54 protein-coding genes (2 of these 54 cut by a window edge) are annotated in these 57671 nt (G+C 58.5%); 29 read left to right on the top strand and 25 right to left on the bottom strand.

Going from position 1 to position 57671, the window contains the following annotated elements; all coding sequences use genetic code 11:
- Together WN72_RS11505 and WN72_RS11500 are read left to right on the top strand one after the other, a co-directional pair.
- Positions 1–265, top strand: the 3' end of a protein-coding gene (locus WN72_RS11505) for a hypothetical protein (protein ID WP_092217583.1). 887 nt of this gene lie to the left of the window's left edge; 265 of the gene's 1152 nt are visible here — the last part of the coding sequence; its start codon lies beyond the left edge, outside the window; its stop codon occupies positions 263–265.
- Positions 266–342: 77 nt separating this feature from the next.
- On the top strand, positions 343–582 hold the full coding sequence (locus tag WN72_RS11500) for a hypothetical protein (RefSeq protein ID WP_244553834.1): 240 nt from the start codon (positions 343–345) through the stop codon (positions 580–582).
- A 79-nt stretch (positions 583–661) separates the two neighbouring features.
- Here the strand turns inward: WN72_RS11500 and WN72_RS11495 are convergent, their stop codons facing one another.
- A complete protein-coding gene (locus tag WN72_RS11495; protein ID WP_143130686.1) occupies positions 662–1129 on the bottom strand; it encodes a hypothetical protein in 468 nt (155 codons plus the stop codon).
- A 188-nt stretch (positions 1130–1317) separates the two neighbouring features.
- Between WN72_RS11495 and WN72_RS11490 the strand changes: the two genes are divergently transcribed.
- From WN72_RS11490 to WN72_RS11445, 10 genes are all read left to right on the top strand, one after another.
- Positions 1318–2397, top strand: coding sequence for an acyltransferase family protein (locus WN72_RS11490; protein WP_092217581.1), 1080 nt, complete (start codon positions 1318–1320; stop codon positions 2395–2397).
- An 18-nt stretch (positions 2398–2415) separates the two neighbouring features.
- Positions 2416–4005, top strand: coding sequence for a DUF2264 domain-containing protein (locus WN72_RS11485; RefSeq protein ID WP_143130685.1), 1590 nt, complete (start codon positions 2416–2418; stop codon positions 4003–4005).
- An 872-nt stretch (positions 4006–4877) separates the two neighbouring features.
- A complete protein-coding gene (gene rfbB / locus WN72_RS11480; RefSeq protein ID WP_092217579.1) occupies positions 4878–5984 on the top strand; it encodes a dTDP-glucose 4,6-dehydratase in 1107 nt (368 codons plus the stop codon).
- 24 nt (positions 5985–6008) lie between these two features.
- Positions 6009–6566, top strand: a complete 558-nt coding sequence (gene rfbC, locus WN72_RS11475; RefSeq protein ID WP_027562151.1) for a dTDP-4-dehydrorhamnose 3,5-epimerase — start codon at positions 6009–6011, stop codon at positions 6564–6566.
- A 34-nt stretch (positions 6567–6600) separates the two neighbouring features.
- Positions 6601–7443 (top strand): NAD-dependent epimerase/dehydratase family protein, encoded by an 843-nt coding sequence (locus WN72_RS11470; protein WP_092217578.1) that lies wholly within the window; start codon positions 6601–6603, stop codon positions 7441–7443.
- Between the two features lie 36 nt (positions 7444–7479).
- Positions 7480–8379 (top strand): glucose-1-phosphate thymidylyltransferase RfbA, encoded by a 900-nt coding sequence (gene rfbA, locus WN72_RS11465; RefSeq protein WP_092217577.1) that lies wholly within the window; start codon positions 7480–7482, stop codon positions 8377–8379.
- 41 nt (positions 8380–8420) lie between these two features.
- Entirely contained in the window at positions 8421–9437 is a 1017-nt protein-coding gene (locus WN72_RS11460) for a glycosyltransferase family 4 protein (RefSeq protein WP_092217576.1), read from the top strand.
- Positions 9438–9448: 11 nt separating this feature from the next.
- Entirely contained in the window at positions 9449–10555 is a 1107-nt protein-coding gene (locus WN72_RS11455) for an acyltransferase family protein (protein ID WP_092217575.1), read from the top strand.
- A complete protein-coding gene (locus WN72_RS11450) occupies positions 10548–11657 on the top strand; it encodes an acyltransferase family protein (RefSeq protein WP_143130684.1) in 1110 nt (369 codons plus the stop codon). Before WN72_RS11455 ends, WN72_RS11450 begins: the two co-directional genes overlap by 8 nt.
- A gap of 144 nt (positions 11658–11801) precedes the next feature.
- Positions 11802–12884: an acyltransferase family protein gene (locus WN72_RS11445; RefSeq protein WP_092217573.1), complete on the top strand. Its 1083-nt coding sequence runs from the start codon at positions 11802–11804 to the stop codon at positions 12882–12884.
- Positions 12885–13020: 136 nt separating this feature from the next.
- On the opposite strand, the gene WN72_RS11440 is transcribed toward WN72_RS11445, so the two are convergent.
- Positions 13021–14328 carry an oligosaccharide flippase family protein gene (locus WN72_RS11440; protein WP_092217572.1) on the bottom strand — a complete coding sequence of 436 codons (1308 nt, stop codon included), beginning with the start codon at positions 14326–14328 and terminating at the stop codon, positions 13021–13023.
- Positions 14329–15189: 861 nt separating this feature from the next.
- Complete coding sequence (locus WN72_RS11435; protein WP_092217571.1) at positions 15190–15423, bottom strand: hypothetical protein; 234 nt, start codon at positions 15421–15423, stop codon at positions 15190–15192.
- A 49-nt stretch (positions 15424–15472) separates the two neighbouring features.
- Here WN72_RS11435 and WN72_RS11430 point away from each other — a divergent pair, with 49 nt between their 5' ends.
- From WN72_RS11430 to WN72_RS11420, 3 genes are all read left to right on the top strand, one after another.
- Positions 15473–16048, top strand: coding sequence for a hypothetical protein (locus tag WN72_RS11430; protein ID WP_092217570.1), 576 nt, complete (start codon positions 15473–15475; stop codon positions 16046–16048).
- A 66-nt stretch (positions 16049–16114) separates the two neighbouring features.
- Entirely contained in the window at positions 16115–16393 is a 279-nt protein-coding gene (locus tag WN72_RS11425; RefSeq protein ID WP_092217569.1) for a hypothetical protein, read from the top strand.
- Between the two features lie 379 nt (positions 16394–16772).
- On the top strand, positions 16773–17096 hold the full coding sequence (locus tag WN72_RS11420) for a hypothetical protein (RefSeq protein WP_143130683.1): 324 nt from the start codon (positions 16773–16775) through the stop codon (positions 17094–17096).
- 32 nt (positions 17097–17128) lie between these two features.
- On the opposite strand, the gene WN72_RS11415 is transcribed toward WN72_RS11420, so the two are convergent.
- On the bottom strand, positions 17129–17569 hold the full coding sequence (locus WN72_RS11415) for a GMC family oxidoreductase (protein ID WP_167380975.1): 441 nt from the start codon (positions 17567–17569) through the stop codon (positions 17129–17131).
- A 107-nt stretch (positions 17570–17676) separates the two neighbouring features.
- Positions 17677–18801 (bottom strand): FAD-dependent monooxygenase, encoded by a 1125-nt coding sequence (locus WN72_RS11410; protein ID WP_210339299.1) that lies wholly within the window; start codon positions 18799–18801, stop codon positions 17677–17679.
- Positions 18802–20040: 1239 nt separating this feature from the next.
- Here WN72_RS11410 and WN72_RS11405 point away from each other — a divergent pair.
- Together WN72_RS11405 and WN72_RS11400 are read left to right on the top strand one after the other, a co-directional pair.
- Positions 20041–21321 carry an O-antigen ligase family protein gene (locus tag WN72_RS11405; RefSeq protein WP_092217567.1) on the top strand — a complete coding sequence of 427 codons (1281 nt, stop codon included), beginning with the start codon at positions 20041–20043 and terminating at the stop codon, positions 21319–21321.
- Between the two features lie 59 nt (positions 21322–21380).
- Positions 21381–22376, top strand: coding sequence for a hypothetical protein (locus WN72_RS11400; protein WP_143130682.1), 996 nt, complete (start codon positions 21381–21383; stop codon positions 22374–22376).
- On the opposite strand, the gene WN72_RS11395 is transcribed toward WN72_RS11400, so the two are convergent.
- From WN72_RS11395 to WN72_RS11350, 10 genes are all read right to left on the bottom strand, one after another.
- Entirely contained in the window at positions 22373–23521 is a 1149-nt protein-coding gene (locus tag WN72_RS11395) for an acyltransferase family protein (RefSeq protein ID WP_092217565.1), read from the bottom strand. The genes WN72_RS11400 and WN72_RS11395 overlap by 4 nt on opposite strands.
- 346 nt (positions 23522–23867) lie before the next feature.
- On the bottom strand, positions 23868–24548 hold the full coding sequence (locus tag WN72_RS11390; protein WP_143130681.1) for a hypothetical protein: 681 nt from the start codon (positions 24546–24548) through the stop codon (positions 23868–23870).
- Positions 24549–24635: 87 nt separating this feature from the next.
- On the bottom strand, positions 24636–25979 hold the full coding sequence (locus WN72_RS11385) for an O-antigen ligase family protein (protein ID WP_167380973.1): 1344 nt from the start codon (positions 25977–25979) through the stop codon (positions 24636–24638).
- Positions 25980–26074: 95 nt separating this feature from the next.
- The gene (locus WN72_RS11380) at positions 26075–27079 is read right to left on the bottom strand and encodes an ABC transporter substrate-binding protein (protein ID WP_167380972.1); all 1005 of its coding nucleotides are present in this window, start codon (positions 27077–27079) and stop codon (positions 26075–26077) included.
- A 115-nt stretch (positions 27080–27194) separates the two neighbouring features.
- Entirely contained in the window at positions 27195–27695 is a 501-nt protein-coding gene (locus WN72_RS11375) for a hypothetical protein (RefSeq protein WP_143130679.1), read from the bottom strand.
- 26 nt (positions 27696–27721) lie between these two features.
- Positions 27722–28405, bottom strand: coding sequence for a hypothetical protein (locus tag WN72_RS11370; protein ID WP_035730101.1), 684 nt, complete (start codon positions 28403–28405; stop codon positions 27722–27724).
- Between the two features lie 74 nt (positions 28406–28479).
- Entirely contained in the window at positions 28480–30906 is a 2427-nt protein-coding gene (locus WN72_RS11365; protein WP_244553833.1) for a polysaccharide biosynthesis tyrosine autokinase, read from the bottom strand.
- Positions 30907–31016: 110 nt separating this feature from the next.
- Complete coding sequence (locus tag WN72_RS11360) at positions 31017–32180, bottom strand: WecB/TagA/CpsF family glycosyltransferase (RefSeq protein WP_143130678.1); 1164 nt, start codon at positions 32178–32180, stop codon at positions 31017–31019.
- Positions 32167–33351: a glycosyltransferase family 2 protein gene (locus WN72_RS11355; RefSeq protein WP_092217591.1), complete on the bottom strand. Its 1185-nt coding sequence runs from the start codon at positions 33349–33351 to the stop codon at positions 32167–32169. Before WN72_RS11355 ends, WN72_RS11360 begins: the two co-directional genes overlap by 14 nt.
- Entirely contained in the window at positions 33351–34583 is a 1233-nt protein-coding gene (locus tag WN72_RS11350; protein ID WP_027562166.1) for a glycosyltransferase, read from the bottom strand. Before WN72_RS11350 ends, WN72_RS11355 begins: the two co-directional genes overlap by 1 nt.
- A gap of 137 nt (positions 34584–34720) precedes the next feature.
- Between WN72_RS11350 and WN72_RS11345 the strand changes: the two genes are divergently transcribed.
- Together WN72_RS11345 and WN72_RS11340 are read left to right on the top strand one after the other, a co-directional pair.
- The gene (locus WN72_RS11345) at positions 34721–35611 is read left to right on the top strand and encodes a glycosyltransferase (protein ID WP_143130677.1); all 891 of its coding nucleotides are present in this window, start codon (positions 34721–34723) and stop codon (positions 35609–35611) included.
- 221 nt (positions 35612–35832) lie between these two features.
- Positions 35833–36711 (top strand): hypothetical protein, encoded by an 879-nt coding sequence (locus WN72_RS11340; protein WP_092217558.1) that lies wholly within the window; start codon positions 35833–35835, stop codon positions 36709–36711.
- A gap of 140 nt (positions 36712–36851) precedes the next feature.
- Here WN72_RS11340 and WN72_RS11335 read toward each other — a convergent pair whose 3' ends face one another.
- Together WN72_RS11335 and WN72_RS11330 are read right to left on the bottom strand one after the other, a co-directional pair.
- The gene (locus tag WN72_RS11335; protein ID WP_347337487.1) at positions 36852–38033 is read right to left on the bottom strand and encodes a polysaccharide biosynthesis/export family protein; all 1182 of its coding nucleotides are present in this window, start codon (positions 38031–38033) and stop codon (positions 36852–36854) included.
- A 192-nt stretch (positions 38034–38225) separates the two neighbouring features.
- Positions 38226–39674, bottom strand: a complete 1449-nt coding sequence (locus WN72_RS11330) for an undecaprenyl-phosphate glucose phosphotransferase (protein ID WP_092217589.1) — start codon at positions 39672–39674, stop codon at positions 38226–38228.
- 271 nt (positions 39675–39945) lie between these two features.
- On the opposite strand from WN72_RS11330, the gene WN72_RS11325 reads away from it, so the two are divergent.
- From WN72_RS11325 to WN72_RS11315, 3 genes are all read left to right on the top strand, one after another.
- Positions 39946–40554: a hypothetical protein gene (locus WN72_RS11325; RefSeq protein ID WP_141263163.1), complete on the top strand. Its 609-nt coding sequence runs from the start codon at positions 39946–39948 to the stop codon at positions 40552–40554.
- 68 nt (positions 40555–40622) lie between these two features.
- Positions 40623–40925: a hypothetical protein gene (locus WN72_RS11320; protein ID WP_092217557.1), complete on the top strand. Its 303-nt coding sequence runs from the start codon at positions 40623–40625 to the stop codon at positions 40923–40925.
- Between the two features lie 163 nt (positions 40926–41088).
- Entirely contained in the window at positions 41089–42390 is a 1302-nt protein-coding gene (locus WN72_RS11315) for a hypothetical protein (protein WP_092217556.1), read from the top strand.
- 3 nt (positions 42391–42393) lie between these two features.
- Here WN72_RS11315 and WN72_RS11310 read toward each other — a convergent pair whose 3' ends face one another.
- The gene (locus WN72_RS11310) at positions 42394–43005 is read right to left on the bottom strand and encodes a transglutaminase-like cysteine peptidase (RefSeq protein ID WP_092217555.1); all 612 of its coding nucleotides are present in this window, start codon (positions 43003–43005) and stop codon (positions 42394–42396) included.
- 620 nt (positions 43006–43625) lie between these two features.
- Between WN72_RS11310 and WN72_RS11305 the strand changes: the two genes are divergently transcribed.
- From WN72_RS11305 to WN72_RS11290, 4 genes are all read left to right on the top strand, one after another.
- Positions 43626–47765 (top strand): beta strand repeat-containing protein, encoded by a 4140-nt coding sequence (locus tag WN72_RS11305; protein WP_143130675.1) that lies wholly within the window; start codon positions 43626–43628, stop codon positions 47763–47765.
- A 353-nt stretch (positions 47766–48118) separates the two neighbouring features.
- A complete protein-coding gene (locus WN72_RS11300) occupies positions 48119–48829 on the top strand; it encodes a metallophosphoesterase family protein (protein WP_035731547.1) in 711 nt (236 codons plus the stop codon).
- A 27-nt stretch (positions 48830–48856) separates the two neighbouring features.
- The gene (locus tag WN72_RS11295; protein WP_092217553.1) at positions 48857–49489 is read left to right on the top strand and encodes a hypothetical protein; all 633 of its coding nucleotides are present in this window, start codon (positions 48857–48859) and stop codon (positions 49487–49489) included.
- A 200-nt stretch (positions 49490–49689) separates the two neighbouring features.
- Positions 49690–50016 (top strand): hypothetical protein, encoded by a 327-nt coding sequence (locus WN72_RS11290; RefSeq protein ID WP_141263167.1) that lies wholly within the window; start codon positions 49690–49692, stop codon positions 50014–50016.
- A gap of 86 nt (positions 50017–50102) precedes the next feature.
- On the opposite strand, the gene WN72_RS11285 is transcribed toward WN72_RS11290, so the two are convergent.
- The 5 genes from WN72_RS11285 to WN72_RS11270 form a co-directional block, all read right to left on the bottom strand.
- Positions 50103–50522, bottom strand: a complete 420-nt coding sequence (locus WN72_RS11285; protein WP_092217552.1) for a hypothetical protein — start codon at positions 50520–50522, stop codon at positions 50103–50105.
- A gap of 51 nt (positions 50523–50573) precedes the next feature.
- Positions 50574–50858, bottom strand: a complete 285-nt coding sequence (locus tag WN72_RS11280) for a hypothetical protein (RefSeq protein ID WP_027562177.1) — start codon at positions 50856–50858, stop codon at positions 50574–50576.
- Positions 50851–50976, bottom strand: coding sequence for a hypothetical protein (locus WN72_RS47505; protein WP_265440967.1), 126 nt, complete (start codon positions 50974–50976; stop codon positions 50851–50853). The genes WN72_RS11280 and WN72_RS47505 overlap by 8 nt, the downstream gene beginning before the upstream one ends.
- A 509-nt stretch (positions 50977–51485) precedes the next feature.
- Positions 51486–51674 (bottom strand): hypothetical protein, encoded by a 189-nt coding sequence (locus WN72_RS11275; protein WP_035730110.1) that lies wholly within the window; start codon positions 51672–51674, stop codon positions 51486–51488.
- A 232-nt stretch (positions 51675–51906) separates the two neighbouring features.
- The gene (locus WN72_RS11270) at positions 51907–52293 is read right to left on the bottom strand and encodes a hypothetical protein (RefSeq protein WP_092217551.1); all 387 of its coding nucleotides are present in this window, start codon (positions 52291–52293) and stop codon (positions 51907–51909) included.
- A gap of 610 nt (positions 52294–52903) precedes the next feature.
- On the opposite strand from WN72_RS11270, the gene WN72_RS11265 reads away from it, so the two are divergent.
- From WN72_RS11265 to WN72_RS11255, 3 genes are all read left to right on the top strand, one after another.
- Positions 52904–53080: a hypothetical protein gene (locus tag WN72_RS11265; protein ID WP_167380971.1), complete on the top strand. Its 177-nt coding sequence runs from the start codon at positions 52904–52906 to the stop codon at positions 53078–53080.
- Positions 53081–53559: 479 nt separating this feature from the next.
- Positions 53560–55110 (top strand): EAL domain-containing protein, encoded by a 1551-nt coding sequence (locus WN72_RS11260; protein ID WP_231164287.1) that lies wholly within the window; start codon positions 53560–53562, stop codon positions 55108–55110.
- A gap of 915 nt (positions 55111–56025) precedes the next feature.
- Positions 56026–56391: a VanZ family protein gene (locus WN72_RS11255; protein ID WP_027562179.1), complete on the top strand. Its 366-nt coding sequence runs from the start codon at positions 56026–56028 to the stop codon at positions 56389–56391.
- A gap of 500 nt (positions 56392–56891) precedes the next feature.
- On the opposite strand, the gene WN72_RS11250 is transcribed toward WN72_RS11255, so the two are convergent.
- Both WN72_RS11250 and WN72_RS11245 read right to left on the bottom strand, forming a co-directional pair.
- Positions 56892–57110 (bottom strand): hypothetical protein, encoded by a 219-nt coding sequence (locus WN72_RS11250; protein WP_141263188.1) that lies wholly within the window; start codon positions 57108–57110, stop codon positions 56892–56894.
- A gap of 178 nt (positions 57111–57288) precedes the next feature.
- Positions 57289–57671: the 3' portion of a CHRD domain-containing protein gene (locus WN72_RS11245; protein ID WP_051378071.1), read on the bottom strand. Its footprint extends 64 nt past the window's final position; the window shows 383 of its 447 coding nt (coding positions 65–447); its start codon lies off the right edge, out of view — the gene reads right to left on this strand; its stop codon occupies positions 57289–57291.

Here is a 57671-nt window from a genome sequence, read left to right as displayed (position 1 = left end):
GAGGCCGGATGACAGCGAGGCGACCTGGGTGATCAGGAATGTTTCGTTCCCGTTCCGTTCATCACCAATCCCAAATGCGCCCGAGATGTACGAGCTGCATAGTGAGGATCCCGAGCTCGAATTGGCGCCGGGTCGCTACGCCCTGATCCTCAGGGGGCAAGCCTACGATTTCACGATTCCAGGAGAGATCACCGATGCTCGGCATTGCATCGAGCGTGTGGTCCTGACCACGGGGGTTCTCTATACCGATTGCAAGAAGCCCTGACGCCTTCCAATCCGCAACTCAACGCCTAGCTAGGTTGGAGCTGTCGGTTAACCCGCGTCGGATTGATGGAGGCAACAATGCGTTCGTCCCTGCTCACGGCTCTCGTCATAGCAATGCTCGGCACCGCTACAGCGGCAGAGGCTCAGGGCACGCAGCAGGGGCAGAGGGGCCAGCCACAATCCGCGCGCAGGCCGGTCGCAACCCAACCGAGCAACAATCCGTTCCAAAATCCCATTGGGCAAGGCGTGCCGCCGGCGGTCTCGGCGAATCCCAATATCAACAACAACAACAGTGGGCTGACCAATCCGCCGCGCTGAGCATGCAGTGGCGGGACCGCACTTCGAAGCAAGCGAAAATCATCACGGTCGAGCGCACCATCGCAATACAGCGGCAAGTCTACTCCGCGCTGACTTCGACCTCGATCGACGAATTGCCCGAAATCCGCATCGACGATCCCGTGATGCTCAGCTTGAACGAGTCGCTTCCGCGAGCACCCTGATTGGACAAGTAGCGGAACGAAGGTCCCTGGATGATGATCTGCCCTGATTTGGGCATCTCGGTGATGGCGATGTGATCGATCATGATCGTCGACCATCGCAAGCCCTGGATGCATTGCCCGCCCGAAGCGATCTTGAACGACCAGCGAACCGTGTCCGATTGAAGCTTGAATGGTTCCGGATGCAGGAGACACGTTCCCCCGGCCAGGGCCGCCGTTGGTGACAGCGCCAAGACAAGAAGAAAGGTACGAAGCCCCCCTCCAATCAAGCTCCGCGACAAGGAATGACCTGGCGGTGCGCGCTTGACCAACTTCAGCCGAAACCAAGCTTCGAACATTTTGTCGCGCCCGTGACGCTCGCGAAGCATGCGGCGGCTTCTAGATGCGTACACCCCTGCGACAGCGTGACCTAGTATTGCACGCTCAAGCGTCAACATAACCATCGATATGCCTCGTTCTTGCCGTAAGAAGATCATCCAATGACGTCCGGGTAAACCTCGACGAGATGGCCTCATCCGCGTGACGTTCGGGTTCCTGACTAGTTTGAGGCCAAGCAGTGCATCGAATCGTTACGATCCAGTATTTGCGCGCCGTCGCGGCAACCGGCGTGGTGGTGCACCACTTCATAGGTCCCGCCTACTTCGATGCAGGCTTGAAACAACCGCCCTCAATCGGTGAAGCGGGCGTCGATCTTTTCTTCGTGATCAGCGGGTTCATCATGTGGACCACGACGGGGCGCAGGCAGATCGGGCCGCAGGAGTTCATGTGGCATCGCATCCTTCGTATCGTCCCGCTTTATTGGCTCTTCACTCTCGCTTATTTCCTAATCACGCTAGCCAGCAAGCACAGCCCTATCTCCCCCCTCGATGTCATCAGGTCCCTATTCTTCATTCCATGGTTCGACGGCCATTTGAGCCAGCGGATTTCTGCGTTCTATTTTCTTGGATGGACGCTGATGTACGAAATGTTCTTCTATTGTGTATTCGCCGTTACGCTCACCCTGCCGAGAGCATTGCAGTTCAAAGCCATAGTCGGATGCCTTTCTGCACTGATCGTCGTTGGCATCCTTTTCGATTTTAAGGGAGGGATGTCTTTCGCCTATACGAGCCCGCTCCTCTTAGAGTTTATGGCGGGATGCATCATCGGGAGGATATTTGAGGCTAACCGCACTGCTCCGAAGCCATTGGCCCTTGTCCTAATTGGCGGAGGCCTAATTGTTCTGGTCCTGTCAGCAACGAACATGCCGGACAATCTGCTTGAGAGAGCGCTGACCTGGGGTCTGTCATCAGCACTAATCGTTATGGGGATATTGAGCTTCGAATTTGATGCGGAGAAACATCCTAGCAATACGGCACTTCTGCTTGGAAACGCATCCTACTCTGTCTACCTATCCCACATCATCATTCTCCTCATATTTAATTTAGTGATGAAGAAGACGGGGATAATACATGGCTTCGGTATTGATCAGGCCTTCAGCTCTGCCGCCGCCTTTTACGGAATTTGCGGTGGCGCGGTGGCGCTTCTCGGCGGCGTGGCTGTCTACCAGTTCATAGAGCGGCCATTGTCAAAGCTAATTATGCTCGGCCTCGCGCAAAGAAGACCCAGCGAGGCGCCCGTTGTGCAGGAGAGGTTTTAACCTTTCGATCAACTGCCCTTGTTTTCTGGTTCCGCGGGGCTTTCCAGAAGTTCCCTGCGTGGTATTATTGCATCAGTAAATTCATTGATTTGGTGGCCGCGCGCCACATTAGATTTCTGGGGCAGCACGTTGCGGATAAAGCTCGTTTTGGGGTGCCTCACACTTGTGCTGGCTTTACCGATCGCGTTCATGAAGACAGGACAGCCGATCGACGGCTGGCTAAAATATAGATCGATGCCCCCTCCTGGCCTTCAAGAGCGCGACATACAGGCGGCATTTGCCGACGGAAGTCTTTCACCCAAGCAGCGATTTGTTCAGCTGATAAAGTATTTTTCCGATGGCTTCTTTCGGCACGCTACCCCGAATTTCGAACGGGTAAACTACCCGGGCATTGGTGGTGGAGCAGGCTTTTCCGTCAACGGAATCGAGGGATTTGCCAGAACAGCGGTGTTGCTCGCCGCTTGGGCTCGCGCTACTCGTTCGGAAGCTGAACGTAGTGAAGAACGACTAAGAATAATTTCAGCTTTGAAGTCCGGCATATTGACTGGGACCGATCCTCAGTCCCCCTACTTTTGGGGGCAGATTGGCGACAACGATCAACGCGTCGTCGAGGGAGCCGATGTCGCCCGCGTTCTGTATCTCACGCGCGATGAGTTGTGGGAGAAGCTCTCTCCACTGCAACAAAATCAGGTCGCGGAATGGCTGGAGGCAGGTATTTTTGTAGATACTTTGCATAACAATTGGCTTCTGTTTCCAGTTGCGATCAACAATGTCCTGAAGAGCCTCGGCCGCGGAACTGAGAGGAGTGACGCTGCAGCATTTGCAAAGTACCAGGACTTCAAGTCCAACTATCTTGAGAACGGTTGGTTCTTCGACAAACCGGAAGGCGTCGATTATTACAATGCGTGGGGTATCACGTATGAGTTCTTTTGGCTCAACCGGCTTTCACCCGACTTCGATTCCGATTTCATTAGAAACGCTCTAACACAATCCGCGGCGCTCACTTCGCATCTCATTGGGCCATCCGGTATTCCCATCATGGGCCGCAGCGTGTGCTATCGTACAGCGATACCTGTACCCCTAATTGCAGTTTCGCTCCTCGAGAACACTTCTCAGTCTAGGGGAATGGCGCTTCGAGCGCTCGACCTGGTCTGGCAACATTTCATCTCTCATGACGCCCTCCGTGACGGTGGCCTTACGCAAGGCTATTTCGACAACGATGCTCGCTTTGTAGACGTCTACACGGGGACAGGTAGCTGTCACTGGGGGCTGAGATCACTTGCTCTAGCGCTTTTGCACAATGATCCAGACTCATTCTGGAAAAGCAAAGAACAGCCGATGCCAATTGAACTTGGATCCTTCCACATCGAGCTTCCGCGCCTGGGTTGGATCTTGAACGGCAATCACTCAACCGGCGAAATCACCATCGAGATCTTAAGCAACACCAAGGTTAACCCACCGTGCGCCGACTACGGTCTCTCCCGGCGCTTGGCCGAGTTGGTTTCAAGACGTCCCCGGCGGCCGAATAATCACGCCGCTCAGTACGAAGCCCGGATGTATAGTACAGCAAGGCCTTATCCTCTGCGGGCCTGCAATTCCTGGCTTTGAGTCACACTTTGCAATGCTTCGCGCTCGCCCCTTCACCACGATAACAAAGTCGTTCCAACGCCTGAGCACATACCTCAGCCATCTGAGAATGAGTCACAAAGCAAGCCGCTGAAAATCCGTAACATAGATCCAAACACTGGCGGTAGACGCGGATGAGGCCGGGCAAGGCAGCCCAAGCCACGCAGTCTTGAACTTGATGAGCCATCCCAAGTAGAGAGCGCCTGCTCCCACAGGCCAACGAAGATCCGCACCTAGCCGAGTGAAAAGGCTCTGGAATATCTCGCGACACTGCAGAATTTACACATCTGCCAATCATCCATTTCAGCAGACTCAATAGAAGGGATTGTCCGTCGCTCGCCGTCGAGGGACTAATCAGATCATCGCAATGTCCATCGCATTGTAGGAAGATAGCGACACCGAGGCACGCTGAAAATAGCGGAATGGAACGGTGCACTAGATCTCGCTTGCATCAACCTTCTAGCGAACGCCCAGCGGTCGACAACGATAGTAAACTCGGAATGGATCGCGAGATGTATGGCTCGTTCGTCTTCTCGACCGGAGCCTTTCTCTAAAGCCGACTGAGGCCGTGCAGATTGACTTTGCGCGGGGAGCCAGCGATGCAAAGTCCCACGCGACAGACATCGAAGCTCGAAATCACGAGGGCTACAGAATTTTGTCATATTAGCTATGCGGGGAAAAATGACTTGCTCGGATTTTACGAGGACAATAGACTTCACGCATAATTCGCTAATCTATCTTCATCTTGGAATTTCAGTCCGATTTTTGAGCACGATGAAGAATTCTTGGGCACTCGCCACAGAGAGGCCCACAAGGACTTTTAGTCATTCGCTGACTATCTGCTGAAACCAAGAATGGAACTGTTCGTGGCTAAGGACTCGACGTTGGCTTCGCAATGCGATCCGAAGAGGTTTCTCGTAACCGGCGGAGCAGGCTTCATCGGCTCGGCCGTCGTGCGTCGCCTCATCGAGACCACGTCGAGTGACGTCCTCGTCGTCGACAAGCTCACCTACGCGGGCAATCTGGATTCGCTTCGGCCGGTTTCCGCGAATCCGCGGTACCGCTTCGAGCAAGCTGACATCGCCGATGCTGCGGCCATGCGACGAATTGTGACGGCGTTCGCACCGGACGTTGTCATGCATCTTGCGGCTGAAAGTCACGTCGACCGCTCGATCGACGGGCCCGGTGAGTTCATTCAAACCAATGTCGTCGGCACCTTTGCACTGCTTCAGGCGGCCCTGGAGTACTGGCGGAAGCTGCCGTCGCAACGCAAGGACGGCTTTCGCTTCCATCACATCTCGACCGACGAGGTTTTTGGATCGCTGGGAGCCACCGGCTACTTCAGCGAAGAGACGGCCTATCAGCCCAACTCCCCCTATTCCGCGTCCAAGGCCGCATCCGATCACCTAGTTCGCGCCTGGCACCATACCTACGGCCTGCCAGTCGTGATCACCAACTGCTCCAACAATTACGGCCCCTACCACTTTCCCGAAAAGCTGATTCCGCTGACGATCATCAATGCACTGGAGGGCAAGCCGCTCCCGGTCTACGGCAAGGGTGAAAACATCCGCGACTGGCTTCATGTGGATGACCACGCGGAAGCACTCCTGCTTGTTGCTCACAAAGGCGTCACGGGACAGTGCTACAATATCGGCGGTCACAATGAGGCCACAAATATCGATGTTGTCAGGGCGATCTGCGCATTGGTCGATGAGCTCGCCCCCAATCCGTCGATCGGCCCACGCGAACGGCTGATCACCTTTGTGGCGGACCGCCCGGGCCACGATGCACGCTATGCGATCGACGCTGCGAAGATAGCGCGAGAGCTGGGCTGGAAACCAAGGCACAGTTTTGAGAGCGGATTGCGCCAAACCGTGCAATGGTATCTCGACAACAAGACATGGTGGGAACGCGTGAGGACAGGCACCTATCGAGGCGAGCGACTTGGCCTCGCAGTCTAGGTTCTTCAGCGTCCAGGATTTACCATGCTCAACGTCGTTCCTACCGCCATCGAGGCCGTCAAGGTCATTACGCCAAAATCATTCGGCGATGTCCGCGGGCTCTTCAGCGAGACGTACAACCAGCAGCGATTTTTCGAGCACGGCATCACCCTGAATTTCGTTCAGGACAATCAGGCCTTCTCGAAGGAGACAGGCACCATCCGTGGTCTCCATTTCCAGACGCCCCCCACAGCACAAGACAAATTGCTGCGCGTATTGCACGGGAGCGTGGTTGACGTCGCAGTCGACTTGCGGCGCTCGTCGCCCACTTATGGAAAGTGGGTCTCGGAAGTGCTTTCGGCCGAAAACGGCAAACAGCTTCTGGTTCCGGCCGGCTTTGCACACGGCTATTGCACGCTGGAACCCGACACGGTGGTTCTCTACAAAGTAACCGCTTACTGGTCTCCGAAGGACGAGCGTGGCCTTGCCTGGGATGATCCGGATCTCGCGATCGATTGGCAGGTGCCGCGGGACAAATCTCTGCTCGCAGAGAAAGATACCCGCTGGCCACAGCTGAAGGCGCTGCCGACTTATTTCGATTGACTAGCGGCCTGAGTTTAAGAGGGACAGATACGGTATGAAGGTCGCAGTCACCGGCGGTGGTGGATATGTTGGATCGCACGTCGTGCCGGCCTTGCGAAAGGCGGGTCATGAGGTCGTCTCGATAGGGCGGCATCCATCTGGCGGTGGCACTTCCGGACACCTCGCGGCTGACATCTTCGATAGCGATCCCGATCTGTACCGCCGACTCGGCAGCCCGGATGTCTGCATTCATCTCGCCTGGGAATTCGGCTTTGATCACGCCAACCCCGCGCACTTCGCGAACGTCGACAAGCATTACCGGTTCATGGAAACAATGCTTCGCGGCGGCCTGAAGCATCTTGTCACCGCCGGCACGGTGCACGAGATCGGCTTTCACGTCGGGGCGGTCACCGAGGCGACGCCGGCGTCGCCGCGCCACCCCTATGGCATCGCCAAGAACTATCTCCGCCAACTCCAGGACTGGCTCTGCACCCAGCATGGCGCCGTGAGCCAGTGGCTCCGGTGCTACTACATCACCGGCGACGATCGCCGGAACAATTCGATCTTCGCCAAGCTCCTCAAGGCAGCCGAAGAAGGCCAGAAGACGTTCCCGCTCAACAGCGGTGAGCTGCTTTGCGATTTCATCGACGTAGAGGAGCTCGCAGGACAGATCGCCAAAGTATCGTCGCAGACGGAGGTCACGGGAGTGATCAACTGCTGCTCGGGCACACCGACGTCCCTGCGAACACGGGTCACGAGATTCGTTTCCGACAACAACCTCGATATCGAGCTGCAATGGGGCAAGTTTCCGATGCGTCCGTACGATTCACCGGCAGTCTGGGGCGACGTGACCAAGCTGGCGGCGGCCCTCGCTGCGGCACCAGGACAGAAGAATTGAGATCTCGCGATCGACGAGTCACGAAAGGATCATGAGATGACTGCGATTACCAAAGGCATCGTTCTTGCGGGTGGCAGCGGCACGCGCCTGCATCCGATGACGATCTCGGCGTCGAAGCAGCTCTTGCCGATCTACGACAAACCGTTGATCTACTACCCGCTATCGGTCCTGATGCTGGCCGGAATTCGCGACGTCCTGATCATCTCTACGCCGAGCGACCTGCCGAGATTCCGGCAGCTGCTGGGCGACGGCGAGAAATGGGGAATGTCGTTCAGCTATGCCGAACAGCCGAGCCCGGACGGACTTGCGCAGGCCTACATCATCGGCGCCGACTTCGTCGCCGGCCAATCGTCTGCACTCGTCCTGGGAGACAATCTCTTCTACGGCCACGATCTGGTTCCGGTGCTGCGCCGGGCCAACCGCCAGGTCGATGGAGCGACGATTTTCGCCTATCACGTCAGCGATCCTCAGGCCTACGGCGTGGTGGAATTCGACCAGCGCAACGTGGCCGTATCGATCGAGGAGAAGCCGCGCGAACCACGATCGAATTGGGCGGTGACCGGACTCTATTTCTACGACCGGGAAGTCGTCGATATCGCCGCGAATCTGAAGCCCTCGAAGCGAGGCGAGCTCGAGATCACCGACGTGAACCGCGCCTACCTCGAACGGAAACAGCTCCGCGTCGAGAGAATGGGGCGCGGCTTTGCCTGGCTCGATACCGGCACGCCGGACAACATGCTCGAGGCGGCCGAGTTCGTCCGCGTGCTCGAAAAACGCCAGGGCTACAAGATCTGCTGTCCCGAGGAGATTGCCTATCGCTCCGGCTGGATCTCGCCCGATCAACTGCAGCGCCTGGCTGAGCCGATCGCCAAGAGCGCCTATGGACAATATCTGTTGCGCGTCTGCGCAATGCCGAAAGAGGACTATCTTTCTTGAGCGATGCTTCAGCCCCCAATCAGCTCCCGCTTAGGCCAGCGATGCACTGGAAGGTATTGACGCCCTTCAGCCCCTCGACCACGACGGGCTGGATACCTTCCTACATCTCCGATCCAAGTCTGACCTTCGAGGTGATCCCGTCCGACTATGATCATGATCGATCTCGCCGCCTGTCCGGCTTGCGCGAGTGGATCGACTATGCACGTCATGCCGTTCGAGCGTGGTTCAAGACGCCTTCGAAACCCGACGAGCAATTCGGCTATCTCACGAGCTTTCCCCAGCTGCCGATCTGCCTCGCGCTGATCAAGCGCCTCACCTTTTCGAAGGTGCCGATCGTCGCATGGTGCTTCAATCTCGGATCGACCTACGACGGAGCCAAGGGCGTGCTCGCCCGTTTTGCTTCGCGCGCCATCGACATCTTCGTCGTTCATTCGACGGCCGAGATCGATATCTATTCAAAATGGCTGCGGCTGCCGCGGGACAAATTCATTTACGTTCCTCTCTCGGTGGAAATGAAGGCATTGCCGCCGGTCACCGCCAACGCGGATCGCTTCGTGTTGGCGCTGGGAACGGCCAACCGCGACTACGACGGCCTGGTGAAGGCCCTCACCCCGCTCGGATACCGTACCATCATCGTCTCCGGCCCCAAGGCGATGGAAGACGTGCAACTGCCCCCTTTCATCGAACACAGGAGCGGCCTGCCGCTCGAGGAATGCCATAAGCTGAGCCGCGCCGCCGATCTCATCGTGATCCCACTCAAGGAAGTCGAGGCCGCCTCCGGTCAGGTCAGCTTCCTCGAGACCATGATGTTCGGACGGCCGGTAGTCGTGACGCGCGCACCGGGGACGGTGGACTATATCGAGGACGGCGAGACCGGGCTCCTGGTCGAGCCTGGCGACATCGAAGGCCTGCGCAGCGCGATTGCAAAACTATGGAACGATGAGGACCTTCGCCTGAGGCTCGGAAGCGCGGCAAGAACAAGCGTCGAGAATTCGGCGACCTTCAGGGCCGTCGCCCCGAAAATGTGCCAGGTACTTCATACGTTTGCAGCCCGATAAAGCTTCACCGAATGCATAGAGACAATAATTTCAATCTCATCCGGACGGTTGCGGCGCTCGCTGTACTCGTGGCACATGCTTACCCCATAGCGTGGGGACCGCACGCGCCGAAGCCGTTAGAAGGGCCACTTGAATTACGGGGAGGATTGGGCACTTTCGCCGTCATAGTTTTCTTTATTGTCTCAGGATATTTCATCACGCAAAGCGCGTTGCGGGCCAAAGGCACATTTGATTTTTGGACGGCCCGATTCCTTAGAATTTACCCCGGCCTGTTCGTCTCACTGTTTTTGACTGCCTTGCTTGGTGTAGGCGCTTCAACTTTAAGCATCGGTGATTACTTTTCCAGCCGCCAAACCTACACTTATGTCCCCTTCGGACTAACACTTGTTTCTATTCAATACTCTCTCCCGGGCGTATTCGAGAGCACCCCTTTTCCGCAAGCAGTGAATGGGTCTTTGTGGACGCTCTTCTACGAGGTTCTTTGTTACGTAATGGTCTCGGCGCTAGCTACGACCGGCCTTCTGCAGCACAAAACGGGACGCGTTGCTTTTTTTGCAATCTTCTTCCTCCTCTATCTAGGTGCCAAAGTAGCGCTGAGCGTGGGGATGATTCCGACCTGGACCAGTCGCAGCGCCGTCAATTTCCTGGTCCATCTCTTGGATCTGACGCCACCATTTGTCATCGGAATGCTCTTCTATCTTTATCGCGATCGGTTGCCACTCAACATTGCGATTTGCGCATTGTTCGCGCTCTTTACGACGATGGCGTCCGACACTATCATTTTTCGGGAGATGTTGCTTCTTACGACGGCGTTCTGCGTTTTCTATCTCGGCTTTCGATCGCTGCAAGTACTACATCCCTTCAATCGTTTGGGGGACTATTCTTACGGCATCTACATCTACGCGTTTCCAATTGAACAACTCGTTGCCCATTTTTTCAGAGACGTATCACCAGTGGGAATAATGATGATTGCCACGCCGATAACAGTGGCGGTTAGCGCGGCCTCATGGCACACAATTGAAGGACCCGCCCTCTCGCTTCGCGCCAAGATCGCATCAAACCTCTCTCCTCGACTCCTTGACGCAAGCACAGCCATAGTAAAATCCGAACTTGAATAAGATCGACAACAGCTTGGGCAAACTCGATAGCGACGTTGCAGTTGACGTCGGTCGATCAACTGACGCGCGGCAGAGCAGTCAGATGTTCTTGGGCGTACAGATACTCCGAGGAGTCGCCGCCCTCATGGTTGTTCTGATTCACAGTTCGCTACTTCTGGGGCGTCATAGCCCTTTCCATATACCCTCTGAAGCTGGCGCTGCTGGTGTAGACATTTTTTTTGCAATTAGCGGCTTCGTTATGGCGGTAGTTACAGCCAATTCGTGGGGCCAACCGAACATTGCAAATGCCTTTCTTGTTCGACGAATCATCCGGGTTGTTCCGACCTATTGGATCATTACACTCCTGAAGTGCGCCCTGATGCTGCTGATACCCAGCCTCATCATGAACACGGAGCTTAGCTGGTTACATCTCGGCACCTCCCTCTTCTTTGTTCCAGTCACCTATCAGTGGCCGATTTTGCAGGTGGGTTGGACACTCTCATTCGAAATGTTCTTTTATCTCGTGTTCGCGCTCGCTCTCTCTTTGACTTCACGTCCGGCCTACTGGTGCTCCCTCCTGTTCGGCACGATGGTTGCCGTCGGTCTCACGATCGGACGAAGCTGGGGACCGCTGCCGTTTCTTCTAAACCCCCTCTTAATCGAATTTGTGTTTGGCCTGCTTGTAGGCCTAGCGACAGTGCGGGGTTTATTCCTCTCCAAAGCGGCAGCCGCTGCGCTTGCGTGCGTTTCCGGTTTGGCCCTTTTTTCAAGTAATTTTGTCGAAGCAGCCGAATCCTACCGCGTCTTGTGGTGGGGCGTTCCCGGCTTTCTGCTGCTTGCCTCGGTCGTTGCTCTGGAGCCGTCCCTTCGTTCTTATCCGATTCGTCCACTTGTCGACCTCGGAGCTGCATCTTACAGCTTGTATCTGACTCATACGATTGTCCTCGGCGCCGTTTGGGCGGTGGCAACCAAGGTAATCCCGATGAACGGCCTCGGTGCTTTCATGGTTTACGCACTTGGGGTGGCAGCGAGCATTGCAATCGCCTGGATTTTTCATCGTAGCGTAGAACTACCGCTAACTGGCGCATTAGCACGAATGTCATACTCGCGCTCTTCGAAATAGGATTGCAGCGGCATCGCTACGCGTAGTCACCGCCCTAAAAACGTCGCTGCCCTAAAAACGCTCCAGGTTCTCGCTAAATTTGACGATGCATCACAGGAATCCGCATAGGCGCCGCCGCCTTGCGGAAGACGCGAGCTTTCCTCGATGCACCGAAATAACAATTTCAATTTCATTCGCGCCGCGGCCGCACTGGCGGTGCTTGCTTCACATGCATATCCAATCGCCGGGGGTTCGCGGACGGTACAGCCTTTCGAGCCGGAACTCGGTATGCACGGTGGGTTGGGAACACTCGCTGTGCTCGTGTTCTTCATCGTGTCGGGCTACTTCATTACGCAAAGCGCGCTTAGGAGTGCGAGCCTGTTCGATTTTTGGGCGGCGCGCTTTCTGAGAATCTATCCAGGCTTATTCGTGGCGTTATCCTTGACGGCGCTGCTTGGTGTGAGCATTTCTTCGCTGAGTGTCGGAGCCTACTTTTTAAGCGGTCAAACGTACTCCTACATTCCATCAGGTCTGTCACTTGCCTGGGTGCAATATGAGCTACCCGGCGTATTTGACGGCAACCCGTTCCCACAACTGGTAAATGGCTCGCTCTGGACACTCTTTTATGAAGTCCTCTGCTATGTGATGGTCTCGATTCTGGCCGTGCTCGGCATTCTCCAGAACAAGACCGCGCGTGCCGCTTTCTTTGCCACCTACCTGGTCCTGTACGTCGTAGCAAAGCTGATGCTGATGGCAGGTCTCTTTCCCGACTGGGTCAGCAAAGGCGCCATCAATTTCCTGACGCACCTGTTGGATCTAACCCCGCCTTTCGTCATCGGAATGCTGTTCTATGCTTACCGCGATCGGCTGCCGCTCAACTTCGCGATCTGCGCAGTGCTCCTCGTGTGCACGGTGTTGTCGGCCAATACGCCATTCTACCGTGAGATGATGCTGTTCTCGGTCGCCTTCTGCACGTTCTACATAGGCTTTCGGTCGCTCAAGGTGCTCTATTCCTTCAATAACCTCGGCGACTATTCCTACGGAATCTACATTTACGCTTTCCCGATCGAGCAACTCGTAGCCTACTTCTTCAACGGCATTTCGCCGCTAGGCATCATTGCGATCGCTACGCCGCTCACGATTGGGATCAGCGCCGCATCGTGGCACACGATCGAGGCTCCCGCTCTGGCGCTTCGCTCCAGGATCGCGCCGCTCATGTCGATGAAACGGGCCAAGGTCTCGGCCTAAAGCGCGACGAGATAAGGATGAATCGTCATCGCGCTTTATTGTTGGGCATGACCCTTTTCGGAAAACCGCTGCGCACTTGTCCGGATCATGCTTCAGAGCCTGACGGCGACGGGCAGGCTCTAAGCCGTCGCGGCGCTTAGGTCTGGGTCGACTGTTTTTCCAGCTTGAGCTTGCGATCGAACTTCGTCGCCACGCCGAGGATATAGCCGAGGAAACCGATGTTGGCCAACGAGCCGGCCAAGCTGAACAGCGCAACCGGCACGATCGGGTCGGTCTTGACGAAGACGTTGATCGAGAGGGCGCCAAGCCTCACGATGATGCTCAGGATCTCATAGACCAGGTAGGCGGGCTGGACGCGATAGACCGATGCTGCCGCAAAGGCGGGTCTCGTGATGATCGCGGTCAGAAACACGAAGGACAGGAACTGGCTATAACTACCCGCCTCGGTCCACTTGGCGCCGAAGACCAGGCCGAAGATCTGCGGGCCGAAGAGGATCAGAATCCCGAAGGGCAACGCCGTGATCGCGCACAGCGCACCGGTCGCCTTGAGGAGCAGTGGACGCGTTTCCTGGCCATGATTTGCGAGTTCCGCCAACCGCGGAAAGAAGATGTCGTTGATCGTCTTTGCCAGCAGCCACGCGGGAGCTCCCAATGCGGAATTGCACAAGGAAAAAAAGCCTGCGGCGACGTGGCCGTGGAAGACCGCCAGCAGCAGAAGCGGACTGCTTTGTGATACCGCGCTGACCAACGTCTGCGGCGCCCTGAACAGCGGGAAGTCGACATATCTGCGCGCCATGAGCCGCGTCCGCTGCACGGAGACCCACGCCGGCCAGCGCTCACCACCGACATTCAGCCAGAGCAGGAACACGACCGAGCTGAATGGGCTCGCGAGCATCGACACCAGGATCAACGCGAAAGCCGTAGGCCAGAATACGCCGACCAGCACCTTTGAAAGACTCACGACGATCGCCTGGGCGATGATGACCCTGGCCGATGTGGCGTATCGCTTCTTTCGGAGCATCCATTGCTGGGCCGCTTGTAGCAGCGCTTCAAAGACCACCTGGAGCGGCAGCACAAACAGGAGAAATTGCGTGGTCTCCACGCGATCGAGCCAACCCAGGTAAAGGCCGATGCCCAGCAACAACGCGGTAGCAACGGCAAACGACGACAGCAAGCTCACCCAGACCAGCGCTAGAGCATCGTCGTCGTGGGCCGGCAGCACGATGGCGGCGGAATAAGTCAGCGTCGCAACCGCGTTGACGAGCACGACGATCGCCATGAACGTCCCGAGCGCGCCGAAGGCCGCCGGGTCGAACAACCGGCTGAGGATCGGCGAAGCAGCGACAGTAATCACCTGGGCCGCGGCCGTACCCGTCAACACCACGGCGATGCTACGCACCAGTGGACGGCCCCAGTAACTGCGGATCAAGCTGGTTAACGACATGCAGGGCTTGTTCTAGCGAGAGAGCCTATCGTCACGGATAGACGGCCCAAGTTAGAGCCGACGAAGCGACGATATTTCAACGCCGCCGTTCCGTTTTTGGCCCGGTCGAGATGGAGATTGTCGCAAACGAAGCGGTCCGGCGCTGCCCATTTGCGATGAAGACGGTGCTCACTAGCACATCGGATTGGAGGCCGAAAGGCGGTTATCCTCCCCTCGAGGCAGGCGTCAATGCGCCTCCGAAGTCCTTGCCTCGACACCCGATATCAGCAGAAAGATGGACTTGACCGCCGCGAGGCTACCCTTCTCCGGGAAGTGGCCGTAGTCGATATAATGCAGTCCCGCGCTCGTCTTGAGGGAGCAAAGGGTCTTCTCACACAGGAGACCGAAGGGGGAGACAAAGTGGGCTCCCTCCGATTATAGCCTTATTTGTTGTTTCAGGCGAAAACATCCGTCGTCATGGGCATGTCCTGTCTGAGAGTGAGGCCTTCCAGCCATGCGTCGGGTAGCCCCCGCTGGGATTCCGTGTAGCCTAGTTACCCTTCGCTTGCGGCTCGTACGCAGCGCGCCGCGAACTATGGGAAGAGGCTCGGCCGACGCCAGCTCTGTTCGGCCTTGAAAAGACCGCATGAAAGGCGCGGAACGCGAGGGCTATCGCGTCTGTTGCCGGTTTTTCCCGGATGCATTCCGTGCGCATGGGTGTGGTCGAGCGAGCCGGCGATAAAACGACGGATGCCTCTCATATAAACGGAATCCAGGAGCTCATCATCGAGGTTGCCTTCGGCGCGGCCGCTCTGGCAGCGATGAGTAGCTGGCTTTATATTTTGGGCCGGATCTTCGTTGCGGAATCTATTGTATTGTCCGTTAGAGCTCCACCAAGTGGTCAAACAGCATTGCTGCCCCGCTGGGCATTTTGTGCAGGCTAATTCCCTTCGGCGTGCGGCTGAACCGCTCGCCACGTTCGAAGCGCGCGCGGGCGCGATCAACGACGCTCTTGATCTCTTTCCGCGGCGTCTTCGGCCGCTCGAAGGGCCAGTTACGCGCGGGATCGTTGCCGACCTCGACCACGCCAGCCTGGCGATACGTCGCGCGGAGCACTGACTTCTAGCCGTAGAACTTGCCATCGAGCTGGCTCTGCAGAGGCTCCATGATATCGCTCGCGATCCGCGGCGCCGGCAGGCTCGATCGCGCCGGCGGAAGCCTCGCGCTTCGTCGGAATCACGATCTTCTTGGAGAAGTCGATCAGCTTGAAGTTGTCGCTGTGCAATCTCTGGTTCTAAGGGAGATCGACGTGAATAGCCTTGTTTCCGCAATTCTCGTCGCGCTCGGCGGCCTTTTCGTCGTAGCCCTCGGCCTTGCACTCATCACCTTCGCAATGCGTAACCCCGCTTGGTGCGCTCCGAACGAAAGCGCGGCGGAGTGCTTCAGGAACTGGTTGGTAGCGGTCGTGCCAGTGCTTGCCTTCGTTGCTGCCATCGTCGCCGCGGCTTTTGCTTTCGGGCAGATGTGCGCAGCACAGAAGCAGCTCAGACAAATGCAGGATCAGACTGCACTTGCTCGCCAGCAATTCGACCCGACACAGCGACCATGGATCATCGTTGCGGTCGACAAGCCTACGATAGAGCCCTTCGGCGATGACGAGATGCTGAAGCTCAATGTCCACATGAAGAACATTGGATCGGAGCCAGCGCTACACGTTGTGCCGCATTCGATTAATAGCTAAGGCGCCCCCGCACCCACGAGGAATGATCCTGATTGGGGAAATCCGCTCAACCCGGTGTTCCGCACAATGATCGAGGAACGCCGAAAAGCGCCGATGAAACGGGGTTATACAATTTTTCCATCGCAAACCCTCGATGAACCCGGGACTCACGGCTTCCCGTATTCGGGACCGAAGGGCTGGACCAAACTCGATGTCGCGGTCGGAATGCTCGTCAGTCATTTCGGCCCTGGCGCCGGCGAGATGTATTTTACACCCGCCGCGTTCAGTGTTTCGATAACCCGAAATCCGGACGGATCTGTCAGTTTCACGATCGTGCAGGACTTCGACGCCTTCCCACCCCCGTGATCAGACTGAGGTTGCTAATCCCGCATACAGCTAGCAACGGTGGCATTATCGCCCGCCGGGAAATAAGGTCGATCTGGAAGAGCGGACGAACCGTAAAATTGCGGGTTGATTGTGCAATGCAGCCGCTGGTACGCCCTTGCTGACTGAGGGCTCTTTATGCGATTTTTTAGGTGGCGGGACCGGAAGTATCCGGACGCCGAATTCAATTGGCATGAATGTAAACCGCCGATCATTCCACGCCGGACACTTGATGGCGGTTGGACATCGAGCGAGCTGTATCCTGGCAAGACCTGGCGCCGCCGAGGTATGGGCGGAAGGTGGGAATACCGTCAGGAGCCGCAGGCCGCGGAAGATATAGGCCGCGACCAATGGTGAGGACATGAGTCGGCGCGAGATCGCGCTGGTAATAGCACTCAGCCCGGTTGCCATGCGTCAGCCGATCCACAGTCTAAAATTGGAACCATCTTTAACCGTTCGCTTTACCCGCATTCACCACCGGGAAATTGGGCAAGTGAATTGGCGTGACGATGGCTGGCAGGAATACCGTCCCCTGCAATTCTGGCGAAAAATCAGGTTCACCGACGGCACCGAGGGGACGTGCGAGCTGCCGGTCTTGAGGCGAAGACGTCCAGATGGTCGTTGGGAATATCGCAGGCTCGCCGCTGAAGAAAGGGAGCGCTGGGAACGGGACCAGGCTTGGTGACCGCCCGCCTTGAGGAAGCGCACGAGCATGCCTTAAGGAGTGCGCACCTCGGTTGGTGAGACTCCTCCCCACTTGAACAAGCGGGCTATGTGATGCGACAATCTCAGAGCGAGCGCCACGACGATCAGCGTTGGATTGGCTTGACTGGACGTTGGCAACACGGACGTGCTGCACAGGTACAGGTTGGCGATGCCAAAAGCGCGAAGGTTCCGGTCCGCGACCCCGTCGTTTGCCGATGAAGCCATACGGGTCATGCCGAGTTGATGCGTGCCATCCTTGGCCTGTCGCAAAGCGGTCTTTTGCTGATCGGATGGGTTACACCGCAGCACCAGCCGAGCGAGACTTCCCCGCTTCAACCACTCCGACATTCGCTGGTGTAATCTCTCGAGGGATGCTGCGTCCGCTTCTGTAAAGCGCAAGTCGATCGCAATCCGGTTCATGCCCAACCGATCGACCTCGCCCGTCAAAGTCACCCGGCTCGCCTGGTTGGGCAGATGCTCGGCATGATAGGCGAGCCTGTACTGTGAGTTTTGATTGCGTATGAGGAAGCCTGGAGGCCGAGGTTCTGCGTGCCACCGGCTCAAAAGCGCATTTGCGTCAGCCCGGACGCTCTTGAAGCTGCCGGCGTGAGGTTTCTCAGATGTGCCGCAGCAGTGCTTCCGAGTATATTTTCGCTGTATCGGCGCCGAACGACTTCCGGCAAGATGGCTCGCCCGAGACCGTTCGCGCCAGACAACAAGAACACCAGCGAGAGCAGCGCTCGTTGATGCCTCGCATCTGCAATGGCGCCTTCCGGCCATAGCACCGTGTTCGACAGCCCCCATTTTTCTTGTGCTGCTTCGCTCGGCTGGAATCGGCGTCTTGTATAGGTTCCGTTCGCGTCTTTCTGGAAGTCGAACAGGTCAACGTATTGCGGCTTGAGAAATCTGACGTCCGCTATCGAGCCCATCAGATGGCTCATGTAGTATCGCCCGAGGGGGCCAGCTTCGCCGCCGAACAGCTCGGGCCGATCGCGCTGCATATTCAAAGCTAACCTTGTCGTCTCGATCCCTCCCGCCGCAACGACGAGCATTCGAACGGGTAATCGCGATAGTTTCGATCCATCCGACGATGCCACGGCAAGTTCAGTGACGACACCGTCGCCTGAGAGGAAAACCTCGGTCACGACTGTGTTCAGGCATACTCTGATGTGGGCGGATCGAACCGCGGCCCCACCGTGCCGGACCTGGCTACGCCTCTCGCCCGCGAAGCGCGCAAGATTCGTACACGAAAACTCATCGTCAGACCCGTGAGCTACATTGGCTGCAATGAACTCCGCAGGGCCTGCGTCAAGAAAGCGACTGGCCGGTTCGAAGAACGGCGATACATCCTCGTATGTGACCGGCCATGCTCCGTCGCTTACAAATTTCCGCTCCTTGAAGTCGATCGGATCGTAGGCCACGCAGGCTCCGGCCCAAAGATTGGATGTTCCGCCGTACATTTTTGCCGATACGGCCTCGAGCGGGCCGTGGGTTGCCGGCGTCTGGAGTTGCGCGGTGAACAGACTGTCCACTGATCGGCGTCGCCTCAGACCTCCGGCTTCGAGGACCTGACTGGAAATTCCCAGCCGATCGAGCTCGAGCGCGATTGCGAGACCTACAGGACCCGCTCCGATGATCGTGACCTCGGCAGCGCTCTGCGATCTATCGAAAGCGTCCCCAAACATTGGGTGTCCTTCCGGCAATTAATGACACAATCTGCGCGGGAATTGCGGTTACAAGATGGATACGCGCGATCAAGGGACGCGAACAGCGCCCTCTTCAGAGGAGCGAAAGAGACTCCCTGAGGGAGCGGACGCGGGCGGGGACTCAGAAGAGTTGCAGCCACCTGAGCAGACGAAGCCTAGACGGCAGCTGCCGCGTGTGTTTGGCTTGCGATCCGCCGCAAAATGCAAAAGGACGCAAGACGCCGACCGGCAAGCAATCCGATTTGGATATCTATCTACTGCGCGAAGTCCTAGGAGAAGAACACCTAAAAGCGAAGCATCTTCTCCGTCAGATCGAAGCCGGGTTCTTTGTCATACAGGAGGTCAAGGACGCTCGCCGCATGCTCGAGCTCTTCTGGAAACACCATCGCGCGAAAATTATACCAGATCGGTCGGACAAAACCTCGACAGTGGACAGGGGCGAGGACGCTCTTTACGGACGAGCGGTCTGCGGCTCTCATCTTGGCGTGCGCACTCGATGAGGATCAGACGCGCAGAGCAAAAGTACCGCTCCGGGAAGCTGTTGAAAAGTCGGATCTGTGGAGCGACTACGAGACGTCGACAAATTTCGCAACAACGACTTGGCTCATTTCGGACCATTCAAGATCGAAGGCGAATTCACAAACATTCGCTCCTTCTCCTCATTCGCGATAATGGGCGGAGCAGTGGACGCGGGACAGTAGCGAGAGCAAAAGGACCGGCCAGAACCGATAACGCCAAGTCCGCTCGAAGAAGTACCTGCTCGCTACCATCGACAGCGGCATGAGGATGTAAAACTGCTTTTCGACGGACAGCGACCAAGTCTGCAGAAGCGGCCGAAAGAGTAGCCCGAAATGACGACAAAACGTCGACCCCGACGAAGCCTCCCGAGAGATAGGGAACGGAACCCCTACGAGGAAGAAAAAGCAGCGAGAACCGCGATAGCTCTCGGACCATCGACGTCAGCACGGTCCTGCCTAAGATCCCGGGAAGAAATGCGCAAGTCTGGACAAAAGTTGTCATTTCCGTGAATAGTTTCGGAACCATCACAAATGCCGACATTGTGTCCACGCGCTGACAAGCTGAAATGACAAGCATTTGCGCGCTAACATTAATGCAGAGGGGCACGACCACCAGTCTTCTGGCTCTGGCACGGGCATTACCAATCGGATAAATTGGCGAGAATTTCGGCCTCTTCTTACCTCGGATCGGCAACGAATAATGACCCTCGCAAGAGCAGCGCTCTTTTGGCTCCTAGCCACGCGCACCAGCGCCGAAATCGTCATAGGACTTTTCGGTAGAACGAGCGGCGGCGATGAGGGGGGTTTTTCGCTCGGAGCGATTTTCAACCTCGCAGCTCTTTTGATAGCAACGGTCGCGCTGCTTTACTGGTCGCGTTCGCGGTCTAAACTACCTATACTGGTCTGGGCACCTTACCTCATCATCGCGGCTGGCTCGCTAACCTACACCACCGAGGTCGGGGACAGCGCGAGGTTGCTGATGAGCACGCTGACGTTCCCCGCAATCTTTTTGTCGGCATTCATCCTTCTGAGAACAATCGAGGACGTGGCCAACCTACTCCTTTGCATCATCTATTCGTCGATTGTTCCGACCGTCGTCGCCTTCTACCAAATTGCGACGGGAGGCCTCGGAGGAATGACAGGTGACCGGCTACAATCGACATTCTCGCACCCGAACGTCTTTGCGTTCTATGTGATCGCCGTCATTTGCGCCATTTTGTACTATAACCTGGTAGCGCATCGCCACGTCACGGCAATCTGGCGAGCATTTCTGTTCTCGTACATTCCCGTCCTGCTTGCCTTTCTACTTATAACTCAAACTCGGTCGGCGTGGCTCGGAATGGCCGCCTTCATCGTCATCTACGCTATCGGCGTTGACCGCAAGCTGCTTGTCGCGCTGCCTTGCGCTCCGCTTGTCTTGATGCTCCCAGTAGTTTCCCAGCGCTTCGAAGGCATCGGGGCGGAGCCTACGATCACTTTCGAAGACGTCCAAAGCGGCTATGTGGTCGCTAATTCCTACGGTTGGCGTCAGCTTCTCTGGGGACGAGCGTTGGAGGATTCCGCAGACGCCCGGGTCCTCGGCAAGGGGCTTGGCACCCTCGGCAAAAATGCTCTTCACTTTTTCCCGCTCTCAGAGCACGCAACTGAGGCTCACAGTGCTTATGTCCAGACGATCTACGAACTTGGGATCCTTGGACTGCTCGCCTACTTGATGCTCTATCTCGGCATAATTGGTGCGGTTTTCATCTACAGACGCCGTGCCCCCCGTTTGGCCTACATCGTCATCGGCTTCGGGGTCGTCAATCTCCTTATCAGCTACTCAGATAATCTTCCCTATTATCTGTCATACAACTGGTACGTTTGGGCGATATTCGGCGCGGATTTCGCGCTACGGTTTGGCGTTCTCCAACCGGCACCGAGACGGCTTCAGACATTTGCCGAAATGCCATCTTCCTCTGCAACAGCAGCTCAGCCAAGATAGGCGTTGGTTTCAGCAACATTTAGCCAATCTCTTCGTCGCCGAACCTCAACGGAAACCCCATGAATTCCCCGTCAGCAGACCCGTCAAGCGCCGGCATCAGGCCGGTCATCGGATTTCTGACCTTGGCGATCGGTGCCCGGGATTACATCAACCAGGCCTACTACCTCGGTCTGTCGCTCAAGGCCAACATGCCGGGATATCCGATAGCCGTCGTCACGGATGACGAAACTGGAAGGCTGGCCAGCATCTACGACCACATCGTTCCCGCGCGACGGTCCCTCGGGCGGGGCGTTCGCCAGAAGATGTACATTGACCAGTATACGCCGTTTGAAGAGACATTGTTCATCGATGCCGATTGCATCGCGGCTCGATCCTTCGAACGTGAGCTGGATGAGGTTCGCAGGTTCGACTTCACTCCGGTTGTTCAAAGACATCTTCGGCCAGGCGATGGCGATGAATATTTCCTGGATTTGCCAGGCCTGATGAAGCGCATGGATCTGCGTGTCTTGCCGAAGTTCAACGGCGGCGTCTACTTCTTCCGAAGGTCTGCTGTCAGTAACGGCGTGTTCGAAGCTGCCCGCCGCATCCAAAGCGAGCCTGCCGAATTTGGACTGAAGGCATTCGACGCAACCGGACCTGGCGACGAACCTGCCTATGCGCTCGCCATGGCGCGCTACGACATCTCCGGATATGAGGATCAAGGTTGCCTAATGCGAACACCTGTGGGTCTTCGCGGCAAGCTGTCGATTGATCCTGTGCAAGGAGAATGCAACTTTGTGAGGGCGGAGGGTCGCGTTACGCCCGCAATTTGCCATTTCGCCGGCGACTATCGCTTCATGCCCGAATATTATTGCGCACGGGTAGCGCTGGAGCGGCGCTGCCCAGTCGAGGCTGTTCCATTCTATTTGCGAGGCCTCATTCGGGTGGAGCTAGCGCGGCAACGGCTAGCTCGCCGGGTTCGGTGGCTGCGCGGCTCCGTGGAGAGGCGCCTCGGCTTGATCTTCACAACGATGGGGCTTCGCACCTTATCGAAGGAGCCCGTAATTCGTCGCTAGGTTTGGGAGAAGCCTTTGCGCCCCCAGACGCGGGCAAACACAAGGCCACCGAAAAGGTCAAAGATTGATCTGAACACCCTCTGCGCGATCGGCTCTGCGGCAATAGCGATGCAAGCGGCAGCCAGCACCATCGCAACAAGAGTAAGTCCGAGCGCTGGGTAAGGATCAAGACCCATGCGAACAAGATATCCCATCAAGGCTCCACCTACTGCGTTGTGCAACAGATATAGAGGGTATGTTGTTAGGCCCAAGGTCCGAGCAACGGCTAAAGCCTTCTTCTGATCGCGGAAGACGTAGTTGAATTTCGCTGACATATACAGCAGGGCAACACTGGCAAGCCAAATGCATGCTCCGATAAAAGCACCATTCTGAGCCACACACCCGATAGTCACGAAAGAAAGCGAAATCCATCGCCACGTGGTTGATCGATCGAAGATCAAGAGCCATATCAGGACGCCTACCGCGAAGAAGCATCCGTGACAAATCAGCATCAACTCCATCACTCGTTCATGGGGTAAGTTCAGCAGGGGCTCTCCGGTCAGGAACGACCAGCTTCTTCGCGCGAGCCAGAATATCGTGCTTACGCCTCCCACGAAGATGATCGAGCCCTCAAGCCATCTAAATCTCTTGAGAAGGAGTAGTAAGTAGACCAAGCCGTAGAACGCGATCTCTATGGGCAGCGTCCAATACACCCAGTCGAGCCATGGACCGAATGGCGAGATCAGCAAAGATTTCACGAGCTTTACGATAAGAGCCGAAACTGGCTCGGCATTCACGGCAAGCAACGCAGCGAACGACAGCGGAGCGATCAGCCATATAGCCGGGACAAGCCTCACAAAGCGTCCTCGGAGAAAATCGTAAGCCGTAGAACCATGTGCTGAATAGGCGATGATAAATCCAGAAATTACAAAGAAGATCTGTACGCCTACCGAACCAAACTCGAAAAACCGTAGTTCAGGAAACTGCACCGAGGATTTGGCTGCAGTTCGTGCTGTAGCCCCTGGACCCCCGGCCCAGACAAAGAAGCAAAGATGAAAACACATCACAATTAGTGAGGCAAAGAATCTAAGTAGGTCGACGCCTAAAATCTGCTTTGCCGGCAATTTATGGGAAGCATCGAGGGACGAAGGGGCGGTTTGCGGCATCTTTCACTACTAAGCTGAAATCACACGAAGTATAGGGTAGCGTCGGGCGCAGGCGACCACTCCCGACCGCCTAGAACTCAGTGGGATGGCTTTGCTCTGCCCCTCGCCCTGATCTAAGCGTCGTCATCTAAGCACTTTTCTCGAAGGACGAGGACCGTTACATCGCGCTTGAGTTAACGCGGCGAAGAACGCGCACTCCATTCGATGGGCTGCGCCGCTCCACGAAGAAGCGCATAGGCCGGACCTTGGTCGCAAGAACGCCAAGGGCTCAGCTCAAGTCGCCCGCAATGCTTCAATTTGTCCGCGAGCCAAGTATGACGAAGACTATTAGCAGCAACGCAATGATCTAAGGCGTCGAGCTGCTTACGCTCGTCGTTGTGGTGTTGATCGTCGTCGACACGCTCAGGCCCGTGGTACCACCACTGAAAAAGTTGGTGGTCGGGTTGGTGACGCTGTTTGCGAGGAAAGTCTGCAAGGTGCTCGAACCGCCGAACTGATTGGTCAATGGGCTCGTTTGGCCACCGCTGGCGCCACCGGAGAAGCCGCCCGCGCCGCCGCCAACGCTACCGATCAGCTGGTTCCCGGTAATGGCTGCGTATTGCTGCTTGGCATCGGCCGAGTTCGTGCCGACGATCTGCGTTTGGATGTCGCTGGCAAAGTTGGGATCGGGGCGAATGCACTGGTTCGCCGCGAGACCGAGACCCGTCCCAATGGCCTTCTGCAGGTCGGAACTCGGAAGCGGATCCGTCTTCAAGAGGCCGATGACCAAAGGCAGCATGGCCGGGTCGCTGATCACGAGATCCCGGACATCAGCCGTCACATCTCCGGGCGAGCGCGACGAACCGGCGGTTCCCAAAAGCGACGAAGGATTTGCACTGAAATCGGCAATCTTCTGAGGGGACGCGGCGCCTGGACTGCAAGCCGCGGAGGCTTGCTGAGCCCCTCCGACCAGCGCCAGCAGGAACACCGCTGACGTCACCCCCCTCAAACCAATACGAAAATCCCCAAGAAACGCTGCGATTGTCATTGGACACCAAACTGTCAAACGGCGTTTGCCGCAATTATTAATAACCTATTGACATTGATAGCACATTTCGACCGTTCCGTCCAGAGATCATGGAACAGACAATCGGTCGCTCGCTCCGGATGACTGGGCTAATCCGATTCCGAGTAACACCATGATACTTATGGAAAATCCTGGAATTTGCAGGGAAAAGTCCAAGAGCGAATGGAGCAGCCCGAGCGCTCCGGCCCAAAAAGCCATCACGGGAAATACGCGGTCGCGCCGGCGCCGGACCATGGCGCGCGCCAGAGCGACCATCACAGCGGCCCACACGGCGGCGATCAGGCCGGCGAACGGCAGGCCCATTTCGGCTGCGAGCTCGAGCGGGGTGCTGTGGGCGCGATCCCATACCCCTCCGATAGGAATCTCGCGGCTGCGATATTCCGGGAAAACCCACCTGAATGTGCCGAGGCCGGTCCCGAGGAGTGGATACTCCCGGATGATCTCGAACGTCGATCTGTAGGCCTCCGCCCGTCCGCCGCCGGAAAGCCCTCCCGTATCGAACCGAGCGTTGACGGACCCGCCCAAGACCGAACTTAGCAGGACAGCGGCGCCGACGATGGCCACAACGGCCATCGCGGCGGCCCGCCAGCTGCGCACCCAGACACGGTAGTACGAAAGCGCGCCGCCGGCGATGACCAGAAGCGTGGTGCTGGTGCCGAGCCGCGAGCCTGTCATGAAGCTGGCTGAGAGCGTCAAGAAGAAAGCGACGGAGCAGATCAACGTTCGACGCGATGGACGTTCGAACAAGGCCCTGATGATGTGACGTCGCGAGACCTCGCGAAGCCTCAGGCTCCGCGCGCAAAGCAGCAGCCATGCCAAAGCGCTTGCCCCCAGATACACAGCAGCCGTGTTGGCATTGATGAAAGTCGTCGTCAGGACGTTGCGATAGGCCACCTTCTCGAGCCAGAGCACATGATCAGGCGCAGCAAGAAAGCTGACAATTCCATACACTGCATAGAAGAGGCCGGACCAGGCGAATATCTCGAGGAGCAAGGCCGCAGACCACCTGCTCCGGCCGAGGCAGATCCCGCAGAACAGCGCGAGCGTATTGGCGATCTGCGCTCCGGCCGCAATGCTCGGCAGATCGCGTACAGCGCTGATGCGAGCGGTCGGCTCGGTGCCGAGCAGCGCCGAACTTTCGCGCCAGATCGGATGGGCGAGCGCAGCAAGAGACGGCGGCAGCGGGATGAGCTGCAACGTGACCACCAGCAACCAGCAGCAGATCACAACAGCGAATCCCGCAAGCACGGCGAGGCCACAGACATGGCGCCACACGCAATGCAAGGCTATTGCCGCGAGCAGGGTGACCCAAACCGCCAGCACGTTGTTTTGTACCGAGCCAAAGATCAGCGGCACCGCAGCGATCACGAGCCCGAGAGCGTAGGTTGCCAATCTTTCGCTGAGGGGTATTTCGATTGCGGCAGCCGTCTGCTCTTCAGCTGCAGCCGCTTGCCGCTCAGCGCGTATTTGCGACCGTCCAGACATCGCTAATCGGCCTGAACCGACCGCGACTGCCTACGATAAACGTCCGGCACGAGCGAGAAGTCGATGGCCGCGCGCAGATCTACCGGGTCTGAGATCACGCGCTGTTGCAGCAGGAGTCTCTGGAACTCCTGCCATCGCGCCAGATCGAGCTCGGCCATCCTCGCCCCAAAGGGCCTGATCAAATCGCGCTGCTGCTCAAGCATGGTCATCGAGCGTTCTGGCGTCGCTGCGCGCCCAATCGCCGCCGCGACGAGCGCAGCCGTTCGACGGGGATCGAGATCGGCTCGCGCCCAGGATGCAAGAAGTGCGGAGACGAAGGTTTCGGCCGAACTGGACGACGTTGCGAGCATCTGCGTCGAGGCGATGTAGACCGTCCCCGGAATGTGGATCTTGAAGGCACCTGGATCGAGTACACGATAGGGTACCTTGAGCCGGCGCAACTCCGCGCCCTCAACTTCCAGGTAGCCAGCCAGCACGTCGATGGCACCAGCCATGAGCTGTTCCACCGTGCCGGTGGCTTCGGTCGCCCTGACCAGGCTGCGTTGCACGGCATTTCGGCTGATGAGCGCTTCGACGACAAACCCGACCTCGCTCGACGCCCTGTAAGCCAGAGTCTTGCCAACCAGATCCGACGGGGTCTGCAAGGCGGTCGTGTCGAGCGCGAACAGGCGGATTGAGCTCGCAACATAGGAGCCGGCGATCGCGACAACCGGCATACCTGCGGCGCGCGCCCGCAGAAATGCCATTGCGGAAACATGCCCGATGATACGATCGCTAGCAGCTACGGCCTTCACCACGTCGTCGTCGTCAACACCGACCTCGAGGCGTGAAGACAACCCAGCCTTCTGAAAAACGCCATCGTTGACACCGAGCACGACGCCGGCGGCAGCCTCGGTTAGAGGACCGTTCCACTTGATGATCAGCGCTTGCAAGGTCGCTTTGCCTTGCTCCTTGCTTCCGATCGGCGACCATTCTCTGACCAAGAGAGAGGCCGCAATCAAGGACATGACTCCGACGAGCCCGCCCAGCAACATCGCGCGCGGAAACAATCGCCTGGAGACGGATCCTGATGGCCTGCCGTGGGCACGCCGCGACCCGTCCCGCCTTGATCTCCCGTGGGGCCTAGTTGGCATATTCGCGAAATGAATACTGAAAATCGGAGTACGAGAAGATTCCGAGGATGTGTTGCTGACGACGATAACCACCAACCGACATCGTCGTGCAGCTATCAGTCTTGTAGTAGCAGGCCCGAATCCGGATCTGCTTGCCGCAGTGATTGTCGAGAATGAGGATATGATTGAAGACGTTCTTGTTGAGCGTCTGACTTTCGGACGTCGACGATACGGTGAGACATGGCTTACCGGTCGGATCGAGGGCGCGGGGACGCGAGACCGTGAAACTCTTGGGCTGCGTCAGCGGAGAACTCGTCGCGAACTTGCCGGAGCCACCGACCGTTTCGTCGGACAGAGGTTGGTTGGCAAGACTTGCCTGTCCGAATGCTGGCCCGCCCACGACGCAGATCGTGCCTAACACGAATACCGGCAAGATCTCGCGCAAGCAGTTCGCGCGACCGGCCCGGGAGAGGATCGGTCCGATGGCTCGGGCCATCATCTTCTCAGGCATGACCGCGCGCATCCATCTGTTCCAAACTATTGCTGCCGTCCCAATGGATCACGCAACTTCACTCCGGGCACCGCAAGATCCGCGCCTTCAGCGCGAGCCATGCGCGCAAATTGATATCGCATGGTCGGATCCGTCCACTCCAGCTCCGACAGCAATTTATCGCGGATAGGCCAGCCCGCCCCCAAAACGTTACGCACGGCGGTGGCGAGCAGACCCGAGTTAACCAATGTGGCAAATTCGGCGCGGACGGCACGCTTTTGATCTTCTGCCAACAGCTCATAAACCGCAAGGGAATAGACGTTTCGACGGACGGCTATCCATCCCTCAACCGGGGCCAGCCGGTACGACATCGCAAGGCTGGCAAGCTCCGGTCCGGCCGGAGCTCCCTGGTTGATCCGTATCCAATACCGAATGAACCAGAGGAAGCCCTCGGTCGGAGCACATGCAATCGTCTCGTCGAGTGCTTCGCGCGCTCCCATGAGCTGTTGATCTGCCCGCTTCGGGTCAGCCGCGGCCACCGCCTCCTCGTATAGACGGGTACGGATGATCACGTCGCTGCGGAGCTCAATTGGGTTGCAGGGGACCCGCAGTTCGGCGGTTTTCAGTTCGGGCAGCAATGCTTCAAGCCGATCGAAGCGATCCGAAGCCAGAATTCGCGTAGCGAATCCATTCAGCCGCGTCTCGCGATCAGGGTGGATGAGGAAGAACACACCCCACCCCCCCGCCAGGAAACAAGCACAGGTCGCAAGCAGCCTAACGGTGAGCAGCAGGCGCAACGATCCTTCTAATCGACATAGCCGTATCGGTGGTAATAGCGGTTTCGATAGTAATCGCCGCGGTAGGCGTCATAGCGGCCCAGGGCTGCGATATCCACCTTGTTCAACACTATTCCCATCAGCTTTTTCTGCACGCCTGGCGCTTCCTCCAGGCATCGCTTGACGACATCGATCTTGGTCTCGGCCCATTCCACCACCAGGGTATAATGGTCCACGATGCGCGACGTGCCGCGCACGTCGATAACAGGCGCGAGCGGAGACAAGTCGACGATGATGAGATCGTAGTGGTTTCGTAGCGCCTTGAACAATCTCTCCATCGGAGCCGAGGCCAGCAAATCGGCCGAGTTCGACGATCGTGACGCGATGACGCAAGGCAGGAAGTGGAGCGCGGACTGACTGTCAGTCCAGATCAGATCCTTGAGTTCCGCTTGACCGAGAACAAGCTCGATTAGTCCGGCCTGCGCATCCGGCGAGAAACGCCGGGTCAATGATGGGTTGCGGATATCGCAGTCCACCAGAAGCGTGCGCGTACCGCTCATGGAGCTCGCCTGCGCGATGGCGCCGGCAATCGTCGATTTACCTTCGTTGGGCAATGACGATGTGATGCCGATGATCTTGCAGGACGCCTCGTCCCTGCTCAGATCGATGGCCATCTTGATCGCTCGCATAGATTCCGCGAAACGAGAGAACGGCGCGCGGGTCACAACACCGGACATGGTGTCAGTGACGTTCATCTGCCGGCCCAGAAGCTGAGCACCGGCCGGATACTCCGAAGGGACGACCTGTTGCTCGGGTTCGCTCCTGCCTCTCAGATGGCGCCAACCAGAGGCCAGTTTGGCCACCGTTCTCGCTTTGCTCCAGCCCGTCTGGGGCAACTCATCCGGCTGAACGCGCGGCACGACCGCAAGACAGCTCATACCCAGCATCGCTTCAACTTGCGGCGCCGTGCGGAACACGCGATCCATCATATCCCTGATGAACGCACCTGCTCCAGCAAACAAGCCGCCGACGAGCAAGCTACCGAGGAGCACGAGCAAGGTCTTCGGGGACGACGGACTCAGCGAAATTGCAGCCGGCGTGATCACGCGAGCTTCGGTAATCGGAAAGGACTGCTGCTGCACCGACACCATGTACATCTGCAAGAAGTTGTCGGAGAGAGCACGCGCGCTCTGCGCGTTGCTTTCCAGATCGCGCAGCACAATTTGGGCCTGGCTGGTGTCGTTGGATTGGCTGATCGCGTCGTTGAGGCTCTTCTGGCTGGCCTCCTCGCGCGACTTCGCGATTTCCAGATCACTCTTGAAGCTTTCGGCCGTTCGCCTCAGCTCGTCCTTGATCGACCGCCGGATCTCGCGCATCTGATTGCGCAGATTGATCACTGCAAGATGGTTCGCACCGTAGCGATTGGACCAGTCCGATTCCTTCGCCGCATAGTCGAGATAAGTCTGTCGCAGCTTGACGATGACGGGATTCTGCATCGTGTCGGCGACCGTCGCGAGGTCATTGAGAATGACGTTGCGATCTTCGTCGTCAGACTTCAGAATCGCCGTGATGCGCTCGAGACGGGCTTGTGCTTCCGCACGCTGCGCCCGCGCGACGGTCAGCGCACTGTTGATTTCAGCCAGTTGTTGCTCGCTAAGCAGTCGACCGCCCGCATCGACGATGTTGTTCTTGGCCTTGTAGTCAGCAACCGCGCGCTCGGCAGCCGAGGCCTGCGCCCGCAGCTCCTTCATGCGATCCTGGAGCCACACCGCGGCACGGCGGGACGCGTTGTACTTGGCCTCGAGAGAGTCGACGATATAAGCCTCGGCCACCGCGTTCGATATCTGCGCGGCGCGGTCCGCGGATGTCGAGCGGTAGGATATCTCGATGACGTAGCTCAATCCCACGCGTTTAACGGCGAGGTTCTTCTGAAAGCGACTAAGCGCCTTACGCAACTGCTGATACTCGGACGGCGGCGTGGGACTCGAAAACAGAGAAAAGACGGCGCCTAGGACATTGCCGACGAGCCCGCCGCTGTCGCCGGTAAACTCCGGCTCGTCGACCAAACGCAGGTCTTTGATGACCGAGAGGGCGATCGTATCCGACTTGATGATCTCGACTTGGCTGTCGATCATCGCCGATTCAATCGGCGCATCACTGCCAGCAGACTGTTGCTGCTGCATCAGGTTGATCTTGCGGCTGTCGATGATCAGACTGGCAGTGCTCGTATACATTCGCTGCGCGGTGATCACGTAGAGCAGCCCAAGCGACACGCACGCCAGGAAAACGAAGATCATCAAGGGAAGCTGCCGCGAGATCAGCCCCTTCAACGCCAGAATGGCGTCGCTGATCGACAACAGCTCCGGCTCCGGAGCCTCGACGTTGACTGAAGGCAATCGGCTATGAAGCATGCGCGGAGTACTTTGTTGTTTGAGGAAAGCGATGCTGCGCTGCACTAAAATAGCATAAGCATCACGACGAATATGAGGCGTTTGGCAAAGGCAAGCACTTCATGAACCGCATCGGGGCAGCTATTTCTCGAATATAATCAGTCTCTTGGCGAAGGTCAATCGTCAGGCGGGCCCATCAAATAGTCAGCGCAGTGGAGATGGACGAGCAATCGGGCCCCAAGCCGCCGCGGCGAACGAATCCGGACCGGAAGCCTCTTTTCGAGACGCCCTCCCCTCGCGACGATCAACAGGCCGAGCAAAGCAGGATCGACATAGCTGACCTCTCTCAGACATACGACCAGTTCACCTCGAAAGTCCTGATATTGATCGAGCGCTTTGCGCAGACCTTCGAGATCGAGGTCGCTCTTGCTTCCTTTCAGCTCGATCACGGCGCGACCATCTCGGGCCGTGACGTTCACATCCAGCGCCGCTCCACCCGAGCTGGCAAGCTTGAGCAGGGGACCGAGCAGCAAGAGCGGAAACGCCTTTGTTGCCAAAAGCTTCGCCAGATCGACGAAATCCCTGGCGTACCGGGACGCCAGATAAGGCTCCTCCCAAATCCGCCATAGCCATTCCAGGCCCGTCTTCTGCAGAAACTCCGGCGAGCGTCGTATCGTTCCCGCAACAAAGTTAATGACGGATCCGAGATGGGCGATGACGGGCACGTTGAGATGGGGCGAATTCAGGCTGATCCAGCTATGACCACGCTTGGCATTGAGCGCCAGAATGAGCAGATCGGCACCGGATCGATTGATATCCTCGAGAATGTCCGCTCGGCTCATGCTTTCAATCGAGCCATAGCCCGGCGAGAAACTGCCCGCGCTCTGCAAGGAGGGCGACAATTGCGGCAACCGCTCACAGGCACGTGCTGCGGCCCCTTCAGGTCCCCCGAAGAAGAACACTCTCATAGGTCCCGCCGCGCCCGACATCATTCTGTCAAAAACCGTCGATCCCGGAACTCTTTCCGGAACGGGAATTCCGAGCATCCGAGATAGGATCACCAGCGGCATTCCGTCGACGGTCGAGAGCTGACTCCTGCCGAGAATATCGCGAAACTCCGAGCTCTTCAGACACGACGTGAGGAAGTTCAGGTTTGGCGTCGACCAAACACAGCGATCCCTCCTCGCCACAGCCTGCTTCAACTCGGCAACCGTCTCCTGGAAGGAAAGCGCATCGACCGGAATGCCGAACAGGCAATAGACCCGACGGCCGAAGTCAACGCGCACCGGATTGAGGTCGCGTTCCGACACATCTGCAATTTTGAGACTATCTTGAGTCACGATCAGTTCTTACCCAGACGCGCTGACGATTCAAAATGAACTTCAGGTAAAGCGGTATCTTCGCCAGGACGTAGATTGGCACTTTCAGCAAATCCTCGAGTGAGCAGAAATCCCGCCCAAAGCGAGACCACAAGACCATGACGGCGAGCACGAAGACGACTGTCGAGACAAAGCTGACGGCGAAAGGTGCAGCAGTATCGGTCCAGAAGAATACCAGGGCTCCCTGGAACAACGATGCCAAGGTCAGGACTATCAAAAGCGACAGCGGTGGCACGATCAGGTCCAGGACGAGACCAAGAAGGTTCAAATCGCGACGCTTGATCGCTTCGCCGAACAGCCGAGGCGCATGCGTTACAATCGAATGAAGATATCCGTGTTCCCAGCGCGTGCGCTGCGATTTTTCCGCCCGTACATCTTCCGGAAATTGGCTCGTCACAACGGCTTCCGGACAGAACAAGGGCGCGCGCCCCCGCAGCGCCAGCTTGAGTCCCAATGTTAGATCTTCGACCAGTTCGTCGGTCGCCAGGCTGACCGATCCAAGCAGATGCGTCGGGAACGACATGCCGGACCCTGTCAGCTGTGTCGGCAAGCCGAGCTGCAACCAGCCGAGTGGCCTCACATAATTCTTCGTAAACCAGGCAAGATTCCGAATTGGGGAGAGATCTCCGCTCCGGGTGGGCGCCATCAGATAGGCCGCCTGCACTGGCCGTCCTGTCGACGCTGCAAGAGCTGCGATGCGCGCAAGCGCTCCCTCCGCGACCTGACAATCCGCGTCAACAATGATCACCACCTCGGGAGCTCCGGTTCGGGTCAGAAACTGCAGACCGTGATCCAGAGCAAATCCCTTGCCACGATGCATCGGATCGTTGCGAGAAGTGACCTCAGCACCCGCCGCGGCCGCGACATCGGCGGTTCGATCCGAGCAGTTATCTGCGACAACCACCAGGCGGTCCGAGCCTGTCAGCTCTCGACGGATCGACTGCAAGGTCGGCGCAATTCCTTGTTCTTCGTCGTGCGCGGGAACGATAACGGCGAAACCCGGGCGCCGGACATCTTGCGGAGGCACGTGCCCAGTCCGAGCGGCAACGAAGATCTGGACGGCAAAAACGAGGATCGGAACGGCGACGGCGACCGCTATCGCAAAGCTCGCGCAGACGATGAGGACGGACATCATGCCTCCAAAGCGTGGGCGAACAGCGCGCTCAGCTTCCCAGCTTCCGTCTGCACGTTGTGCTGCTCGGCAACAGCGCGCGCGCCTCGCTCTCCCATGGCCTGAAGAACCGATACGGGCGCATTCAGGCAACGGTGCATGGCATCGGCCAGTTCATCCTCACTGCCGGCAGGAAACAGCCAGCCATTTTCTTCGTGGACGACAAGTTCGGGATTACCAGCAATGTACGTCGTCAAGACGGGTCGACCGAGCGCCATGGCCTCCATCAGGACAACCGCAAGCCCTTCCGCAAAGCTCGGCAGAACGAACGCGCGGGCATCGAGTATCTCGCGACGCACAGCCTCGCCGTCCGCCCAGCCCGTGATACGAACCTTGCCCTGCAACTGGTGATCCCTGATCAACTGCTCAATGATCGGACGATTCTCCCCGTCCCCAACGAGCACGAGCTCGAAGTTGGCCCCTCTGCCTGCCAATCGTGCAGCTGCTGACACCAGCAGCGCCTGCCCCTTCTGCTCGCAGAGCCGTCCCACGCACACCAATTTGTTCGCGGCGTTGGCCAGCACAGAGCTGATCAAGAAGCGCTCATCGACGCCGCAGTGAACCACTTTGATCTTATTCCACCCACTCGGGTGAATGAGACGCATCAGCTGGCCACGTCCGAACGAGCTGATTGCAACAACGAATTTCGCCCGCTCCACCTTCGTCTGCAGGTTGATCCCGATGATCCGATCGAACTCCTCGGGACCATGCACGGTAAAGCTGTAAGAGATTCCCGTGAGGCAATTGACGAGCAATGCGACGTCAGTGGGATTGGTGCCGAAATGGGTATGAAGATGCGAGAGTTGGAGTCTTGCGAGTTCCCGCGCCAACCAGCACGCCTCTGCCAAATATATGGCATGGAGAAAGAAGGGACGATCGCTTCGCCGCATCAAGGCCACGGCCATCGTGAAAGATCGCCAAAATCCGCCGGGCGCAGCAAACATCGTCGCCACAACTGCCCATGCAATGGACAACACGCCCTTGTTCAAAACGTAGGCAGTTCGCTCCAGTTCCGTCCGATCGTCAACGTCCGGCAGTTCCGCATCCCAGCCACGCAAGGCAAATCGATGAACCTCCCAGCCCAACCGCTCAAGCGCGAGAATTTCACGCCGGATGAAACTGTGACTCACTTTGGGATATTGGCTTGTCAGATAGGCCACGCGCTTTCGGAGCGGCGACTTCAGTTCAGGCACGCTTCAAATCCCTTCGTCGACCGAGGCTTCTCGCAGTGCGATAAAATACCAAATCATTGCGGGATCAAGGCAGATTCCTTAGAAATTGGTTATCGCCGCGGGTTGCGCGCGCGAGCAACTCGTTGCGGTGCCTGAAGATGGTTAAAGTCAGCATATATATCCCGACTCACAATCGCAGATTGCTTCTCGAGCGCGCGCTGAGATCTGTCATACAACAGACACACAGCGATCTTGACATCATCGTGGTCAATGATGCCTCGACAGACGACACGCGCGCCTATCTCGACGGTCTTCGGGCCAGCGAACCTCGCCTCACGGTCATCCACGTGGATAAAGCAAGAGGAGCGCCCGCCGCGCGAAACCGCGCCATAAAGATCGCGGCCGGACAATTTATCACCGGCTTGGACGATGACGACGAATTCACGCCGACCAGGATTGAGAATCTCCTGAACTACTGGAGCAATCTCGGCGACGATGCGAATCGCATTTCAGGATTGTTCACACAAAGCGTGATGACCGACGGCAAATCGTCGTCTCCCACCACCGATCGCAAGGACGAGGTCAGTTACGAAGATCTTTTCCACCACAACTTCATCGGCAACCAGATTTTCTGCCCGACCCAACACCTCGCGGAAATTGGCGGGTTTGACGAAAACATGCCCGCCTTGCAGGACCTCGAGCTTTTCATGCGCCTGGTGAGAAGATACGGACCCGCGCGTCTCGTTCCTGATTGCAGCTACGTCTGTTACGTCGATGAAGGTCGCGACCGCATCTCCAAGAATTCCAAAAAGCGCTACGATGCCTTCGAAAGAATAATGCAGAAGAACGACAAGGCCCCCGCCCACCTTAAACCGTATCTCTTCATGCAGCTCTTCTCTCCCTTCTACGGCACCGTACCGAGCTTCGGCGATTGGAGCCGCATGATTCAGTGGGGCGCGACGCCCGCGCTTCTCGCGAAGATGTTACGCGCAACAATCCGGAACGCCTTGGTGACGGCACGCGGTTATGCGCGAAAGAGCGTTGCATAACGCCAACAATGTCGAGGCATGGGATGCGACGCGAAGTATCTGGATTTGGTTTGAGTGCGGTCCTGCTTGTTTGCGGCTTTTCGGCCGCGTTCCTCGACAGTGAGGTACGAGCCGGATCAGGTCGAGATCCAAGACTCCAGCCTTTCTCGAATGCAAGTTTCTGGAATACGCCGCTCGGAAAGGGAGCCTCCTTCCAGGATCCCCAGGAGACCGAGACCGCCATGATCAGGAATGAGAGTGTCGGCGGTCACGCCGCCTCCTACGCCTGGATCGGGGTAGACCTTCTCAAGATAGATAGACAGAAGGCCGACGATCCGGTGATGCGATGGGAGTACAAGGGACGCTCGAGCACGGGTCCCTGGTTGTTTTCGTCGCCGGTGAACGGAGGGTCATTCGAGCTCAAAACGCCTCATGATATCCAATTCCTGGGAGGGACCGACAGGTATGCCGCGATCATTACCCAGGACGGGCGCTACGCGTACGAAGTCTGGAAGGGTTCGTATGATGCCGCGGCCAACGTCTATCGCGCTCACTATGTTGTGCTGACGGATTTGTATGGCCTGGGAAAGGCGAGCCGCGATGGCGCCTCCGAAGGCATTCGGGCCTTCGGCGGATCGCTCCTGGGCGGTCTCATTCGATGCCATGAACTCGCGCAAGGCGTCATCCCGCACGCATTGGCTATGGTCATCAGCCCGAACCAATTGCGGCGAGGTGCGACCATGGCCGAGCAGAAGGTGTGGCCGGCCACGGCAACCGATCTTGGCGGCCGCAACACCTATTCCGGCAACGTCCCCATGGGCGCTCTTTTCGCGATTCCTCCATCGGTCGATCTTACGAAGCTCGATCTATCGCCCGAGGGGATGGCCCTCGCGCGGGCCTACGCGACCTTTGGCGGCTATGTCGTCGATGCCGCAGCTCGAACCAACATGATCGCCGTCACGGAAACCGGTTGCAACAAAGCACAGACCGACAATCTGCAGCGCGACAAGCGCAAGATCCTGGCCCAGCTGAGAATGGTCACTAACAACGGCCCGGATAGCGTGGGCGGCCCCGGCGAGAGGGTCGTGCCGAGACCTACCGAACTGCAGCCGCTTCATTAGGGCCGCGTCGAGGGGCCGACCGAACCAGGCAATCAGTTGGGCTCAACAAAAAGCGCCGCCGACAAACGTCGGCGGCGCTTTTGTTGCCAAGAGATATCGATCCCGGCGGATGGAGATCAGACTCGTGCCGCCCGAAGGGATCACAGTCCCTTCGAATTGATCCTGAGCACCTGCACGTTGTTGGCCGACACGATCGTGTCGTTCGCGGTCGCCACGATCAGGCGCACGAACTGCAGGAACTTCGCGGTGTCGTAGGTTGCTGCATTTGCAGCGAACAGCACGTCCTTGTCACGCATGTCGAACTTGGTCGCCAGGAAGAAGCCGGCAGGATCTCGGAAATCGACATTGTAGACAACCGGGACCAGCGGACCGACATACTTCGAGCAGTCTACACCCAATCGCTCGGCGAGCTCCCGGGGTTCACGGCGGTAGACGAAGACACCCGCGGGCTCGGCCTGCGCATCGAGTAATCCGCCAGCCTTGGCCATGGCTTGCGCCATGGTGATCTTCCACATGTCAAACGGGAATTGCCCCTGCTGTCCCGCCGCGCCGAACGCCAGGAAGATCTGGGGTTCGCGGTAGACGTAAATGGTATCGCCTGGGTGGACCCACACGTTGTTGTCGGGCTGGTACACGAGCGCACCGAACGGCACCGTTGCCCGCTTGCCGTTGCGCTCGAGCGTGACCCAAGTCTCCCATCCCTGACCCTTCGGGCCGCCGGCGCGGCTGATCACGTCCAGCACGCGCTCGCCAGCAGCGTTCGCTTGCAGGCGGGCCGGCGTGTTGACCTCGCCCAGCACGCTGATGAGCGACGTGTTTTGCGTGATCAAGGCGACCACGACCTGCGGCTCGATGGCTCGATTGCCGATCGCCTTGACGATGTCCTGCTGAATCTCGCTGGGCGTACGACCTGCCGCCTTGACGGCGCCGGCATAGGGCACGGTGATGTTGCCCGCCGTGTCGACGTTCTGATTTGGAATCTGGACGAAGTTGCCCGGCCTGACGCCCGCCTCAGCAGGGATGAAGAGACCGCCGGCGGCCGCTTCGAAGATCGTCACAGAAACGACGTCACCGATGCCGAACTTGATGCTGCGCGGAGGCGATTTGTCGGGGAAGGTGCCGGCCAGTGCGCCCGGACCATATTCTTTGAGAATGTCGACGACGGTCGGCGTGAGCTTGACGAGCCCGTACTCCGGCCCCGCCTTCGTCATCTCGCTCTTGATGACATGGTCCTCGGGACCAGAGCTGGGCATGATCGCGCAACCTGCCGAACACAGCAGGACGACCGAAAGCAATGCCGATAAAGTAATGCTGGATTTCACGCCCAACCCCAATGGTAACCCCGTCGAGGATTGGGCTGAATCCTCAACGGAGTCAACGTAATCCCTATCGAATTGCTAGAATTGGCTTGAGGTTGTTGCGCTGCAGCTACATCGTCAACGCCGCGCGGGTGACCGTCATCACGCTCAGACAAAAGTTGCCCAAGCGCAGCCCGTTTTTTGCCTGTTATGTGGTCAGTAGGCGTTACCCCGGCGGGTAACCTCGAGGCAAGTGAGCATCAAGATCTTCAGGTCGAGTGCAAGACTCCAGTTGTTGATGTACCAGAGATCGCAATCCACCCGGCCCTTCATTTGTTCGACCCTTGCGGTCTCGCCGCGATATCCGCGAACTTGCGCCCAGCCGGTTATTCCAGGCTTCACGTGATGCCTGAATGCGTACTCCGCCAGCAGGTCACCGTAATGGTTGTCGTGCGCCAACGCATGCGGCCGAGGTCCGACCAGCGACATTTCGCCAGTGAGAACGTTCAAGAGCTGGGGGACCTCGTCGATGCTCGAACGCCGCAGAACACGCCCGACACGGGTCACGCGAGGATCGAAGCGCTTGGCCTGAACCACCGCGGCCCCGTCTTCCATCACGGTCATGGTGCGAAACTTGAAGATCGAAAACTGCTTGGCGTTGAAACCGTTGCGGCGCTGGCGGAAGAAAATGGGGCCGGCAGAATCGAGCTTGATGGCGATGGCGCTCAAAATCATGAGCGGCGCCAGAATGATCAGACCAAGCGATGCGCCGACAATGTCGACCACTCGTTTCGAAAACTGTTCTGCACGCGACAGCGGCCCGCGCTGGATTTCGATCGATAAGGATCGACGCAAGCGATAGGACGGATTCTCAGCCAGCGCACGAATTCGCCTGTCAGGCACCAACTGCACCGGGAGAGGCGAAACCCTCAGGCGGTCCCGCACCAATTCGAGCTTGCGCGTATCGGTCCACGGCAGCGCCAACACGATTTCGTCGACCGCCGACTCGCGGCCAATTGCCAACGCGCGATCGAGCAACGACGATTCTTCGTCGGTCATCGCAAATCCGCCGTTGCGATCCGATGAAAAGACGACGCGCGCTATCTCGGTCAGACCGAAGCGTTCCAGCAATTCTTCGACCCCAAGGGCGGCAAGCTCTTCCCGGGTCCCGATGACGATGGCACGCCTGCCCTGCACTTGGCCGTCAGCGACAGCAGCTGCCACGAATCGTTTCGAAAAGCGGCGGCAGGCCAAAAGCAGCGCCAGCGCCAGCAAGCCGAAGCAGATGATCGAGCCGCGTGAGAACACGGCCCCGGTCTTCATGAGAAACGCCAGCAGGGTCAGCAACAAGCTGACCATGGACCATTGCGCGAAAATGCGCCCGGCGTCCCGCCTTCGCTTCGAGAATGCGATGCGCAGATCGTAGAAGCCGCCGGACTGACCAATCAGCACGTAGAGCAACGCAGCTGTAAGACCAGCGCCGAGCAATTGGTCTGCGTTCCTGAACTCGCCGATTGTGACAAGCTGGTAAAGGCCGCCGCCGACGACGGCAGCGGACGCGATCAGGAACGCGTCGGCCAGCGCGAACAAATACTGCAGAGCGGAGTAAGGGATCTTTACGCGCCCTCCTCCGGAATTCGTCCCTGGCAAAGTTTGATATTGCATTGCGGAGGTCTCCAAGGCCGCGCGCTCCGCTGGCCCACGCCCGCTTACGTCCCGCTCAATCGGACTGTGGGGGATCAAGATCGCCTCCTGCAAGAAGGTCGTAACGTGAGATTAACCACAGGTTAGAAACAACATTTTTTGCTGCAATGCAATAAGATTGCGCAGCCTAATGCATCAAGTTTGTATGATACGACTACTGCCAAATTAATCATCAGCTCGTCAAGACCAAGGGCCCGCGCAATGGGCAATTGTCTGGTTCGAAGCCTTCAAGTTGGAAGCCTTCAAGATGTTCCGCGCATTGTTTCTCGTGGTCGCAATCGCGCTGCCGTGCTCTGCATCCGCTGACTCAACGCGACTGCCTCAAAGTTGCGTGCCCGGTGCTGATCCAGAGCAGCGTCAGCGTTGCGACGATGCTGTATCGCGCCAATTGAACTCATCGAGCCAATCGACGCCTCTCGATGGAGGTTGGCGGTTGGTCAAGACGCGCAATCCAAATGGTGGCGCGGATATCGTCGCAATCATGCGTACGGCCGACACGACAAGATCGGATCTGAATCTGGCGGGATTGAGCCTGCGTTGCGCCGAATTCGGGACGGAAGTGATGCTGACTCTTTTGGAACAACAGCCTCGCGCAAGCCATCCAAAGGTCACCCTGGCAGCCGGATCTGATCGAGTTCAACTCGAGGCCTCGGTCAACCAAAGCGCAGAATCGATCGTACTACCGCCGAGCGCCTCCGCGCTCGCTGCTGGCCCTTGGCAAACATTCCCGGAGCTCACCGTCGAGATCGCAACGACGCCGACGCCCACTCGCGGGACCATTCCTCTTGCAGGGCTCGCCAATGCCATGCGAGCGCTGCGATCAAGCTGCGCGCTTCGCTAGATCGCTGCCCCGCCCGCTTCACGGATTCTTAGGGAACCAGGTGAAAAGGTGTTCGCCGGGAGACAAAAATGGTTCCGGTCGCCATCTTTTCATTTCTGGTTGGTGCAGTGCTCGCATGGCGCTTTCGCGTCTGGATACTCGTGCCAGTTAGCCTGCTCGCGGCCATGGCGGCCACACTGCTCGCGCTGTCGCATGGCGAGGCTTTCGCATCGACGATGTCGCAGGCCTTTTTGGCCGGAGCGCTCACACAGGTCGGCTATGGCTTCGGCCTAGTCGGCCGTCACGTCCTCGCCGCGCTCAGAATGCCGTCCGCGTCCAGATCGCGCACTGCGGCCATCGCTCTGTTGTACAGACAGCGGCCAAGCCGCTGAGCCAGCGCATTCATTCGGGTAGTGCACTGCCTCTGCTGGCCTAGAGTCGCAACGGAAATCCACGCGGTTCGGGATCTGATCCGCGTATTTGGCACACCTTGCTCGATGTGCGATAAGCACCGGCCCATAGCGTCTGCCCGACTCTCGCACGAAGAATTTCCGCTTGCAGATTTCCATTCGCCTTTTGATCATTGTGCTGGCTGCATGCCCCGCGCTGGCAACCATTCATATCCCTCTGGTGGAGCAGCTCGTTTCTGTTGCGGCTGCAATCATCCTCATATGCGCAGCCACGAGAGAACAGGCCGATATATCCGGTACAGCTCGGTTCATAAGCCCGCTGGCGCTCTCGCTCGCCTTTCCCGCCTTATGGATGATCTTCCAGATAACGCCCCTTCCCTTTCCTGCGCTCATCAATCCAATTTGGAAGATGACAACCGTAGCCCTTGGCGAGCCTGTCGCCGGAAGAATCAGCATTTCACCGGAGGACACACTACGAAGCCTTATGGTCTACCTGGCCATGCTCTCGCTTTTGATTTCTACCGTGATTGTCACGCGAGACCGGCACAGGGCTGAAACGCTGTTCTATGCATTGAGCACGGTGACGACCTTCATGTCGGCGATGGTGCTGATCTCGCGCTTTGGAGGCGTCCCCGGCCTGATCCCGTCGACGGATGGCGCAGCTTCCGCCTTCGCTGCAGCCGCTGCACTGTCTGTCCTCATGAATGCCGCAACGATCATTATGATGATCGGAAGGAATTGGGGCAGCGGCGTAGCGCAAGGCGTGTCAAGGCCATTGCTGGTCCAGTTCGCGCTCGTTCTCGTCGGGCTCGGCGTCTCACTCGCCGCCTTGGCAAATCTTGCTTCCATTGGTCTGACGGCCGCAGTGGCCCTGGGATTTCTCTCACTCATCCTTGTGGCCGCCAGCCGCCATCTTGAGGTCGGATGGTGGCCCGCGCTCATTCTATTCGCGATCGTCGCGGCGATCGTGGCCGCAATAGCGATAACGCGCCTTCAGGGGATAGCGTCGTGGACGATTGTTGACTTGGCGCCGGCGGCGAACACAGCGCAACGTTCAATGGCGGAGCGCATGATGGCGGACGCGCCGCAACTCGGCAATGGCGTGGGAACGTTCCAGTCGCTCGAGCCCGTCTATCGCGATTTCGAGGCAACGCCGGTTCTCGAACTGCCGTCCGCGGCGATCACAATGGCAATCGAGTGGGGCAAACCCGTATTGGCCTTCATCGTCCTGATGGTTGCCTATGTCTTTATCGTCATGTTCCGAGGCGCCGTTCGGCGCGGACGCGACTCGCGTTATGCTTCCACGGCCGCTGCCGGCGTGATCGTCCTGCTTTGCGAGGCGTTCCTCGACAACGGCCTCCTGAATGCCGCCGTTCAGATCCTCGCCACCATCACGGTCGGGATCGGAATAGCGCAGAGCATGGGCCGCACAAGCGCCGGCAACTAAGGCTCATACCCGGCGCGAAGCGATCGTGGCCCACAACCTGCTGTGATCTGGCGTCTGAATTCGAACCCAGCGATAGGGTGCGCGCGCCCAGGGCTTGATACTCGGACTCAAATTGTCGAGCACGAGATCGCCGTTCTTCGTGCGCACGACGAGAACGAGGTGATGCTCACCGGAATTGGTGACCACCTCGCTCAAGAGCAGCGCGCGGGCGGGCCAACCCTGAGCCAGGAGTTGGTGGCGCTTCGTGACCGCATAGTCATTGCAATCACCACGATCCGGACCGATCAGCCAAGTCTCGCCGGCCAGGCCAAGCTCGTTGCGTTCAGGGATGATGTCCCTGTTGACCGCTCGGTTGACTTCGTTGAGCTGGTCCCATCGCTCGGCCGTCAGCTTCACAGGACCGCCGCGGAACATTAACCGCTTGCGGCATTCATCGACATATCGAGCGCAGAATTGCGTGTACGCGAACGGGGCCAACGCATTGGATTCGAGTTTGATGTGCTGGATGGCCGACTGCAATCCCATCGGCATCCCCAACAGACCAGCTTGAACCGGCTGAAACCCGAGGGCGATCGCGGCGGCCCCCATGACCACCCAGGCTGAAAACTTACGCATGCTTGACTCCCCACAACACTCTTGAGGAGCACGCTAGATGGAACGATTTGAGATTCTGCGCCGTTCGACCGATCAAATAGAATCAAACGGTCTCGTTGTTCGATACGAGTTATTTACCAATCGCCGCTGCGAGCTCGAGACGAACCGAAATCGAGGAAATCTCGCGGTCGTCGCCCATCGAAGGTTGGGTGCCAATTCGGCGGGCTTTGGAATGCGGTAACCCTGACGAATTCTGTTGCCGCCCTTCCGAGACGGACCATGATCCGTCACCAAGGCACCTCTGCAACCCGGAGCGCGCGATGGGGAACCTCGTCTTCCCGGGAGAGGCGGCCATTGGCAAGTGTGCGTTAACGGTTCCCGATGCGAGCAAGACTGTAGAACGCGGTTCATTTCGATGCGCAGCAGTTCGTCGCTCGAATGGGCGGCATTCACACTAGCGCGACGTTGCGGCGCGCAGCGACGGTGCAAGTCAAGACCACGACTGCCGTGGAAAATACGGGGCTGATCGTTTCCGATTAATGTCTGGTTGTTTCTACCGATCAGAACCCATCGATAGACTTCGCTCGATAGAGACGTCTCGGCCCTACACATCCATCAGTCTCGACACATGGTGGGTTCCAATGGCCTCGACTACTCCTACGGTTACATCGACAACGACCAAGCTCGCGGACGGGTCGACGCAGACCCAGACTTTCACGAACGGCGTTCTCTCCAGCAGCGTGATCAAATATCCGGCCGGCTCGACCAACGTGTCCGACACGAAGCTCTATACGACGGTCAATGGACAGGCGGTCCTCACCAGTGACACCGTAGTGCATGCCGACAAAAGCAAGGATGTTTATCTCTCCAACATCACCGGCAAGAGCTACGTCGCCGAGCACGACGTCTACAACGCCGCGGGTATCGTCACCAACATCGTCCGCACCCATGCCGACGGAACCCGCGACTTCACCTACACTCTGGACTCCGACGGCACCAAGACGTCGCTGCAATACAATGCGAACGGCAGCCTGCTGACGTCCAACAGCGTTGTGAGAGCGGACGGCTCCTCGGACACGCTCGTGTACACCAACGGTGTGGTCACCGGCGAAACGGTCATCCATGCCGACAAGACCAAGGATGTCTACTACTCCCACATCGCCGGCAAGACCTTCGTGGCTCAGCACGATGTTTTCAACGCGGCAGGCGTTCTCACCAGCTCGGTGCGCACCCATGCCGACGGCACGCTCGATTACACCTTCAGCCTGGGCGCCGACGGCACCAAGACAGCTCTCCAATACAACGCCACCGGCAGCGCCATAACCTCCCGCACGGTCACCCAGGTGGACGGCTCCTCGGATACGCTCGCGTACACCAACGGCGTCCTCACCAGTGAGACCGTCGTGCATACCGACAAGAGCAAGGACGTCTATCTGTCCAACATCACCGGCAAGACCTACGTCGCCGAGCACGATGTCTACAATTCCGCCGGCGTGCTCACTAGCGCGACGCGCACCCACGCCGACGGCACTCTCGACTACACGTATGTTTTGAGCGCAGACGGCACCAAGACCACGCTGCAATACAATGCCAACGGCAGCCTGGCGTCCCGCGCGATAGTATATGTGGACAATTCGTCCGACACTTCCGTCTATTCCAATGGCGTACTCACCAGCGAGACGGTCGTCCACGCCGACAAGAGCAAGGACATCTATCTCTCCAACATCACGGGCAAGACCTATGTCGCCGAGCACGACGTCTACAACGCCACCGGCGTGCTCACCAGCGTGATGCGTACCCATGCCGACGGCACCCGCGACTTCACCTACGCTCTGGGTGCGGACGGCACCAAGACATCCCTTCAATACAACGCCAACGGCAGCCTGCTGACGTCCAGCAGTGTTGTGAAGGCGGACGGCTCCTCGGACACCCTCGCCTACACCAACGGTGTCGTCACCGGCGAGACGGTCATCCATGCCGACAAGAGCAAGGACGTCTACTACTCGCAGATCGCCGGCAGGACCTACGTCGCTCAACATGACGTGTTCAACGCGGCCGGCATTCTCACCAGCTCGGTGCGCACCCACGCAGACGGCACGCTCGACTACACCTTCAATCTGGGCGCTGACGGCACCAAGACAGCACTGCAGTACGATGCCACCGGCAGCGCGCTGACGTCCCGCACGATCACGAAGACCGATGGCTCGTCGGACACTTTCGCCTACACAAAAGGCGTCCTGACCAGCGAGACGGCGTTGCATGCCGACAAGACCAAGGACGTCTATCTCTCCAACATCACCGGCAAGACTTACGTCGCCGAGCACGACGTCTACAACGCCGCCGGCGTGCTCACCAGCGCGGTGCGTACCCATGCCGACGGCACCCGCGACTTCACTTACACTCTGGGCGCGGACGGCACCAAGACGTCCCTGCAATACAACGCCAGTGGCAGCCTGCTGACGTCCAGCATCGTCGTGAAGGCGGACGGCTCTTCGGATACCCTCGCCTACACCAATGGTATCGTCACCGGCGAGACGGTCGTCCATGCCGACAAGAGCAAGGACGTCTACTATTCGCAGATCGCCGGGAGGACCTACGTCGCTCAACACGACATCTTCGATGCGGCCGGCGTTCTCACCAGTTCGGTGCGCACCCACGCCGACGGCACGCTCGACTACACCTACACTCTGGGCGCAGACGGCACCAAGACGGCCCTTCAGTACAACGCCACCGGCAGCACCATCACGTCCCGCTCGATCGTGAAGGCGGACGGCTCCTCGGATACGCTCGCCTACACCAACGGCGTCCTCACCAGCGAGACCGTGGCGCATGTCGACAAGACCAAGGACGTCTATCTGTCCAACATCACCGGCAAGACCTTCGTCGCCGAGCACGACATCTACAACGCTGCCGGCGTCCTCACCAACATCGTCCGCACCCATGCCGACGGCACCCGCGACTTCACCTACACACTGGACGCAGACGGCACCAAGACATCCCTTCAATACAACGCCGATGGCAGCCTGCTGACGTCCAGCAGCGTTGTGAAGGCAGACGGCTCCTCGGATACGCTCGCCTACACCAACGGCGTTCTCACCAGTGAGACCGTCGTGCACGCCGACAAGAGCAAGGACGTCTATCTGTCCAACATCACCGGCAAGACCTATGTTGCCGAGCACGATGTCTACAATGTCGCCGGCGTGCTCATTAGCATGGCGCGCAGCCACGCCGACGGCACTCTCGACTACACGTACGTTCTGGGCGCGGACGGCACCAAGACGACCGACTATTTCGACACGACAGGCGTCCTCAAATCAGAGGTAACCATCGACGCAAACGGCACCACCGACACGCGCACCTATGCGAATGTCTCGGGCCATGCCGTCCTGAGCAGCGACGTCTTGAAGTACCCAACAGGCTCGACCGACATCTCCAACACCAAGCTCTATACGGTGGTGAACGGCCAGGCCACACTTACCACGGAGACCGTGCTTCACGCGGACAACAGCAAGGACGTCTTCCTGACGAACGCCGCGGGGACGCCCTACGTCTCCGAGCATGATGTGTATGACGCCACCGGCTTTCTCAAGTCAAAGGACCAGGTCGCTCTCGACGGCACCCATACCCGAACCGTCTACTCGAGCGGTGCCGACGAGAGTTTCACCAGCAGCGGCTCCGAGACGCTGGTCTTCAAGTTCGACTTCGGTCACGACACGATCGCCTCCTTTGACTTCGGCAGCGATCACGTCGAGATCGACTCGACCGCTTTTACCAGCGTGTCCGACATGCTGCAGAACCACACGACGGACACCGCCGCAGGCGCCGTCATCGACGACGGGCACGGCAACACGCTGACATTCTCCGGGCTCAGCAAGGCCGACCTGATATCCCATCAGCAGGATTTCGAGCTTTCCGGGCACCACTTCTTCTCCGCGGACAGCCTCTGGAATACGCCGATCAGCGAACTGAACGTCCACTACTCCGATCCGAACGCGATCCAGAACCAACAATTCAAAAGCACCAGTCTCGCCAACACCTGGGTCCAATCGGAGGACATCTTCTTCACCACGCCGGCCGATGCACCGAACATGAAGTGGACATTCGACGTTCTGAACCAAGCAACGGTGGGTGGAGGCTTCTCCTCGCACGGAACGCTGCAGATTACGACACCGACCGATTTGACGCCGACGCATGCCAGCGACGGCTGGGTCGTCTTTGCCGATCCTGACGGCATCCACTATTGGGAAGCGTGGAAAGCCAGCTACGATTCGGCAAGCCAGACCTGGCATGCGAGCTACCTCGTTGAGGGTGACCTGAACGGCACCGGATGGGGAACCGCAGTGGGCGTCGGCGCGGGAGTCCGGGCATCAGGTGCGTCTCTTCTCGGAGGCCTCATCACGACCGACGAGTTGAATAGTCTTTCAATCAACCACGCCATGGCCATCGAGCTCGACCCGACCCAGCTCAAGGCAGGGACCAACCAACTCGACCAGTTTGTCTTCCCTGCCGTGGCGGCCGATGGCGGCAGCGTCAACACCTACAAGGGTACAATCCCGATCGGAGCCCACTTCGCCCTGCCAACCGACTTGGACATCGAGCACGCTGGTCTGACGCCCGAGGGCCTGGCGGTTGCGAGAGCCTATCAGCAGTATGGAGGCTACGTCGTGGACGCCGCCGGGCACACCGCCTCCATCGCCATGGTCGAGGAAGCGACCACTCAGCAGCTGGCCGATTTACGCCACGACGCCGCTTGGATCCGCGATCATCTGGTGATGGTGTAGGGCCGCTAAACGCGAATGAAGACCGGTTGAACATCAAGCTCATGGCCGGCGGTGCATGCTTGTCGCCGCCGGCCAGACACGCGGATCACGCCGTCGAACACACCGGAAAACCGCCCCGGCAAAGGCCCGCAAGATGGCGCCAAATGGCCCCATCGGCTCGAGAATGGAGACATTCGGCGCACTTCCCGCCCTTTCCGACACCCTCAATTGCAGCGGCCCAAACCATTTGGGCACAATTGCTTACTGAATCTGTTTAGGATGGGAGATAGGGTCGCGTTATCCGAATCGTACTACCTGCAGGCATTACAGGTCCCCAAGTCGCTATGATCAAATGGCCCCGTTCGAAGGCGCAAATGCCGAAGCCGAGGTTGCCGAACGGCATCCGCATCTATGCGATCAGCGACGTCCACGGATGCGCCAACCTTCTGCAGCAGATGTTTACCGTCATCGACAAGGATCTCACGACGATCGGCTCGATGCGGCCGATCCATGTCTTTCTCGGCGACTACATCGATCGTGGCCCGGATTCGTACCGCACCATCGAATTGTTGATTGAACGAGGCCGCAAGCATGAGTCGGTGTTTCTCAAGGGCAATCACGAGGAGTTCCTGCTGGATGTCCTGAAAGACCCCGCCCAGTTCGATCAATGGAAGCAGTTCGGCGGCCTGCAGACCTTGACATCCTACGGCCTCAAGCCCTCTCTCAACCCCAGCGCGGCCGAACAAGCCGAACTCGTCCAGGAGCTGTCGGCAAGAATTCCGCTTCATCAGCATCGATTCTTTCAAGGCCTGCGCCCTCGCTTTGTCTGCGGGGATTTCTTCTTCGTTCACGCCGGCGTCAGACCGGGTGTCCCGCTGGCACGTCAGCAGGAGCACGACCTCCTCTGGATCCGAGAGGAATTTCTACGGAGCGAGGCTTATTTCGGCAAATACATCGTCCATGGACACACACCGGTTCAGGAGCCCGATATCCGTCCCAACCGGGTCAACATCGACACCGGCGCCTATGCAACAGGCAATTTGACGTTATTGACTATTCAAGGGCATAGTCTCCTGGCGCTTTGAGCACAATGCTCAGCCATGAGTTCGTCGATGCTCTTCCGGATCAGCCTGATTGCCTTGTCACTGCTCGTCGGATGCTACGGCTTCGTTTCCGGCGCCGCGGAGTTGGCTGCCAGTGCACGGCCCGTTTTTCCTGACGATCCCAAGCTGTCGACACAGCTGCACGAAGCTCCAGGTTGGTTCGGCGGCATTCCCTTCAGATCGGACCTCGAAAGCAATCACACGCTAATCGAAGCGCTGGATGCCATTCGTGATGGAAAGGTCTCTCCGAGGAGCGATCATGCCCGATCGCGCGTCATATCGGCGCTATCGGCAACGCCCTATGACGCCGAGTTATGGCTGGCGTTAGCCCTCCTCGAAGCCCAACGTGACCCCAGTGGTCCGACGGTGGTCGGGGCGCTCAGGATGGCCTACATCACCGGGGCGAACGATGCTCGTTTGATGCCGATGCGGCTTTATACCGCGACCTCCGCCGATGCCCTTTTCGATCTTGAGCTTGCCGAGCTCGCGCGAGGCGACGTGCGGCTGATGCTGACGCGCCGCCCGGACTTGAGGGCGACACTCGTTAAGGCCTACCGGCAAGCCTCCAAGCAGGGCAAAGCCTTCCTGGAGCAAGCCGTACAGGCGGTCGACCCCTCCTTCGTCGGCGCGCTACGCGGCTAGAGCATGATCCGGAAAATTGCGCAGCGGTTTTCCGAAAAGATCATGCTCAAACAACAACCTAAAGCGCGATGACGATTCATCCTGATCTCATCGCGCTTTGGAAGTTTGTCTGTTTATTGCGCGATACCCGGTTGCCCAGGGACCAACTTGCCCGCTCGGACGAGAACGTCTAAGATTGTCCCAATTGGGGAAATACAGCCATGCGATCTCTTCTCGGATTTCTCGCCCTTGCGACGAGCCTGACCGCCGTCGCCTCACCGTCTTTCGCGGCCGATTACGCCGTTCCGCCGATCGCCGTTCGTCACGCTACGGCTGTCCCCTATATCGATCGCGGTCCCAATCCCTATTGCGGTCCGCGCTGCGGCTGCCCAACCGTGGTCCGTGTGCGGCATCGTTCGCTCGGAATGGCATACTCCTACGCTTTTGATCCGCGCACCCGGGACGAGCCTCACTACTACTACGGACGGGTTCGCACATATGCCCGGTATGTGAATCCGGCATTTCCCGAGCGCGTTCTTCAGTACTGAGGCACAGATTCGCTGCTTGAGCGCAGGCGCGGGTTGACGCGCTGCCAGGGCGCCGATTGCCGCCGCTTCGATGGCTGCAGTGCCTTCTAATTTGTGCTGGCGGGTGACCTGAACTCCGGAAAGCGGCTCAGCATTGCTGCCTTCAGGAATTTGAAGTGCGCGATCGATGAGCCCAGCTCCTTGAGCCTGCGCTGACCGTTCAGGATCTCCTTGTCGAAGAGATCCTGATGATGCTTGTCCAGGTCTTCGCGCTCCAGATATTCGTCATCGCCATTGCCGAACGTCACGGCAGCGCGTGCGAGCACGTCTTCCACGCGACGGCTCAGGCCTGACTGCTCACGCTCGGCAGCGTGCAGGGCATCTTCGATCGCTGTCATGATGGCCTCGATCCGGGAGCGATCCGTTTCCATGTCGCGCTCGGGCGAACGCGCACGAAACTCCTGCTCTCCCCGGCTATGGCCTCTCAAGAAGTTGTGGGTACGGGCTCGCAAGAACAGCTGGAACATGCGTTCATTTTCCGGTTGGAGGCGCCAGACCAGAAAATGGGTCCGGGATGGTTAACAAAGGCTAAAGCCTGCGGTCCGTTCACCACGGTTCTGCACCAACCACGCCTTCCAGGCACCGTCGTGCTTGGCATACAGCTCCTGCCAGCGCAGCTCCCCCGTAACCGGCCACAGGACCTTCCCGTCGCGGAGAACTTGCCCCTTGGATAGGTCGGCAACCGGTTGGCTGTCCAGCCGTTCGAATTCGAACGTCTCCTCAGGCGTCAGCCCAATCAAAACGCGTCGCCCACCCGCATCGACAAAGTATCGCCGCGGCGCATTGTTCCTCAGATCAGTCATGACGCGCCGCCTCTTCCCAGATCCACGGACCGCTTAGCGCGCCAAGCCGGCGGCCATAGGCCCACACGAAAACCGGTCCCGCCACAACCGGGAAGGCCAAAGCGACGAGCCAGATCATCAACTCAAATCCCACTCAAAAGCGCACGGATGCAAAATCATCTGCCTGAAATCCGTGCGCAACCTATTCATCACCAAACCGATAGACAACGGCGGCCGCGATTTAACCTAAGTGGACATGGTTACCTTGGTCATCGCGAACGCCGCCCGGGACAGATGTGTCATCACATTAGCTGCCTTCGAGTCGTGTAGTCTCAAAACGCGCGCCGCGCGGCCGTCCGGGATGCCGGCGAACCATAGGGGGCGTAAAGCTGGCGCATATGCTTGCGCTTGCGCGAACGCGAGGCACGCGCGAGATAGCCAACTCCGAAGCCCGCGAAGAAGATCAAGCCTACGATCAAGACCGATGTCATTGGGAAATCTTTCCATTTGCGGAACGTTTCCTTCTCCCAGACGCAGCATTCTCATCCTGCAGATTTGTCGATATCGTGATGAGTGCTGCTGTTTTCGTTCTCACACGCGAGAAATATTGGGCAGCCATCTGCTTGAGGATCGATCATCCGCATGCAGTCAGCCCACGAACCACAGGATCAATCTCAGCAGTGATAGCGTGATGAAATAGACCCAGCCGGCCATCGCGATCAGTACAACACTGAAGAATGCGCCTTCGAATGCTCGTTCTTTGATCTTGGTGAGCGGGAATGCCGCCCAGGCCTTTTGAAGCATCTGCGTGTTCGCATTGATTGTCTGCACGATCATAAGCGAACGAATTCGACGATCTCGTGACGCGTCCTCATGAGATGAGGCGCAGGACTCCATCAAGGGAGAATTCACCGGGGATGACGTTGCATGCGCGCATCATGACTTGATCGATTGTGAACCAGAGTTGACACGATCGTCACGATTTCGCGCGCGATGATTCGCTTCGTCTCGATCAGCATGATTTTGCAAGGCGTGAGTGCGCGCGAGAAATAAATGTCGCCCAAGCAAGCTAACGCGGAGCTATCGGCGCGAAATCCGCAGCCTGCCCGTCGCTGCCAGACCGCCCGCGAAACACAAAGAAGCCCTTGTCCGTCGAAACGATATCCCCCGGCTTCAGCGTGTCATCGCTCAGCACCCGTTCAGTGGCGATTTTCTCCGGCGGATCTGGCACGAACGTGCGCAACGGAGCATTTAGCTTCCACTCCCGTCGCGCCTGCTCAGCCCGCGAGCGAGCCTCCCCGATCCGGCGCTTCCAATCCTCACGGGAGATATGACTATCGGGGGATGCGACGAGATCACTAGCCTCGCCTTCGACCGTCGAACCAGCCGTCGAGACCTCGTCGCCGGCCCAGGCCTGACCACACCAGGCATGGATCGTCACGACCAAGGCAACCATGGCGCCGAAATCTGGTCTCCTAGGGAGCATTGCGATCGTCCGACCATTCGAAACCCCACAGTAGTTCATCGGGGCTCCTGTGTCAGCAGCGACCGACTGAGAACCAATTGCACAACCTCCGTCATCCAACATCTGCTCGCAGGAATTCGACCCGAGCTCGAGAACATGGAGCGTATCGCCTGCGGCAGTCGGCCTTGTGTCGTCGAACAGGCCGACGCCGCCGGGCAGGTCGAGCAGAGCAAAGACGGCTAGGCCCGCAACATCAACTCACGCTTCGAACGCGAGCCTTGCCGCCTCTTGAAGCGAGATCGCGCAAACTCATTCTGCGAGAGCCGTCACTGGAGGCCGGGCGATCCTAAGCTACAGCCACTTGTCCACGAGCTGCCGTCACAGACCAAAACTCCCGTGATTATACGTGAATCGCGCACCGGATTCGCCGCGGTAAGGTTGAGAGGTTAGCTTAATTCTCGGTCTTTGTTGCGCGTTTCGTCGGATCGCCTATCCATCTCCGCACCGGGCTCCCCCAAGCCCGGCCCCACCCAAGCAAAGCCGCTGAGCGAACCGCTTGGCGGCTTTGTCGTCGTATCGACGTGAGAGGATAGTTTCGGTTATGGCGCGCAAGCCCTGGTCATTCAAGGAAGACCGCCGCCTGATGGAATTGGCCAAGTCTTCGACTTCGCTGGAAGATGCAGCGAAACAGCTCGGGCGATCACCCGACGCAATCAAGCGGATGGCCTTGCGCCTCGGCCTGTCGCTTAAGTCCAAGGCAGCAGCCAAGAAAGGCTAGCAGCCCGCGGAAGTCCGCCTGAAACGCTTGCGGAACCACGCCCCGCTCTCAGCGTTGTCTCGACAAGATCTGCTGAGAAAGCGGAGATTCCGTTGTGGCACATTATTTCATTATTGCGGTATCGATCTGGCTAGCCCTCAACGTTGCATTCGTCGTGCTGCGCCTTTGCGTTACGTGGCCCGTCGACCGCCACTCTTACCCAAGCAACTACCGATTGAGCGAGGTCCGGCTGCCGCGGCGTCCCCCTCGGCAGTTCCGCCAGCTATAACGGCTCCATCTGCGGGGCTGGAGTGATCCGGAGCACAACAGCGGGTCGCAGGGCAGGCCGAGTGCGACCTGAAACGGGGCTTGGCGGTTGTCAGTCGGCCCGCCTTAAACCTTATCTTAGCGCATCCCGGTTAAGTTCGGATAATCCTCTTTTAACCCTGTCCCGGGGCCGGATGCGATCAACACGGCCGAGATTTTCGACGGCGGCGCTCGTGCTTTCGGGCGCGGTGACGTTTGGACTAGGCGGCCACTTCGCCGCTACACAGTTCATTCACGATCAGCAGGCGCGCCATCTCGAAGAGCTGACCGAGGTCGTCACGCGCCGCTCAGAGTTCGCGGTCGACTTTGCCGCAGCAAGCCTCGACCAGTTGGCAAGCCGGGGGCTCGCCACCTGCGATCCGGCGGCGCTGCAGGCGATCCGTCTCCACGTCTATCGGCGCTCGGCGGTCAAGGACGTGCGTCTGGTCAACGCCGACGGCTCGGTGATCTGCTCGGCCTATTCGGAGACGCTGGAATTCGACAAGGGCTGGGTCGATCGCGGCGACATGCTGGCCTCGCGGGATGCGGGGCTGATGCTGTTCCGCGTCGAGCAATTCGGCGGCGACGCCCTCGGCGTGCTCAGGGACATCGGCAACAACAAGGCGCTGGTCGCCATCCTCGGCATCAACTCCAGCCTGTTCGATATCATGCCGGCGGAATTGCGCGCGCATGGTCAGGTCCTGCTGGCGCTCACGAATGGCGCGCAGCTTGGCGAATTCATGCTTGATGCCGACAAGGCGCTGCCGCATCCGGTCGATTTCGAGAAGCGCTCGGCACGTTACCCGCTGCGCACGACGATCCGCATCGACAGGACCGTGCTGTCGACATGGAACAGCCAGGCCTATTGGCCGGCCATCGCTCTCTCGCTCGCGCTGGGCGCGCTCTTCGGCCTCCTGCTGTCGCGGACGCGGCGCGTCGAGGGCCCCGTCGCCGATCTCGACCGCGCGTTGGCGCGCGGCGAATTCAGCCCCTATTTTCAGCCAATCTTCGATCTCAAGACCAGGCAGATCAAAGGATGCGAGATCCTGGTGCGTTGGCTGCGCGCGGACGGCTCCGTCGTGCCACCGATGAATTTCATTCCGCTGGCGGAGTCCAGCGGACGGATTCAAGGCATGACGTGGCAGCTTCTCGGCCGTGCCCTGGCCGACCTGCAGCCGCACCTGAAGGCCGACAAGGAATTCAAGCTTTCACTCAATGTCGTGCCCAAGCACCTCTTGAGCGCGGGTTTCATCGAGACACTGCGTAGCACCGTTGGTGCGGCCAAGGTGTCCACACGTCAGATCGTGATCGAGGTGACCGAACGCGACGAACTCGATGATCTCGTACGTGCCGCAGCCGTGGTGAGCGAGTTACGCGACCATGGCTTCCGCGTTGCCATTGACGACGTCGGCGTCGGCCATAGCGGACTATCGCGTTTGAAAGCGCTGGGTGCCAACACCATCAAGATCGACAAGTTCTTCGTCGATACCATCGCGGTGGATGCCTCGACCACGACCATCGTGGAGATGCTGGTCGCGCTCGCGCGCGATCTAAGCATGAGCGTCATCGCGGAGGGGATCGAGACCGAAGAGCAGGTCCGCGCCCTGATCTCCTGCGGCGTCGAAGAGGGCCAAGGCTATCTCGTCGCCGCGCCATTGCCCGTCAAGGAATTCGTCGAGCTTCTTGAGAGACGTAAATCGGCCGGCCTCGACGGCACGACACAAAAAGCCGCGCTTGTTGCCTAAAGCGCGATGAGATTTGGATGAATCGTCACCGCGCTTTAGGTTGTTGTTTGCGCATGATCTTTCCGGAAAAAAGCTTCGCACTTTTCCGGATCATGCTTTAGGAAAAGTCGGTCGGCGAGGCGGTTCGAAAGCAGCCGCCTGGAAGCAAACGCCTTCACATCTGACGAAGCCGAGCTGGCACGGCAAATGCTTCAAGGGGTGCCATGCTGGCACTGCTGTTCCTATTGGCTATTTTTGCGGCTGGATTTGCCGCCGGTTACGGCATTCGCGAGCTGCGTTCGCGACGACGCCGACGCAGGTTCAGGCGAATTGCCTTTTGAACGGGCGCGACGCAATTGGTTCATGATGTTGACACACGTTCACCCCGACCTTGACGAGGCATTGCGGACGGCCGACAAAGTTCCGGTCATCGCGGGCAAATTCATGTGATCGCGGGTCATCGGAAGTCCGCAAAACTGCCTTATGAATGTTGACCAGCACCGGTATCGGAGTGGCAAGCGCTCCGATGGTGGTACCCTCGCATGTTCGACATCATACTCCTGGCTGCCATCGTGGCAATTTCGTTCGCGGCTGGTTACGGCACGCGATCCGTCGTCTCGCAGAGGCGTCGTACGCAATACCTCAAGTTGAAGCCTTATGTGCGCCCCTCCAAATCGTCGGAGCCTCCACAGTTCCTGATCCGTCCTCGCGGTGGAAATGTCGCACAGATGCCGAGGGTTGCATCAAACGGCCGTCGTGGCGGCTGATTCTGGCAGGTCTTTCCGGTCCGGCCCTCGCCCGGCCCTGATGAAAATTTGGCGCGTCCGTCGATGCGAAGCGTCGGCTAGCGCTCTCGTCCGACCGAGAGGCGTGGCCTCCTTAACGATAGCAAAGGGTTTCCCGGCATCAGCTCGCAGAGTTGGGTATGGTGCGGACATGTTTCGGAACCCCCTCGTCGCGGCCACTAGCGTCTGCTTTGCCCTGATAAGTTACGCCACCTTGGCGAAGTTGGCAGGTCGCCCCGTGCTCGTCGGCCATCACGAAGCCTATTGGATCGTCGTCGTCGAGCGGTTCAGCGCTTATGGACTATTGGGCTTTCTCCTGTCCTTTTTGCTGCCTGGACGCTTCCGTCTCGCTTGCATGCTCGTGCTGTCAGTCGCAATCGGGCTCGAGGTTCTGCAAGCTCTAACGCCCGATCGCGATCCGGCCCTGGTGGATGTGCTGCAGAAAGCAGCAGGGGGAACAGTCGGTGTGCTGTTAGCTCAGACCATCCTCGCCTTTTTGCCTAGATCTCCATCCTAGACACGTTCTGCACACTCTGCTCAAAGCTCGCAGCAAGACGCAGATTGGCAAACTGCGGCTTCTGATCCACAATGCGCAATCTGTTGAGAGGATTTGGAACGATGGTCCGCAAACTTCATGTGCTTCTGGGTGGAGCTTTGCTCATTGCGACATCGCCCTCGGCAGTCGCCCAAGGCACCTATCCGAGCGGTGTGCGCAGTGGCTACACCGGCACTGCGTCTGGTTCATCCACCCCGACCACCGCCGCCACGGGAACGTCCTCCTCTCCGGCACCAGCGACTCGAAACCTGGGAACCGGCCAAGGACGTACCGAGGGCGCAATGGGCCTTACGCCGCAATTGCAGAAAGAGTTGGGGATTGGTCGTCAACAATAGGCGCGTTGCCAGTTACGTCCGAATGCGTGTTGCGCCTGGCCTATCCGTAAATTGATCGAGAACGCCCACAGCTGACCGGCGACATCATTCAGGCTTGCCGAACCTCTTACGACGCCGCGCCCCTGATCAGCGGCTCACCGGTTCTTCCGGAGCATCCTGACCGCGAACCACCGCACGTGCGGTTCCGAGATCGATGGCGCGGCCGCTATGCGCGCGCAACATGGCCTCGAACGACTTCTTGACCCCGCCCAGGTCATGATCGATCGAAGCGTCGCGAAGCATGGCGCGCGCATCGGTGTGAAAAAGCAGGGCTGCGGCAACAGCCAGAGGGAACAGGTGCTTCATGCTGGGTCCGACGATCAATTCCAGCGTGACGTTATCGCGGCAAAGTGCGACCAAATGGCGACGCTTTCGTTGCCGCAGGGCGCCTCCATGAACGGTATCGAGATGAACGGTCTCGCGCGTGATCGTCGGGACCAGAGGCGTTAGCCTGCACCAAGCTGCCTGACTTGGCGGGCCGCCTCTACTTCATCATCTGCCCGCGCAACTCGCCACCCGGATTCGCGGCGGTATGGATGTTCGCATACCACTTGCCAGCCAGGAGATCCGCGGCCTGCGTGTCGGTCAGCGTGGCGCTGCCCTGGATCGGGCTCTGCACCGTCTTGAACGGCAGGGCGATGCCGGCGTTCTTGCCGGCCTCGCCGGGACCATGGAAATGGGCCCCCATCGCCGGGCCCGTCAGGCCGGCATAGGTGACAGTGTAGGTCAGGGTTTTCGTCTCGGTGTCGTAGGTCGCTTCCGCCTTGCCCGTCCCGGGCGAATTGTTCGGAGGCACCTCATTGCCGCCTTTGAGGTCGGCCTGAAGTTTCACGACCTCCGCCCTCGCCGACGCTGCTGTCGCAATCG

The organism is Bradyrhizobium arachidis (assembly GCF_015291705.1).
In the GTDB taxonomy this organism is placed as follows: Bacteria; Pseudomonadota; Alphaproteobacteria; order Rhizobiales; family Xanthobacteraceae; genus Bradyrhizobium; species Bradyrhizobium arachidis.
Note: the sequence above shows the minus strand (reverse complement) of the source record. Positions and strands in the feature narration are given on the sequence as shown.

Bases quoted from the DNA above. Each gene is read 5' to 3' on its own strand.
- WN72_RS11500 (WP_244553834.1), top strand. From the start codon at position 343: ATGCGTTCGTCCCTGCTCACGGCTCTCGTCATAGCAATGCTCGGCACC.
- WN72_RS11495 (WP_143130686.1), bottom strand. From the start codon at position 1,129: ATGCTTCGCGAGCGTCACGGGCGCGACAAAATGTTCGAAGCTTGGTTT.
- rfbB (WP_092217579.1), top strand. From the start codon at position 4,878: ATGGAACTGTTCGTGGCTAAGGACTCGACGTTGGCTTCGCAATGCGAT.
- rfbC (WP_027562151.1), top strand. From the start codon at position 6,009: ATGCTCAACGTCGTTCCTACCGCCATCGAGGCCGTCAAGGTCATTACG.
- WN72_RS11470 (WP_092217578.1), top strand. From the start codon at position 6,601: ATGAAGGTCGCAGTCACCGGCGGTGGTGGATATGTTGGATCGCACGTC.
- rfbA (WP_092217577.1), top strand. From the start codon at position 7,480: ATGACTGCGATTACCAAAGGCATCGTTCTTGCGGGTGGCAGCGGCACG.
- WN72_RS11460 (WP_092217576.1), top strand. From the start codon at position 8,421: ATGCACTGGAAGGTATTGACGCCCTTCAGCCCCTCGACCACGACGGGC.
- WN72_RS11455 (WP_092217575.1), top strand. From the start codon at position 9,449: ATGCATAGAGACAATAATTTCAATCTCATCCGGACGGTTGCGGCGCTC.
- WN72_RS11445 (WP_092217573.1), top strand. From the start codon at position 11,802: ATGCACCGAAATAACAATTTCAATTTCATTCGCGCCGCGGCCGCACTG.
- WN72_RS11440 (WP_092217572.1), bottom strand. From the start codon at position 14,328: ATGTCGTTAACCAGCTTGATCCGCAGTTACTGGGGCCGTCCACTGGTG.
- WN72_RS11430 (WP_092217570.1), top strand. From the start codon at position 15,473: ATGATATCGCTCGCGATCCGCGGCGCCGGCAGGCTCGATCGCGCCGGC.
- WN72_RS11425 (WP_092217569.1), top strand. From the start codon at position 16,115: ATGATCGAGGAACGCCGAAAAGCGCCGATGAAACGGGGTTATACAATT.
- WN72_RS11420 (WP_143130683.1), top strand. From the start codon at position 16,773: ATGAGTCGGCGCGAGATCGCGCTGGTAATAGCACTCAGCCCGGTTGCC.
- WN72_RS11410 (WP_210339299.1), bottom strand. From the start codon at position 18,801: ATGTTTGGGGACGCTTTCGATAGATCGCAGAGCGCTGCCGAGGTCACG.
- WN72_RS11405 (WP_092217567.1), top strand. From the start codon at position 20,041: ATGACCCTCGCAAGAGCAGCGCTCTTTTGGCTCCTAGCCACGCGCACC.
- WN72_RS11400 (WP_143130682.1), top strand. From the start codon at position 21,381: ATGAATTCCCCGTCAGCAGACCCGTCAAGCGCCGGCATCAGGCCGGTC.
- WN72_RS11395 (WP_092217565.1), bottom strand. From the start codon at position 23,521: ATGCCGCAAACCGCCCCTTCGTCCCTCGATGCTTCCCATAAATTGCCG.
- WN72_RS11390 (WP_143130681.1), bottom strand. From the start codon at position 24,548: ATGACAATCGCAGCGTTTCTTGGGGATTTTCGTATTGGTTTGAGGGGG.
- WN72_RS11380 (WP_167380972.1), bottom strand. From the start codon at position 27,079: ATGTCCTTGATTGCGGCCTCTCTCTTGGTCAGAGAATGGTCGCCGATC.
- WN72_RS11375 (WP_143130679.1), bottom strand. From the start codon at position 27,695: ATGCCTGAGAAGATGATGGCCCGAGCCATCGGACCGATCCTCTCCCGG.
- WN72_RS11355 (WP_092217591.1), bottom strand. From the start codon at position 33,351: ATGTCCGTCCTCATCGTCTGCGCGAGCTTTGCGATAGCGGTCGCCGTC.
- WN72_RS11345 (WP_143130677.1), top strand. From the start codon at position 34,721: ATGGTTAAAGTCAGCATATATATCCCGACTCACAATCGCAGATTGCTT.
- WN72_RS11340 (WP_092217558.1), top strand. From the start codon at position 35,833: ATGATCAGGAATGAGAGTGTCGGCGGTCACGCCGCCTCCTACGCCTGG.
- WN72_RS11330 (WP_092217589.1), bottom strand. From the start codon at position 39,674: ATGCAATATCAAACTTTGCCAGGGACGAATTCCGGAGGAGGGCGCGTA.
- WN72_RS11320 (WP_092217557.1), top strand. From the start codon at position 40,623: ATGGTTCCGGTCGCCATCTTTTCATTTCTGGTTGGTGCAGTGCTCGCA.
- WN72_RS11310 (WP_092217555.1), bottom strand. From the start codon at position 43,005: ATGCGTAAGTTTTCAGCCTGGGTGGTCATGGGGGCCGCCGCGATCGCC.
- WN72_RS11305 (WP_143130675.1), top strand. From the start codon at position 43,626: ATGGCCTCGACTACTCCTACGGTTACATCGACAACGACCAAGCTCGCG.
- WN72_RS11300 (WP_035731547.1), top strand. From the start codon at position 48,119: ATGCCGAAGCCGAGGTTGCCGAACGGCATCCGCATCTATGCGATCAGC.
- WN72_RS11295 (WP_092217553.1), top strand. From the start codon at position 48,857: ATGCTCTTCCGGATCAGCCTGATTGCCTTGTCACTGCTCGTCGGATGC.
- WN72_RS11290 (WP_141263167.1), top strand. From the start codon at position 49,690: ATGCGATCTCTTCTCGGATTTCTCGCCCTTGCGACGAGCCTGACCGCC.
- WN72_RS11285 (WP_092217552.1), bottom strand. From the start codon at position 50,522: ATGTTCCAGCTGTTCTTGCGAGCCCGTACCCACAACTTCTTGAGAGGC.
- WN72_RS11280 (WP_027562177.1), bottom strand. From the start codon at position 50,858: ATGACTGATCTGAGGAACAATGCGCCGCGGCGATACTTTGTCGATGCG.
- WN72_RS47505 (WP_265440967.1), bottom strand. From the start codon at position 50,976: ATGATCTGGCTCGTCGCTTTGGCCTTCCCGGTTGTGGCGGGACCGGTT.
- WN72_RS11275 (WP_035730110.1), bottom strand. From the start codon at position 51,674: ATGATCGTGCAGACAATCAATGCGAACACGCAGATGCTTCAAAAGGCC.
- WN72_RS11270 (WP_092217551.1), bottom strand. From the start codon at position 52,293: ATGGTTGCCTTGGTCGTGACGATCCATGCCTGGTGTGGTCAGGCCTGG.
- WN72_RS11265 (WP_167380971.1), top strand. From the start codon at position 52,904: ATGGCGCGCAAGCCCTGGTCATTCAAGGAAGACCGCCGCCTGATGGAA.
- WN72_RS11255 (WP_027562179.1), top strand. From the start codon at position 56,026: ATGTTTCGGAACCCCCTCGTCGCGGCCACTAGCGTCTGCTTTGCCCTG.
- WN72_RS11250 (WP_141263188.1), bottom strand. From the start codon at position 57,110: ATGAAGCACCTGTTCCCTCTGGCTGTTGCCGCAGCCCTGCTTTTTCAC.